The 57,671-nt window shown below is 66.9% G+C and carries 47 protein-coding genes and 2 pseudogenes (2 of these 49 running past the window's edge); 15 read left to right on the forward strand and 34 right to left on the reverse strand.

Features of this window, described 5'->3' with window-relative positions; all coding sequences use genetic code 11:
- The 4 genes from G7A98_RS08575 to G7A98_RS08590 form a co-directional block, all read right to left on the reverse strand.
- A protein-coding gene (locus G7A98_RS08575; RefSeq protein WP_163649245.1) for a (Fe-S)-binding protein crosses the window boundary here: on the reverse strand, nt 1–1,433 show its 5' portion. 538 nt of this gene lie to the left of the window's left edge; the window shows 1,433 of its 1,971 coding nt (coding positions 1–1,433); the start codon lies at nt 1,431–1,433; its stop codon lies beyond the left edge, outside the window.
- Between the two features lie 264 nt (nt 1,434–1,697).
- Entirely contained in the window at nt 1,698–3,782 is a 2,085-nt protein-coding gene (dgcA, locus tag G7A98_RS08580) for a dimethylglycine demethylation protein DgcA (protein ID WP_163649246.1), read from the reverse strand.
- Between the two features lie 10 nt (nt 3,783–3,792).
- Nucleotides 3,793–4,338, reverse strand: a complete 546-nt coding sequence (locus G7A98_RS08585) for a DUF5943 domain-containing protein (protein WP_163649247.1) — start codon at nt 4,336–4,338, stop codon at nt 3,793–3,795.
- A gap of 181 nt (nt 4,339–4,519) precedes the next feature.
- On the reverse strand, nt 4,520–5,497 hold the full coding sequence (locus G7A98_RS08590; protein WP_163649248.1) for a dipeptidase: 978 nt from the start codon (nt 5,495–5,497) through the stop codon (nt 4,520–4,522).
- A gap of 345 nt (nt 5,498–5,842) precedes the next feature.
- Between G7A98_RS08590 and G7A98_RS08595 the strand changes: the two genes are divergently transcribed.
- Together G7A98_RS08595 and G7A98_RS08600 are read left to right on the forward strand one after the other, a co-directional pair.
- Entirely contained in the window at nt 5,843–6,208 is a 366-nt protein-coding gene (locus G7A98_RS08595) for a hypothetical protein (protein ID WP_163649249.1), read from the forward strand.
- Between the two features lie 11 nt (nt 6,209–6,219).
- Nucleotides 6,220–8,295 (forward strand): pyrroloquinoline quinone-dependent dehydrogenase, encoded by a 2,076-nt coding sequence (locus G7A98_RS08600; protein ID WP_163649250.1) that lies wholly within the window; start codon nt 6,220–6,222, stop codon nt 8,293–8,295.
- Between the two features lie 201 nt (nt 8,296–8,496).
- Here G7A98_RS08600 and G7A98_RS08605 read toward each other — a convergent pair whose 3' ends face one another.
- The 5 genes from G7A98_RS08605 to pcaH all read right to left on the reverse strand — a co-directional run bounded on the left by G7A98_RS08605 (nt 8,497) and on the right by pcaH (nt 13,331).
- Nucleotides 8,497–9,426: a Gfo/Idh/MocA family oxidoreductase gene (locus G7A98_RS08605; RefSeq protein ID WP_163649251.1), complete on the reverse strand. Its 930-nt coding sequence runs from the start codon at nt 9,424–9,426 to the stop codon at nt 8,497–8,499.
- Nucleotides 9,427–9,542: 116 nt separating this feature from the next.
- A complete protein-coding gene (gene mtgA, locus G7A98_RS08610) occupies nt 9,543–10,247 on the reverse strand; it encodes a monofunctional biosynthetic peptidoglycan transglycosylase (RefSeq protein WP_163649252.1) in 705 nt (234 codons plus the stop codon).
- A 252-nt stretch (nt 10,248–10,499) separates the two neighbouring features.
- Entirely contained in the window at nt 10,500–11,639 is a 1,140-nt protein-coding gene (locus G7A98_RS08615; protein WP_163649253.1) for a GlxA family transcriptional regulator, read from the reverse strand.
- 320 nt (nt 11,640–11,959) lie between these two features.
- The gene (gene pcaG / locus G7A98_RS08620; RefSeq protein ID WP_163649254.1) at nt 11,960–12,589 is read right to left on the reverse strand and encodes a protocatechuate 3,4-dioxygenase subunit alpha; all 630 of its coding nucleotides are present in this window, start codon (nt 12,587–12,589) and stop codon (nt 11,960–11,962) included.
- 4 nt (nt 12,590–12,593) lie between these two features.
- The gene (gene pcaH, locus G7A98_RS08625; RefSeq protein ID WP_163649255.1) at nt 12,594–13,331 is read right to left on the reverse strand and encodes a protocatechuate 3,4-dioxygenase subunit beta; all 738 of its coding nucleotides are present in this window, start codon (nt 13,329–13,331) and stop codon (nt 12,594–12,596) included.
- Nucleotides 13,332–13,540: 209 nt separating this feature from the next.
- Between pcaH and G7A98_RS08630 the strand changes: the two genes are divergently transcribed.
- Nucleotides 13,541–13,789 (forward strand): hypothetical protein, encoded by a 249-nt coding sequence (locus tag G7A98_RS08630; RefSeq protein WP_163649256.1) that lies wholly within the window; start codon nt 13,541–13,543, stop codon nt 13,787–13,789.
- 17 nt (nt 13,790–13,806) lie between these two features.
- On the opposite strand, the gene pcaQ is transcribed toward G7A98_RS08630, so the two are convergent.
- From pcaQ to G7A98_RS08680, 10 genes are all read right to left on the reverse strand, one after another.
- Nucleotides 13,807–14,721: a pca operon transcription factor PcaQ gene (pcaQ, locus tag G7A98_RS08635; RefSeq protein ID WP_163649257.1), complete on the reverse strand. Its 915-nt coding sequence runs from the start codon at nt 14,719–14,721 to the stop codon at nt 13,807–13,809.
- A 119-nt stretch (nt 14,722–14,840) separates the two neighbouring features.
- Complete coding sequence (locus G7A98_RS08640) at nt 14,841–16,133, reverse strand: TRAP transporter large permease (RefSeq protein ID WP_163649258.1); 1,293 nt, start codon at nt 16,131–16,133, stop codon at nt 14,841–14,843.
- Nucleotides 16,130–16,648 (reverse strand): TRAP transporter small permease subunit, encoded by a 519-nt coding sequence (locus tag G7A98_RS08645; protein WP_163649259.1) that lies wholly within the window; start codon nt 16,646–16,648, stop codon nt 16,130–16,132. Before G7A98_RS08645 ends, G7A98_RS08640 begins: the two co-directional genes overlap by 4 nt.
- A 14-nt stretch (nt 16,649–16,662) precedes the next feature.
- Entirely contained in the window at nt 16,663–17,682 is a 1,020-nt protein-coding gene (locus G7A98_RS08650) for a TRAP transporter substrate-binding protein (protein ID WP_163649260.1), read from the reverse strand.
- Nucleotides 17,683–17,990: 308 nt separating this feature from the next.
- On the reverse strand, nt 17,991–19,175 hold the full coding sequence (locus G7A98_RS08655) for an alpha/beta fold hydrolase (protein WP_163649261.1): 1,185 nt from the start codon (nt 19,173–19,175) through the stop codon (nt 17,991–17,993).
- 24 nt (nt 19,176–19,199) lie between these two features.
- Nucleotides 19,200–20,516 (reverse strand): TIGR00366 family protein, encoded by a 1,317-nt coding sequence (locus tag G7A98_RS08660; RefSeq protein WP_163649262.1) that lies wholly within the window; start codon nt 20,514–20,516, stop codon nt 19,200–19,202.
- A 42-nt stretch (nt 20,517–20,558) separates the two neighbouring features.
- Nucleotides 20,559–21,764: a 3-oxoadipyl-CoA thiolase gene (gene pcaF, locus G7A98_RS08665; RefSeq protein ID WP_163649263.1), complete on the reverse strand. Its 1,206-nt coding sequence runs from the start codon at nt 21,762–21,764 to the stop codon at nt 20,559–20,561.
- A 3-nt stretch (nt 21,765–21,767) separates the two neighbouring features.
- Nucleotides 21,768–22,541, reverse strand: a complete 774-nt coding sequence (locus G7A98_RS08670) for a CoA-transferase subunit beta (protein WP_163649264.1) — start codon at nt 22,539–22,541, stop codon at nt 21,768–21,770.
- Nucleotides 22,541–23,359, reverse strand: coding sequence for a CoA transferase subunit A (locus G7A98_RS08675; RefSeq protein ID WP_163649265.1), 819 nt, complete (start codon nt 23,357–23,359; stop codon nt 22,541–22,543). Before G7A98_RS08675 ends, G7A98_RS08670 begins: the two co-directional genes overlap by 1 nt.
- Before the next feature lie 161 nt (nt 23,360–23,520).
- Nucleotides 23,521–24,858, reverse strand: coding sequence for an adenylosuccinate lyase family protein (locus G7A98_RS08680; RefSeq protein ID WP_163649266.1), 1,338 nt, complete (start codon nt 24,856–24,858; stop codon nt 23,521–23,523).
- Between the two features lie 136 nt (nt 24,859–24,994).
- On the opposite strand from G7A98_RS08680, the gene G7A98_RS08685 reads away from it, so the two are divergent.
- From G7A98_RS08685 to G7A98_RS16705, 5 genes and pseudogenes are all read left to right on the forward strand, one after another.
- Entirely contained in the window at nt 24,995–25,786 is a 792-nt protein-coding gene (locus tag G7A98_RS08685) for an IclR family transcriptional regulator C-terminal domain-containing protein (RefSeq protein WP_163649267.1), read from the forward strand.
- A 40-nt stretch (nt 25,787–25,826) separates the two neighbouring features.
- Nucleotides 25,827–26,774 carry an AEC family transporter gene (locus tag G7A98_RS08690; RefSeq protein WP_163649268.1) on the forward strand — a complete coding sequence of 316 codons (948 nt, stop codon included), beginning with the start codon at nt 25,827–25,829 and terminating at the stop codon, nt 26,772–26,774.
- A gap of 222 nt (nt 26,775–26,996) precedes the next feature.
- On the forward strand, nt 26,997–28,739 hold the full coding sequence (locus G7A98_RS08695; RefSeq protein WP_163649269.1) for an FAD-dependent oxidoreductase: 1,743 nt from the start codon (nt 26,997–26,999) through the stop codon (nt 28,737–28,739).
- A 334-nt stretch (nt 28,740–29,073) separates the two neighbouring features.
- Nucleotides 29,074–29,406: pseudogene (locus G7A98_RS16605) on the forward strand (TIM barrel protein); the annotation flags it as partial.
- A gap of 171 nt (nt 29,407–29,577) precedes the next feature.
- A pseudogene (locus G7A98_RS16705) lies at nt 29,578–30,289 on the forward strand (IS5 family transposase); the annotation flags it as partial.
- Between the two features lie 106 nt (nt 30,290–30,395).
- On the opposite strand, the gene G7A98_RS08710 reads toward G7A98_RS16705, so the two are convergent.
- From G7A98_RS08710 to G7A98_RS08750, 9 genes are read right to left on the reverse strand one after another with little or no spacing between them, the layout of a single operon-like run.
- Nucleotides 30,396–31,430 (reverse strand): zinc-binding dehydrogenase, encoded by a 1,035-nt coding sequence (locus G7A98_RS08710; RefSeq protein WP_163649271.1) that lies wholly within the window; start codon nt 31,428–31,430, stop codon nt 30,396–30,398.
- Between the two features lie 52 nt (nt 31,431–31,482).
- Nucleotides 31,483–33,000: a 3-hydroxyacyl-CoA dehydrogenase gene (locus tag G7A98_RS08715; protein ID WP_163649272.1), complete on the reverse strand. Its 1,518-nt coding sequence runs from the start codon at nt 32,998–33,000 to the stop codon at nt 31,483–31,485.
- Nucleotides 33,001–33,011: 11 nt separating this feature from the next.
- Nucleotides 33,012–33,938: an FAD-binding protein gene (locus G7A98_RS08720; protein WP_163649273.1), complete on the reverse strand. Its 927-nt coding sequence runs from the start codon at nt 33,936–33,938 to the stop codon at nt 33,012–33,014.
- 14 nt (nt 33,939–33,952) lie between these two features.
- Complete coding sequence (locus tag G7A98_RS08725) at nt 33,953–34,702, reverse strand: electron transfer flavoprotein subunit beta/FixA family protein (RefSeq protein WP_163649274.1); 750 nt, start codon at nt 34,700–34,702, stop codon at nt 33,953–33,955.
- A 28-nt stretch (nt 34,703–34,730) separates the two neighbouring features.
- Entirely contained in the window at nt 34,731–35,912 is a 1,182-nt protein-coding gene (locus G7A98_RS08730) for an acyl-CoA dehydrogenase (RefSeq protein WP_163649275.1), read from the reverse strand.
- Between the two features lie 40 nt (nt 35,913–35,952).
- Nucleotides 35,953–37,095 (reverse strand): acyl-CoA dehydrogenase family protein, encoded by a 1,143-nt coding sequence (locus G7A98_RS08735; RefSeq protein WP_163649276.1) that lies wholly within the window; start codon nt 37,093–37,095, stop codon nt 35,953–35,955.
- A 9-nt stretch (nt 37,096–37,104) separates the two neighbouring features.
- On the reverse strand, nt 37,105–38,301 hold the full coding sequence (locus G7A98_RS08740) for an acyl-CoA dehydrogenase family protein (protein ID WP_163649277.1): 1,197 nt from the start codon (nt 38,299–38,301) through the stop codon (nt 37,105–37,107).
- Entirely contained in the window at nt 38,298–39,185 is an 888-nt protein-coding gene (locus G7A98_RS08745; RefSeq protein WP_163649278.1) for an enoyl-CoA hydratase-related protein, read from the reverse strand. The genes G7A98_RS08740 and G7A98_RS08745 overlap by 4 nt, the downstream gene beginning before the upstream one ends.
- A gap of 41 nt (nt 39,186–39,226) precedes the next feature.
- Nucleotides 39,227–40,000: an enoyl-CoA hydratase gene (locus tag G7A98_RS08750; protein WP_163649279.1), complete on the reverse strand. Its 774-nt coding sequence runs from the start codon at nt 39,998–40,000 to the stop codon at nt 39,227–39,229.
- Between the two features lie 241 nt (nt 40,001–40,241).
- Between G7A98_RS08750 and G7A98_RS08755 the strand changes: the two genes are divergently transcribed.
- The 6 genes from G7A98_RS08755 to G7A98_RS08780 all read left to right on the forward strand — a co-directional run bounded on the left by G7A98_RS08755 (nt 40,242) and on the right by G7A98_RS08780 (nt 46,407).
- Nucleotides 40,242–41,885, forward strand: coding sequence for an AMP-binding protein (locus G7A98_RS08755; RefSeq protein WP_163649280.1), 1,644 nt, complete (start codon nt 40,242–40,244; stop codon nt 41,883–41,885).
- A 50-nt stretch (nt 41,886–41,935) separates the two neighbouring features.
- A complete protein-coding gene (locus G7A98_RS08760; protein WP_163649281.1) occupies nt 41,936–42,703 on the forward strand; it encodes an SDR family oxidoreductase in 768 nt (255 codons plus the stop codon).
- A 39-nt stretch (nt 42,704–42,742) separates the two neighbouring features.
- On the forward strand, nt 42,743–43,528 hold the full coding sequence (locus G7A98_RS08765) for an enoyl-CoA hydratase-related protein (protein ID WP_163649282.1): 786 nt from the start codon (nt 42,743–42,745) through the stop codon (nt 43,526–43,528).
- 75 nt (nt 43,529–43,603) lie between these two features.
- Entirely contained in the window at nt 43,604–44,743 is a 1,140-nt protein-coding gene (aliB, locus tag G7A98_RS08770) for a cyclohexanecarboxyl-CoA dehydrogenase (RefSeq protein WP_163649283.1), read from the forward strand.
- A 69-nt stretch (nt 44,744–44,812) separates the two neighbouring features.
- A complete protein-coding gene (locus G7A98_RS08775; RefSeq protein ID WP_163649284.1) occupies nt 44,813–45,301 on the forward strand; it encodes a MarR family transcriptional regulator in 489 nt (162 codons plus the stop codon).
- Nucleotides 45,302–45,558: 257 nt separating this feature from the next.
- On the forward strand, nt 45,559–46,407 hold the full coding sequence (locus tag G7A98_RS08780; RefSeq protein WP_163649285.1) for a 3-hydroxyacyl-CoA dehydrogenase NAD-binding domain-containing protein: 849 nt from the start codon (nt 45,559–45,561) through the stop codon (nt 46,405–46,407).
- Between the two features lie 494 nt (nt 46,408–46,901).
- On the opposite strand, the gene aroQ is transcribed toward G7A98_RS08780, so the two are convergent.
- The 6 genes from aroQ to ampD all read right to left on the reverse strand — a co-directional run bounded on the left by aroQ (nt 46,902) and on the right by ampD (nt 57,156).
- Nucleotides 46,902–47,333, reverse strand: coding sequence for a type II 3-dehydroquinate dehydratase (gene aroQ, locus G7A98_RS08785; RefSeq protein WP_163649286.1), 432 nt, complete (start codon nt 47,331–47,333; stop codon nt 46,902–46,904).
- 112 nt (nt 47,334–47,445) lie between these two features.
- Nucleotides 47,446–48,159 (reverse strand): hypothetical protein, encoded by a 714-nt coding sequence (locus G7A98_RS08790; RefSeq protein ID WP_163649287.1) that lies wholly within the window; start codon nt 48,157–48,159, stop codon nt 47,446–47,448.
- 142 nt (nt 48,160–48,301) lie between these two features.
- Nucleotides 48,302–51,334: a bifunctional [glutamate--ammonia ligase]-adenylyl-L-tyrosine phosphorylase/[glutamate--ammonia-ligase] adenylyltransferase gene (glnE, locus tag G7A98_RS08795; protein WP_163649288.1), complete on the reverse strand. Its 3,033-nt coding sequence runs from the start codon at nt 51,332–51,334 to the stop codon at nt 48,302–48,304.
- A gap of 148 nt (nt 51,335–51,482) precedes the next feature.
- Complete coding sequence (gene aceF, locus G7A98_RS08800; protein WP_163649289.1) at nt 51,483–53,507, reverse strand: dihydrolipoyllysine-residue acetyltransferase; 2,025 nt, start codon at nt 53,505–53,507, stop codon at nt 51,483–51,485.
- A gap of 90 nt (nt 53,508–53,597) precedes the next feature.
- Nucleotides 53,598–56,282: a pyruvate dehydrogenase (acetyl-transferring), homodimeric type gene (gene aceE, locus G7A98_RS08805; RefSeq protein WP_163649290.1), complete on the reverse strand. Its 2,685-nt coding sequence runs from the start codon at nt 56,280–56,282 to the stop codon at nt 53,598–53,600.
- Between the two features lie 301 nt (nt 56,283–56,583).
- Nucleotides 56,584–57,156, reverse strand: a complete 573-nt coding sequence (ampD, locus tag G7A98_RS08810) for a 1,6-anhydro-N-acetylmuramyl-L-alanine amidase AmpD (RefSeq protein WP_163649291.1) — start codon at nt 57,154–57,156, stop codon at nt 56,584–56,586.
- Nucleotides 57,157–57,232: 76 nt separating this feature from the next.
- On the opposite strand from ampD, the gene nadC reads away from it, so the two are divergent.
- Nucleotides 57,233–57,671, forward strand: the 5' portion of a protein-coding gene (gene nadC / locus G7A98_RS08815) for a carboxylating nicotinate-nucleotide diphosphorylase (RefSeq protein WP_163649292.1). Its footprint extends 416 nt past the window's final position; 439 of the gene's 855 nt are visible here — the first part of the coding sequence; its start codon is at nt 57,233–57,235; its stop codon lies off the right edge, out of view.

The following is a 57,671-nucleotide window of genomic DNA, read 5'->3' on the forward strand; positions in this document are numbered from 1 at the left end:
TCGAAGCGGTACTGGGCCAGGGTGGCGATGTTGCGACGCGCCAGGCTCTGGAAGGTCGCCTCGTCGCCCAGCCGCCGGGCCACGTCACCGCTGTCGCGCTCCTCGTTGCCGAGTACCGCGAAATCGACCCCGGCGGCACGCAGGATCTTGACCATCGAACGCAGGGTACGCTGATTGCGCATGTCGAAGACCCCGTCGCCCAGCCACAGCAGCACCTGGGCCTCGCCGCGCTCGGCCATCAGCGGCAGCTCGAGATCCGCCGCCCAGTGCAGGCGCGAGCCGGGATCGAAGCCACCGGGATTGTCGGTGGCGATCAGGTTGTCGAGCACCTCGGCGCCCTTGTTGGGGGTATTGCCGTGCTCCAGCGTCAAGAAGCGGCGCATGTCGACGATGGCATCGACGTGCTCGATCATCATCGGGCACTCCTCGACACAGGCGCGGCAGGTGGTGCAGGACCACAGCGTCTCGGCGTCGACCAGGGCGGTGCCCTCGCGGGCGACGATCGGCCCGTGGGGGGCGCCGGCATGCTCGCCGACGGCCTTGCCGGGATACGACGAACCGGCGTAGTTGGCATCGCTGCCGCCCGCCATGCCCACCACCATGTCCTGAATCAGCTTCTTGGGATTGAGCGGCTGGCCGGCGGCAAACGCCGGGCAGACCGCCTCGCAGCGGCCGCACTGCACGCAGGCGTCGAAGCCCAGCAGCTGATTCCAGGTGAAGTCGGCGGGCGTCTCGACGCCCAGCGGGGCCTGATCGTCGTCCAGATCCAGCGCCTTGAGGCCCGTGGAACGCCGTCCCGGACCGGCCGCGGTGGAGAACCGCTCGGCCCGGCGATGAAAGGCCAGATGCAGGGCGCCGGCGAAGGCATGCTTCATCGGCCCGCCCCAGGTCATGCCGAACACCAGTTCGGCCAGCCCCCAGGCCACCGCCGCGGCAAGCAGCACCGCGACCAGCCAGCCACCGGCGTCGGGGGGCAGCACGCCCACCGCCGGCAGGGTGGCCACGAAGATGCCCAGCGAGAACGCCATCAGGCTCTTGGGCAGGCGCATCCAGGGACCCTTCGACAGCCGCGCCGGCGGGTTGATCCGGCGGCGGGCGACGAACAGGCTGCCCACGAACATCGTCGCGCTGGCCGCCAGCAGCAGCCAGCCCAGCACGCCCTCGGCCAGGCCCAGGCCATGGACGACGATCGCCAGCGCCATGGCGGCGACGAAGCCGCCGGCGGTGGCCACGTGGGTGTTGGACATCACCTTGTCGCGCGCCACCACGTGGTGCAGGTCGACCAGGTAACGGCGCGGCACCGCGGCCAGGCCACCCAGAACGGGCACCGGCGACGGTCGCCCCTGGCGCCACAGGCGAATGCGCCGCACGGCGCCGATCGCCGCCAGCGCCAGAGCGGAGAAGATCAGGATCGGCAGGAGGATATCGAGCATCTCGCTCACCTCGTGTTCGGAACCATAAGCGGAGGAATTCGCTTCGCCACCCTGCATGCCCCTGGGCTGATCCGGCGGCAGGCCTTCGCGAGGGCGCTGTGAACCCGTCCCTGGGCGCTACCTTTGCCATCTGACCGCCATGGATGGCGGAAATGCCGGAATGGAAAGGAACACTTTCCGGCCATGGCAAAGGACCCTCGCTACACCCTGCCCCCGGCGCCCATCGGCCTGGGTGGCCAGGACCCTTCCGGCTTCAAGCTCGAGTTAAAAGTCCTTGCAAATCCGCAGGGCATCATAGATCGCCGCATGCGTATTGCGCGGTGCCGTGCAGTCGCCCAGCCGGAACAGCACGAAGCCGGCATTCGGGTCATCGTCCAGCGTGGCCAGCGCGGGCTGCGGCTGGATGGCGTAGAGCGCCTCGAGGTCGACCTGGCCCTTGTTGCGGGACTGCTCCTTGAGCGTGTAGTAGAGCGCCTCGTCGGGCCGCACGCCGTTCTCGACCACCACCTGGTCGACCACCCGCTCCTCCTGGGCGCCGGTATACTCGTTCTCGAGCACCGCCACCAGCGAGTCGCCCTCGCGATAGACCTTGTGCAGCGCCAGGTCGGAGGTCATGATCACCGCCTTCTCGTAGAGGCTGCGGTAGTACGTCGGGAAGGTGGTGCCCCCCACCGCCGCGCCGGGCTTGATGTCGTCGGTGACGATCTCGACCTTGGCGCCCTTGTCGGCCAGGTAGTCGGCCGCAGAGACCCCGGCGAACTCGCAGATGGAATCGAAGATCAGCACGTTCCTGCCGGGCTCCACGGCGCCGCTGAGGATGTCCCAGGTGCTGACCACCAGGCTCTGTTCGCGATCCTCGGCATAGCCCCATTCGGGCACCTGCGACAGGAAGGGCTGACCGCCGGTGGCGAGCACCACGATGTCCGGGCGCAGGTCGCCGATGGTCGCCGCGTCGGCGCGGGTGCCCAGGCGCAGGTCGACCTTGAGGCGTGCCAGCTCGAGCTGATACCAGCGGGTGATGCCGGCGATCTGGTCGCGCTGCGGCGCCCTGGCGGCCAGGGTGATCTGGCCACCGAGCTGCTCGGCGGCCTCGAACAGGGTGACATCGTGGCCGCGCTCGGCCGCGACACGCGCCGCCTCCATGCCGCCGGGGCCGCCCCCGACCACCACGACCTTGCGCTTCGGCCCGTCGCTGGGCTCGATGATGTGCGGCAGGCCCATGTACTCGCGCGAGGTGGCGGCATTCTGGATGCACAGCACGTCGAGGCCCTGGTACTGGCGGTCGATGCAGTAGTTGGCGCCCACGCACTGCTTGATCTGGTCGACCTGGTCCATCTTGATCTTGGCAATCAGGTGCGGGTCGGCGATGTGCGCGCGGGTCATGCCCACCATGTCGACATAGCCGCCCTCGAGGATGCGGCTGGCCTGGTTGGGATCCTTGATGTTCTGGGCGTGGATCACCGGCGCACCGACCACTTCCTTGATGCCCGCCGCCAGATGCAGGAACGGCTCCGGCGGATAGGACATGTTGGGAATCACGTTGGCCAGGGTGTCGTGCGTGTCGCAGCCCGAGCCGACCACGCCGAAGAAGTCGACCATGCCGGTGGCGTCGTAGTAGGCGGCGATCTGCTTCATGTCGTCGTGGGTCAGGCCGTCCGGATGGAATTCGTCGCCGCAGATGCGCATGCCCACCACGAAGTCGTCGCCGACCTCGGCGCGCACCGCCTTGAGCACCTCCATGCCGAAGCGCATGCGGTTCTCGAAGCTGCCGCCCCACTGGTCCTCGCGCTTGTTGACGCGCGGGCTCCAGAACTGGTCGATCAGGTGCTGGTGGACGGCGGACAGCTCGATGCCGTCGAGCCCGCCTTCCTTGACGCGCCGCGCCCCCTGGGCGAAGTCATCGATGACGCGCCAGATCTCCTCTTCCTCGATGGTCTTGCAGGTCGAGCGGTGGACCGGCTCGCGGATCCCCGACGGCGACAGCAGGGTCGGCCAGTCGAAGCCGTCCCAGCGCGAGCGGCGCCCCATGTGGGTGATCTGGATCATGATCTTGCCGCCGTGCTTGTGGACGGCATCCGCCAGGTTCTGGAAGTGCGGAATGATCCGGTCGGTGGAGACGTTGACCGAGCTCCACCAGGCCTGGGGGCTGTCGATCGACACCGGCGAGGAGCCGCCGCAGATGGCGAGCCCCACGCCGCCTTTCGCCTTCTCCTCGTAGTACTTGACGTAGCGCTCGGTGGTCATGCCGCCGTCGGTGGCGTAGACCTCGGCGTGAGCGGTGCTGACCACGCGATTGCGGATCGTGAGATTGCCGATCTCGATCGGCTTGAACAGGGCGTCGAATGCCATCTCGGGAACCTCAGCCTGCCAAAGTATGACGGGGAATGACCGTGAAACGGCCGACGTCGCAGCCTTCCTCGGCGGCGCTCTGGGTCTGCTCGGCGCTGGTGCGCAGGTCGCTTCCGCAGGCCTCGAGGATCTGGTCCATGGCGCCGGCGAACCAGCCGGTGAACATGTACTCGACCTTGCGGTTGACCTTGCCGAGCTGGTAGACGAAGGCGCTGTGCTCGAGACGCACCTGGGCGGTGCCGGCCTCCAGATCGATCGCCTCGGTGATGAAACGGCCCCAGCCCCGCTGGGACAGGCGCTTCATGTAATGCTCGAACACCGCCACGCCCTCGAGGCCGTGCAGCTCGGCCTCCTTCTGGCACCAGTGCCAGGCGCTCTTGTAGCCGGCGTGGTAGAGGATGTCGGCATAGGTCTCGACACCCAGCGCCTCTTCCACGGCGACATGGTTGTTGATGAAGAAGTGGCGCGGCACGTAGAGCATCGGCAGGGCGTCGGTGGTCCACACGCCGGTCTCGCTATCCACCTCGATGGGCAGTTCGGGGGCCATCTTGGTCACGGTTTGGTTCCTCGACATCGTTGTTCTTGGCACGTTGCTGGCCGGGGCTTTACCGGCGGCAGGTCTGCGAGCGGGGCCGGCCTTCCGGAGGCGCTGTAACCCCTTCCCTGGGCGCTACCGACGCCATACATGGCGTCGGACCTCCTCTTCGACCTGCCCCCGGCGCCCCCTTTCAAAAGATTCAGGCGCCCCAGACGTCCCTGAGGACGCGCACCCAGTTCTCGCCCATGATCTTGCGCACTTGGGCCTCGCTGAAGCCGCGACGCGAGAGCGCCTCGGTGAGGTTGGGAAACTCGCCGATGGTACGGATGCCCTCGGGGTTGATGATCTTGCCGAAGTTGGTCAGGCGCCGGGCATAGCCCTTGTCGTGGGTCAGCCACTCGAAGAAGTCCGGGCCGTGGCCCTGGGTGAAGTCGGTGCCGATGCCGATGGCATCCTCGCCGACGATGTTCATGACGTACTCGATGGCCTCGACATAGTCGTCGACGGTGGCGTCGACGCCGGCCCGCAGGAAGGGGGTGAACATGGTCACGCCGACGAAGCCGCCATGCTCGGCGATGAACCGGAGTTCCTCGTCGGACTTGTTGCGCGGATGGTCCTTGAGACCGGCGGGCAGGCAGTGGGAATAGCAGACCGGCTTCCCGGAGGCCTCGATCACCTCGCGGGAGGTCTTCTCGCCGACGTGGGACAGGTCGCACATGATGCCCACGCGGTTCATCTCGGCGACGATCTCGTGGCCGAAGCCGGACAGGCCGCCGTCGCGCTCGTAGCAGCCGGTGCCGACCAGATTCTGGGTGTTGTAGCACATCTGCACGATGCCCACGCCGAGCTGCTTGAAGACCTCGACGTAGCCGATCTGGTCCTCGAAGGCATGGGCGTTCTGGAAGCCGTAGATGATGCCGGTCTTGCCCTCTTCCTTGGCCCGGGTGATGTCCGCGGTGGTCCGCACGGGGCGCACCAGATCGCTGGACTCGGCCATCAGGGCGTTGGTCCTGACGATATTGTCGACGGTGGCCTGAAAGCCCTCCCAGACGGACACGGTGCAGTTGGCGGCGGTGAGGCCGCCCTTGCGCATGTCCTCGAACAGCTCGCGGTTCCACTTGGCGATGATGAGACCGTCGATGACGATGGCGTCGTCGTGCAGGGCTTGCGGGGTCATGGTCGGCTCCGATGGGGTTGGCGTCATGGCCGCAGAATAGCCCCGGGCCCGGTCGGCCCGGCGCTTGGAAGCGACGGGGGAAATTCCAAAAGCGTCATGGGTGTCGCGGATGAAACGTCACTGCCATGACCGGCGGCTAGCGTCGCGACCGCCCCGCGCGGCACGGCTCGCGCTCGGACATCCCGCTGACGATCGACTAGGCTGAGTAACAGACAAGCACGACGGGTTCCCGACAGTGTCTCGGGATGTCTGCTAACATGAGGCCTTCTTCATGTTACGGCCAGGGAAAGGCCGGGACCGGAACCGCTCACGCATTCCCGACCCGCGAAAGGAGGCAACCCCGCCATGTCGCAATCGCATTCATCCCGCATCGGGGCCATTTTGCTGCTGCTGGCCTCGCTCGCCGGGCTCGCCATCGCCCTCTACGCCTACTCGACGCCGCTGACCGGCGTCAACGGCACCCTCGGCGCCCTGCTCACCGCCGTGGCCTGCGGTGTGCTCGCCGTCCTGGCGCTCGGCCTCGCGGCGCTGCGCGGCCGCGCGACCCGCATCCTGTTGCGGGTACTGACCCTGCTGGGGCTTGCCGGCACGGCCTTCGCCGGTCTTCTCCTGCATCAGGTGTGGATCGTCGTCGCCATGGGGGTCGGTCTCGTCGGCCTGATCGTCGACATGCTCCGTTCGCCCCGCCCCACCCGTTCCGCCCACGCCTGAGGAGCCGCGCCATGCCGACCCCCCGATTCGCCCTGAAGCGTCTCGCCACGGCCACCGCCCTGACGCTTTGTGTCGTGCCCCTGATGGCCTCGGCCCAGACGCAGTCCGCGGACCCGCAACAGACACCCGATCAGCAGTCGACCGATCCCCAGGCCCCGACGCCCGGGCAGACGGCGGACGCGACGAGCGACGCCGCCGCGGGCGACGAAGCCTCCGGCCCGCCGATTCCGCTGGTGCCCGAGACGCCGACCTGGGACAGCTTCCACGGTCAGCTCAACGCCCAGAAGTACAGCCCGCTCGATCAGATCACCACCGACAACGTCGACGATCTCGAAAAGGTCTGGGAAGTGCACACCGGCGACGTCTCGGACGGCTCGGGCGAGCGGCCCGCCACGGTCTGGTCGGCGACGCCCATCTTCGCCAACGACACGCTGTACATCGGCACGCCGTTCTATCGCATCCTGGCGCTCGACCCGGCCACCGGCGAGCAGAAGTGGAGCTTCGACACCCAGTCGAAGCTCGAGGCCATGACCCAGCCCGCGCTGAAGAACCGCGGCGTGGCCTACTGGCAGGCGGATGACCCGGTCGCCGGCGAACCGTGCCAGAAGATCGTCTACATCGGCACCATGGATGCGCGCCTGTTCGCCGTGGACGCGGACACCGGCAAGGCCTGTCAGTCGTTCGCCGACAATGGCGTACTCGACATCAACCAGTGGAACGACACCCACGCCAAGTGGCCGCTGTCGGTGCTGCAGCCGCCGACCGTGGTCGGCGATCACCTGATCCTCGGCTGGGCCGGCAAGGACTGGGCCTTCGAGCAGGCACCGCCGGGCACGGTGTTCTCCATCAATGCCCGCACCGGCGAGCGTGAATGGACCTTCCAGGCACTCTCCGACGCGATGCGCGAGAAGAGTGGCACCGCCAACGTCTGGACGCAGATGTCGGCCGACGAGGAACACGGCCTCGTCTACCTGCCGGTGTCCTCGCCCTCGCCCAACTACTGGGGCGGCAACCGCACCGAAAAGGCCCCGCTGGCCACCTCCACGACGGCGCTCGATGTCGACACCGGCAAGGTGGTGTGGTCACGCCAGTGGGTACACCATGACGTCTGGGACTACGACATCAATGCTGCGCCGACGCTGATGGACATCACCGTCGACGGCAAGCAGATTCCGGCGCTGATCCAGTCCACCAAGATGGGCTTCCTGTTCGTCGTCAACCGGCTGACCGGCGAGGATGTCTGGCCCATCGAGGAGCGAGCGGTGCCGCAGGGCGACGGTTCCGTGAAGGGCGAGAAATACGCGGCGACCCAGCCCTTCCCCACCAAGCCCAAGCCGCTGCTCGACCAGTCGAAGAAGCCCGGGGTCTGGTGGCTGGCCGATGCGGTGAGCGGTGGCCAGTGCTCGGCGCTGTGGGACAAGCTGACCTACGAGGGCATGTACACGCCGCCCACCACCCGGGGCGAAGGCACCCTGGCCTATCCCGACAGCGCTGGCGGCATCCAGTGGGGCGGCGTGGCCTTCGACCCCGAGAGCCAGACCGCGATCGTCAACACCTCGCACATCGTGCAGACCATCAAGCTCTATGACCGCCAGGCCTACGAGAAGGCCGACAGCGGCTCCGGCAACGAGAGCGGCTTCGCGCCGCAGACGGGCGCGCCCTACGGGCTGCGGCTCGAGGTGGCCCGCAACTGGCTCGGCATGCCCTGCTGGGAGCCGCCCTACGGCGAACTGGTCGCGCTGGACATGACCACCGGTGACGTGAAATGGCGCCGGCCCGTCGGCGCCTCCCAGCAGTACGGCTTCTTCATGCCCGAAAGCTGGGGATCGCCGACCATCGGCGGACCGGCGGTCACCGCCGGCGGCGTGGTGTTCATCGGCGCCTCGATGGATGCCAGGGTCCGGGCCTACTCGCTCGAGAGCGGCAAGGAACTGTGGTCGGACCAGGCCCAGGCGCCGTCCGTATCGAACCCGGCGGTCTACGAGTACCAGGGCCGCGAATACGTGGTCTTCATCGGCGGCGGCAACACCATCCTCAAGCAGCAGGTCGGCGATCAGGTGGTCGCCTACGCGCTGCCCGAGGAGTAAGGCCCGGGACTGAAGCCGACACTAGGCACTGTCTGAAAAGTCGACGAGCGAAGGTCAGACAAGGCAAAAATCAGCGAAAAGGCGGAGTTTACGGGGTGTAAATGAGCATTTTGAGCTGATTTTTAACGCAGTATGGCCGAGCGCAGACAGTTTTCAGACAATGCCTAGCCAACGCCGGGCGACTCGCCCGGCGTTGGCATGTCAGGGGAAATGAAAGGCCGCCACCGCCTCGCGCCGCCCCAGCAGGCAGGCGTCGGCGACGTGACGCAGCGGGGCCGGGTCGACGTCGGACGCGCCGCTATCGAGCAGCTCGGCGAAACGCGCATACAGGGCCGGGTACTCCCCGGCCGGGCCCACGGGTACCGACTCGCCGGCGATCGTCAGCTCGCTGCCGCCCTTCGTCAGCGTCAGCCGGCCGGCGTCGGTTTCCACGTGAATGTCCCAGGTCTGGGGCCCGGTCTGCAGGAAGTCGAGATCGGCCTCGACCGGCGCTCCCGCGGTGTCCGTGAAGCGCAGCTGCGCGGCGATCGGCGCCTGGCGGTTGGCCGGCACCTGCAGCAGCGCATCGCGCAGGAAGAACGGCCGCGGGAGGATCGCGGTGACGATCGACAGGGCGTTGATGCCGGGGTCGAACACCCCCATGCCGGCGGGCTCGAAGATCCACTCCTGACCGGGGTGCCAGACGCGCACGTCCTCCTTCCACACGATCTGCACACGGTGGATCTCGCGGTCGGCAAGCCATTCGCGGGCCGGCGCCACCCCCGGCGCATGGCGGGAATGCCAGCTGGCGAACAGGGTCAGGCCGGCGCTCTCGGCCTGCCGGGCCAGCAGTTCGACCTCGCTGAGCGTGGCACCGGGCGGCTTTTCCAGCATCACGGGCTTGCCCGCGGCGAGCGCCTCAGAGGCCAGCGCATGGCGCACGCCCGGCGGCGTGCACAGGGTGATCGCGTCAAGCTCGGGACGCGCCGCGAGCATCGCCGACAGCGACTCGAAGCCGTCGACGCCGTCCAGGGCGGCGCCGGGGCTGGCCACCGCCACCAGCTCGAGATCGGGGTTGGCGGCAAGCGCCGGCAGGTGCTGATCGCGGGCGATCTTGCCCAGGCCGACGAGGCCGATCTTGCGTGCAGTCATGAGAAGCGCCTCGTTGATTGGCGAAAGGGGCCACACCATAACGGGGCGCCGTCGCGGCTGCCAGCCATCGCCCGGGCCTGCCGCGATAACATTCCGGTCATCGAGCCGATCGTGGCCTACAGCCGCTGCAGATAGGCCGTGCCACCCAGCTGGCGCATCTGCTGGCGGATCCAGCGGCTGCGACGCATTACATGCGCGGAGGGCCGCGAGGCGCTCCAGCCGCGCGGGTTGGGCAGGATCGCCGCCAGCCGGCTGGCCTGCAGCACGCTCAGGTTGTCGGCGGAAACCCCGAAGTAGTGCCGGGCCGCCGCCTCGAGGCCGAAAACACCGTCATCCCATTCGACGATGTTGAGATAGACCTCGAGGATGCGCTGCTTGGGCCACAGCGTCTCGAGCAGCACCGTGAACCAGGCCTCGAGCCCCTTGCGGACCCAGCTGTGCCCGGTCCACAGGAACAGGTTCTTGGCGGTCTGCTGGCTGATGGTACTCGCGCCGCGCAGATCCCCGCCCGACTGCCAGGTGGTGAGGGCCTTGCGCAGCTGGTTGAAGTCGAAGCCGAAGTGGTCGGGAAAGCGCTGGTCCTCGCCGGCGATCACCGCCAGCTTGGCATTGTCGGAGAGCCGCTCCCAGGGCATCCAGGACTGCTGAATGTCGAGCGACTCGCCTGCCGTCCAGGCCTGCACCTGGCGTTCGACCATCACCATCGAACCGAACACCGGCACCACGCGAAAGAACAGGACCATTGCCAGCGAGGCCAGCACGAAGGCGGCCAGGCCCAGCAGGATGTAACGCAGCAGCCTGCGCGACCAGTCCCTTGTCATGCCAGCGCGTTCCCGGGTAATGAGGATCGCGCCAGTATACAGGGCCGGGCCGGATCTCCGGCAAGGGCTCTCTTCCGTGCCCCCCCTGCCGGGGGTCTCGCATTAGCATGTGCAGCCACGCCGGTCAGCCTGACCGGAAGGCGTGCGGGAGAGGATTCCCCCCCGACACCGACGGCCCGGCGGCGCCTTCATCGCGACTGAAGTCGCTCCCGCGGCCAGGCGCCGGATGAACGACCTGCCGCGAGATCACATCTAGAGCGGCACGCTGGCGTAGGTCGGCTCGCCCTGCGCCTGGTTCAGCGCCAGCACGGCACTCGACATGGGTTCCGGGGACGTCTCCAGCAGGGCACGACGCACCACCCGGGATCGCTCGCCGTCGTCGCCGCGTCCCTGCCGCGTGCCGATGCCGCCCCGCTCGTCGCGCGGGGGCATGCCGAAGTACTCCCGGTAGCACTTCGAGAAGTGCGGCGTGGACACGAAGCCGCAGGCCGAGGCCACCTCGATGATCGACATCGAGGTCTGCTTGAGCAGCTGCCGGGCCCGGGTCAGGCGCAGCTTGAGGTAATAGCGCGACGGCGAGCAGTTGAGGTACTTCTGGAACAGCCGCTCCAGCTGGCGTCGGGACACGTCCACGTAGGTGGCCAGTTCATCGAGCGCGATGGGCTCCTCGAGATTGGCCTCCATCAGCGCGACGATTTCCAGCAGCTTGGGCTGGGTGGTGCCCAGCACGTGCTTGAGCGGCACGCGCTGCTGGTCCTGCTCGCCGCGCACGCGGTCGTAGATGAACATCTCGGAGATGCCGGCGGCCAGCTCGCGACCGTGATCCTGGCCGATCAGGTTGAGCATCATGTCCAGCGGCGCGGTGCCGCCGGAGGCGGTGAAGCGGTCGCGATCGATCGAGAACAGCCGGGTGGTCAGAGGCACGCGCGGGAAGGCCTCCTGCATCGCGGCCAGGCACTCCCAGTGGATGCTGGTCTCGTAGCCGTCCAGCAGACCGGCCTTGGCCAGCGCCCAGCTGCCGGTGCACACCGACCCCAGGCGCCGCGACTGGCGGGCCTGGGACTGCAGCCAGGCGATATGCTCGCGGGTCACGCTGCGATGCGGTGCCACACCCCCGCAGACCACCACCCAGTCGAGCGACAGCGGAATCGACGTCGAGGCATCCGGCGTGACCTGCAGCCCGTCGCTGGCACGCACCGGCTCCCCGTTGACGCTCAGGGTATACCATCGATACAGCTCGCGCCCCGCCAGCTGGTTGGCCATGCGCAGCGGCTCGATCACCGAGGCCAGGGAAATCAGGGTAAAATTGTCCAGCAGCAGGAACCCCAGGGTCTGGGGGGTGGGGGTGCGGCCGACCGTCGGTGATGCGCTTGCTGTCCGGGAGGATGCCATGCGGGTTCTCTCCTCTATCCACGGATTCACCCCGGAGCATACCGGGGCGTCTTGTGCTTGTTGTGGGTTGTGGAGCGGTTGCCAATGGCCGACATGGAGAGAGTACCTGACGACCCGAACGGGGGAAAATGGCATCCGCCTGTCGGTCATTCTTGCGGATAGGCCGGGAGGAACGCACGCAGAAACGACATCGATGTCGCAAATTGGCATTGCGAGGTCGTTTCGCCTGTCGTGATGAGACAGTCGTCATGCATGACGACACGGCCCGACGCCGAAGGGCGCCGGGCCGCAAGGAATGCCGGGTTGGTGATCGCTTCGCCTCAGATGTCGAAGAAGACCGTTTCCCCCTCGCCCTGCAGGCGGATGTCGAGACGATAGCGAACCTTGCCGTCGGCCTCCTCGCGCCGGGCGATCAGCGTCTCGCGCCGGGCCGGCGACTCGACGGCGTTGAGCACCGGGCAGGCGGCATTGGCCTCGGCCTCGTCGTCGAAGTACAGCCGCGTGTTGAGGTGGATGTTGATCCCGCGGGCGAACACCGCCAGGCAGACGTGCGGTGCCATCGGCTTGCCGTTGGCGGCCGGCACGCGCCCCGGCTTGACGGTGGTGAAGGACCACTCGCTGTCACCGTCGGCGGTGGTGGCGGAACGTCCGAAGCTGTTGAACGGCTTGCGCAGGTCGAAGTCCGGCTGGAAGTTGCCATTGGCGTCGGCCTGCCAGGCTTCGATGAAAGCATCGCGCACCGGATCGCCGTTGCCGTCGATCACCGTGCCGACCAGCTCGATCACCTCGCCCTCGGCCTCCGGCGCGGCCAGGCGGTTCCAGATCTCCTCGTCACGCAGCGGCAGCCCGGCGACATCCAGCGCCAGGCCGATGTGCACGTAGGGGCCCGCGGTCTGCGACGGTGTCTCGCGGTACAGCAGGCCGCCTTCACGGGTCGGTTGTTGGCTCATGATGTCACCCCTGATTCTCGAAGTAGGTCTGCAGCTCGCCGCGCGTGACGATGTCGAAACGATAGGCCAGGTAGTCCATCGGCCGACTGCGCGCCATGTCCAGGCGGCCGGTCAGCGTGTCCACGGCCTCGGGGTCGCCGAGGGTCTGGACGATCGGGCAGCGCGGAATCAGCGGGTCGCCCTCGAAGTACATCTGGGTGATCAGGCGCGTGGCGATCGCCGGCCCCATCACCGAGACGTGGATGTGCGCCGGGCGCCAGGAGTTGGGATCGTTGGGCCACGGATAGGGGCCCGGGCGGACGGTGCGGAAGTGATACCAGCCCTGTGCATCGGTCAGGCAGCGCCCGACGCCGCCGAAGTTGGGGTCGAGCGGCGCCAGGTAGCCGTCCTTCTTGTGGCGATAGCGGCCGCCGGCGTTGGCCTGCCACATTTCCACCAGGGTATGCGGCACCGGCTTGCCGAACTGGTCGACGACGCGGCCGAACATGACGATACGTTCGCCGATCGGCAGACCGTCCTGCCCCTGGCCCTCGCGGTAGTTCATCAGCAGATCGTTGTCGTGCGGCCCCAGGCGCAGCGCCTCGAAGCGGGGCCCGGTCAGCTCGCTGCGGCTGGGATGCTGCAGGCTGACCAGCGCCTGATTCGGCGAACGCGGCACGCTGGTCTTGTAGCCCGGCGCATAGGCAGGCGGGTGCCAGTTGCGGTCACGGGGCACGAAGCGCTGATTGTCGGAGTCTTGCATGGCTGGCGTCTCGTGAAGTCGGTGGAGTACCCCTCGGGGTACAGGCGTCGCCCAGTCTCGCCGCGGCCTCGCCCGAGGGGAAATGAAATCTCGGGCCGCCACCATAACCCATGGGTTATGGCCCGATGCACAAGACCCCTCGTCAGCGCCGCGCCGGCCTGCTAGACCTATCGCTGACAGCGTGAAAATCCGATCGGGAGACGACCCTCATGCCCCATCACGAGAAAACCATCATGGCCTTCGACGACCTGGGCCGTGAGTACATGATCGACGTGTTCGACGATGCCCGCGAGCTCGGCCCCCTGCATGCGCATGGCGCCACCCGGGGCGGGCTGCCGAGCTTCCGCACCCATGACGGGCATGTCGCCACCTACCTGGGCAACGGCGAGTTCTCGATCACGGTGCCGGGCGAGGCGGAAGCCGTGACGGTGAGGACGAGCGATCCCGAGTACGTGTGACGCGACGCCCCGGGCACTCAACGATACGCTGCCGCCACCTCGCGCAGCATCTCGCAGAACGCCTCCAGGGCCAGCGAGGGGCGCAGGCTGGCGTTGATGCACAGGCCGACCGAGCCGCCCTGGCGTTCCAGCCCCACCTCCAGCACCGCCAGTCGCCCGGCCGCGACGTCCTCGATCACCGCCTCGCGAGGGGCGACCCACAGGGCGTCGCTGTCCAGCACGTAGCGGCGGCTGACGGCCAGCGAGAGCGTCTCCAGCACCCGGCCCGGCAAGGCCAGCGCCTGGCGCACGCAGAAGCTGTCGACCTGCTGACGCAGCGTGGTCTGCGGCGGCGGCAGCACCCAGGGAAACTCGCCGAGCCGCTGCAGCGGCGGCGTCCGGCTGGACGACAACGCATGGCCGGCGCGCACCACCACCACCAGCGGCTCGTAGTAGAGGTGTTCGAAGGTCAGGTCGCGGATCTCCCGGGCCTCGGTCATGCGCCCCACCACCAGGTCGAGCTCGCCGGCGCGCAGTCGCGACAGCAGGTAGGCGCTGGGGCCGTCGACCACCCGCACGCCGATATCGTCGTGCCGGGCATGCAGGCGCTCGATGGCCTGCGGCAGGAAGCGGCTCTCCACCGTGGACAGGGCGCCGACCCGGATGCGCCGCTCGCCCCCCTGAGCGTCGCCGATCGCCGTGATGCCCTCGTCCAGCGCACGCAGCGCCGGCCCGGCGTGGCGCAGCAGGGTCAGCCCGGCCTGATTGAGCGACACCCCCTGCGGGCTGCGCTCGAACAGCGGCGTGCCGAGGTGATCCTCGAGCTCGCGAATCGCCTTGGAGAGCGCCGGCTGCGAGATCGACAGGCTCTCGGCGGCGCGCACGAAGCTGCGCCGCTTGGCCAGCTCGAGAAAGGCCTGCAGGTGACGCAGCTTGACGCGCGGATTGAGCATGAGCGACGAGCCCCTCGACGGACGGGCCCCGACTTTACCCCAGCCGCGGGGCCGGGTCAGCCGACCGAAAACCGCCGCGACCCGGAGGCCGGCGGCGGCAGAGTGGCGACGACAACCGGCTACACGGTCAACAGGTAGGTCGTCAGGGCCGGGAACAGGATCAGCAGCGCCAGGCGCACGAAGTCGGAGGCGATGAACGGCGACACGCCGCGGAAGATCTCGCCGAGCCGCACATGCGGCGCCATCGCCTTGATGACGAAGACGTTCATGCCCACCGGCGGCGTGATCAGCCCCAGCTCCACGGTCAGCACGGTGACGATGCCGAACCAGATCGGGTCGATGCCCAGCGTCTGGATGATCGGGAACACCACCGGGACGGTGATCACCAGCATGGCGATCGAGTCCATGAACATCCCCAGCACGAAGTACAGCAGCAGGATGCACAGCACGACCAGCATCGGCGACAGCGACAGCCCGTAGATGAAGTCGCTGATCGAGAACGAGATCCGCGATACCGAGATGAAGTAGCCCAGGGTATCGGCGCCCACCAGCATGAAGAACACCACCGTCGACAGACCCAGGGTCTCCTGGATCGCCGTCCACAGCTCCCGGCCGCGCAGCCCCTTGACCACGGCGTAGACCAGGGTGGCGAAGGCGCCGACGCTGGCCCCCTCGGTGGGGGTGAACAGGCCGAAGTAGATGCCCAGGATGATCACCAGGAAGACCCCGAAGAACGGCAGCAGCCCCGCCAGCGAGGCCAGCTTCTCGCCCCAGGAGGTCGGCTCGCCCGGCACCGCCAGCGACGGCTTGACATGCACCACGATGCTCACCGTCAGGGCATAGAACAGCAGCCCCATCAGCCCGGGCACGAAGCCGGCGATGAACATGTCGCCCACCGACTGCTCGGTGAGGATGGCGTAGATCAGCAGGGCGATGCTCGGCGGAATCATGATGCCCAGGGTGCCGCCGGCGGCCAGCGCGCCGGTGGCCAGGCCGCGGTTGTAGCCGAGGCGTTCCATCTCGGGCAGCGCCACGCGGGTCATGGTGCTGGCGGTGGCCAGCGACGAGCCGGAGATCGCCGAGAACATCCCGCACGAGCCGACCGCGGCGATCGCCAGGCCGCCCTTCCAGCCGCCGCACAGGGTGCGCGTGGAATCGAACAGCTTGCCGGCCATGCCGGAGTGCGCCGCGAGCACGCCCATCAGGATGAACATGGGAATCGCGCTGAAGCTGTAGTTCGACAGCACCTCGACGGGCACCGACTTGACCATCGAGACGGCGGCCCCCCAGGAGATCACCTGGGAGAAGCCGCCGACGCCGACGATCAGCATGCACAGCGCCACCGGCACGCGCAGCACCATCAGCACCAGCAGCAGCCCCAGCCCCAGCGCCCCGATCATTTCACTACTCATTCGACGCTCTCCACCTGGTGAGCGAACACCGTGCCGAGCACGGCGTGCAGCAGACAACGCAGGCTGAGCAGGGCGCACAGCCCGGCGGCGACGTAATAGATGGGCGCCATGGGAATGCGCAGATCCTGGGTCGTCTCACCATGGGACGCCGCGCTCGCCGCCGAGTCCCACAGGCCCACGCACAGCACCGCGCCCAGCGCCACGAAGCCCAGCAGATAGACGCCGGCAACGCGCGCCTTGACGGTCTCGCTCAGCCCGTGACTGAAGGCCTCGACCACCACCTGGCCCTTCTCGACGTTGGCGGCCATGGCCGCCAGCAGCGCGAACAGCATCAGGTAACTGACCAGCTCGACACTGCCCGTCACGCTCAGCGACAGCGCGCCGTCGCTGAGGCGATAGAGGTAGCGCAGGGCGACGTCGATCACCGTCACCGCCAGCATGCCGACGAGCGCGGCGCCGGCGATGACCCGGCACAGACGCTCCAGCCAGCGACTGGTTCTCAGAAGCGCTTGCATGCTGCGTCTCCGGATTACTGGCCGCAGGCCTGGCTGGCATCGAGTGCCGCCTGATAGACATCACGCGCCTGATCGAGACCGCGCGATTCGAGATCGCTCAGGTAGCTGTCGATCCCGTCCTGCAGCGGCTTCTGCCAGGCGGAATCCTGCAGCGGATTGTCGATCACGCGAATGGTGTCGCCGGCCTTCTCGGCCTGCGCCTTGCCCGCCTTGTCCTGGGCGGCGAACACGTCACCGGCCTTCTGCGCCCATTTCATGCCGGAGTTGGCGTCGATCACCTTCTTGGCCTCGGGGCTGAGGCGGTCGTAGGTGTTCTGGTTCATGGTGGCGACGAAGATCAGCGTGTAGAACGGTACCTGGGTGTGGTAGTGGAGCTGCTCGCCGAGCTGGAAGCTCTTGATGCCTTCCCACGGGAAGCTCAGGCCATCGATCACGCCACGCTGCAGCGAGGTGTAGATGTCCGGTGCGGGCATGCCCACTGGCTGCGCGCCCATGTTCTTGAGAATCTCGCCGGCCACCGCCGTCGGGCGACGGATGCGCAGCCCCTCGAGATCGCCGGGCTTCTGGACGTCGGTGTCCTTGGTGTGGATATAGCCCGGGCCGGTGGTGAACATGAACAGCACGTGAGAATCGTCGTACTCGCTGGCGATCTTGTTCTCGTCGTAGAGCGTCTGCAGCACGCAGGCCCCCTGCGGCGCCGATTCGGCCACGCCCGGCAATTCGACGATCTGGCTCAGCGGGAAGCGGCCATTGGTGTAGCCCTGCGCGGTAATGCCGATATCGGCGATGCCGTTGACCGCGGCATCATAGGTCTCGTCGGCCTGGCTCAGGGTCTGCGAGGGGAAGTTCTGGACCTTGATCTCGCCGTTGGACTCCTTCTCGACGGTCTTGGCCCACTGCTCGAAGAGCTGCTTGTTGATCGCCGAGGCCCCGGGCCAGAAGTGCGACAGACGCAGGGTGGTCTCGGCCTGGGCACCGGTTGCCAGGCCGGCGACGGACAGCGCGAGAAGACAGCGTGCAAGAGTACGGTTCATGGCTAGCCCCTTGATTGTTGGTTGGATGATGAGTCGAGGCGACACGGCGGTCGAATTGACGTCAGGATTACCGAGGTCGAGCCTTTTATCCATTAGACGAACGTAAGTTCGTTTTGCGAACCTTCCTCGGTGCTGCCTATTCTGGCATGCTCGCCGGTCGTGAAAGCGGCAAATTGCAAGCGGTAACCTGTCAATTCCCAAGATTCGCCCCCGACCTTGGTCGTAATGGCGGGTCACCTCAAACAGAACGCCCGACCATCGGGTCGGGCGTCGCGTCTGGCGTGAAGCGCCAGGGCATGGCTAAGCCATCAGCACGGCTCGCCGCCCCAGCCCAATTGCTTGGCCAGCGCGAAGGCGTGGTTGGCCGCCGGCACCCCGGCGTAGATCGCCACGTGCATCAGCACCTGCCGCAGTTCGGCCTCGCTCAGGCCGATACGCTTGGCGGTCTTGAGGTGCAGCTCCAGCTCCTCGCGACCCAGCGCGGCGAGGATGCCGGTGGTGATCATGCTGCGCTCGCGACGCGTCAGGTCGTCGTTGCTCCACAGCTCGCCCCAGGCCAGCCGGGTGATCATCTGCTGGAAGGGCGCATCGAGACTGGCGGCGTTGTCGGTCGAGCGCGCGACGTGCGCCTCGCCGAGGACCTGCTTGCGCGTCTCCAGGCCGGTGGCATAAGCGACGCCGTGGGCGCCCACGTCACCCAGGTCCACCGCCAGCGCCGCGCGCAGCGAGGCGGCGAAGCGCTCGGGTGCCTCCACCGAGGGCACGTGGCCGACGCCGTCGAAGATCGTCAGCGGCGCACCGTCGCACTCGCCGGCGAGCGTCTCGAGGGTCGCCGGCGGCGTGGCCGCGTCCTCGCTGCCGCCCAGCAGGTGAACGGCCACGCCCTTGCCGCTCAGCTGGCCGGTGAAGGTGTCGCGGCCCAGCATCTCGCACAGCCGCGCGTAGGACTCGCCGTCGCCACGCCCCATCTGCACGCACCAGCCGGCCTTCAGCGCCGGATCGGCCTCGACCAGGGCGGGGGCAAACCAGCGCGGCACGATCTCGCCGGCCATCGCCGCCAGCCCTTCCTCGCGCACGCGCCGGGCCCGGGTGTTCCACAGCTCGGCGTTGCCGATCACCGCGCCGGTGTTGGTCAGGGTCGCCGACAGCAGCCGCTCGCCGTGGGCGGCGATCAGCTGCTGGCCGACCACCCCGCCGATCGAGGTGCCGACGAAATGAAAGCGCTCGGCACCGGCGTGATCCGCCAGGGCCAGCGCCTCGAGGGCCAGGTCGGCCGGGGTGATGTCGCCGCCGTCGACCGGCCAGGCCTGGCTGGCACCGTGCCCCGGCAGGTCCCAGGTCAGCACCCGATAGCGCGGCAGCAGACGCGCCAGGACGTCGTCCCACACCGCCTGGGTCATGCCCAGCGGATGCGCCATCACCACCAGCGGATTGGCCTCGGCGCCCAGCAGACGGTAGGCGACGCTGCGGCCATGGATCGTCAGAAAAGCCATTTCATACTCCTCACGAGCCGATTCTCATCCGAAAACCGACAATGCAACGAAAGTCCCGGCGATCGTGACACCCGAGATCACCAGCCAGATCAGCAGATACCCCATGATGTCACGCGCGGAAAGACCGGCGACCCCCAGCAGGGGCAATGCCCAGAATGGCTGAATCTGGTTTGTCCAGCCGTCTCCCCAGGTGAAGGCCATGATGGTCTGTGCCGGATCCGCCCCCAGCGCATGGGCCGCCTGCATCATGATCGGCCCCTGAATCGCCCACTGCCCGCCTCCGGAGGGGATGAAGAAGTTCACCACGCCGGCGGACAGGAACGTCAGCAGCGGGAAGGTAGCCGAGTTCGACAGCGAGATGATCGCCTCGGAGAACTGGGTCACCAGGTCGGCATGGGTCATCATGCCGGCAATACCGGCATACAGCGGGAACTGGACGATGATGCCGCGCCCCGCGCCGACGGCGCGCTCGGCCGCCTGCAGATAGGCGGCGGGGCTATGGTGCAGCATCAGCCCCAGCGCCAGGAACACCAGGATGATGGTGTTGAGGTTGATGCTGAAGCCATGCTCGACGACCTTGCCGACCAGGTAGGCGGCCGCCAGCAGCCCCAGGAACAGCGTGGGCACGCGGCTGTGTTCGAGGCGATCGGAGAAGCTCCGCCCGCCCGCTCCTTGCGGGGTCTCGTCATCGACCGCCTCGTCGTCCGCCGTGAAGCGGGCGATACGGCTCGGCTGACGCTGCAGCATGAAGAAAATGATCAGCAGGGCCAGCAGGCCGAGGGTCAGGGCAATGTTCCAGACCGAGTACAGCGTCTCGGACACCGGCACGATGCCGATGGCGTCCTCCATGAAATGCCCGGGCGTCGCGATCACCAGGGGGATCGACGACGACGGCCCGCGTACCAGTTCACCCCCATAGGCGGCGGCGACGATCAGCGGAAAGTGCACCGCCACCCGTCGCCCCATCTCCCGCGCCAGGATCGCCCCGGCGATCATGCCGAACCCCCAGTTCAGGTAATAGCAGGTGAAACTGACGACGATCGTCAGCAGCAACGCCTGCCGTGGGGTACTGGCATTCCGTGTCAGACGGGTCAGCAGCGTTTGCATGACGGGCGTCAGCGCCAGCACATAGCCGGTCAACAGCACCAGCACCATCTGCATGCCGAACTTGAACAGCGACGAGAAGCCCTGGCCCCAGTAGCTGGCCATGGCCATCGGAGACTCGCCGCTCACCGCCATGCCGAGCACAAAAACAATGGCGGTGAGAATCACCGCCAGGACGAAGGCACTGGGCAGATAGCGCTGCACAATGCGTACGGAAAAGTTGGTAATCGCCTCCATCAGAGGACTGTTCCTTTTTGGGGTTTCTTATGTCGCGACCATTCAGACTCGCTCGATCACCGTGGCGATGCCCTGCCCCACGCCGATGCACATGGTGCACAGCGCGAAGCGCTGGTTGCTGCGCGCCAGCTCGTAGGCCGCCGAGCTGATGATCCGCGCGCCGGACATGCCCAGCGGGTGGCCGAGTGCGATGGCGCCGCCGTTGGGGTTGACCCGCGGGTCGTCGTCGGCGACGCCGAGCTCGCGCAGGCACGCCAGCACCTGGGCGGCGAAGGCCTCGTTGAGCTCGAGCACGTCCATCTGGTCGATGCTCATGCCCAGCTTGTCGAGCAGCTTGCGCGTCGCCGGCACCGGACCCACACCCATGATCCGCGGCTCGACGCCGGCGGTGGCCATGCCGTGGATGCGCGCGACCGGCTCCAGATCGTAGCGCTTGAGCGCCGCCTCGCTGGCGACGAACATCGCCGCTGCGCCGTCGTTGACCCCGGAGGCGTTGCCGGCGGTGACGGTGCCGTTCTCGCGGAACGGCGTGGGCAGCTTGGCGAGCTTCTCGAGGGTGGTCTCGGGCCGCGGGTGCTCGTCGGTGTCGAAGATCAGCGGCTCCTGCTTGCGCCGCGGGATCTCGATCGGCACGATCCCCTCGCCGAGCCGCCCCGACTCCTGGGCCGCCTTGGTCAGCTGCTGCGAACGGAAGGCATAGCGGTCCTGGTCCTCGCGCGAGATCTTGAACTGCTCGGCGACGTTCTCGGCGGTCTCGGGCATCGAGTGGGTGCCGTAGCGCTTCTCCATCAGCGGGTTGACGAAGCGCCAGCCGATGGTGGTGTCCTCCATCTGCTGGCCGCGCGAGAAGGCGGAGCCGGCCTTGCCGATGACATAGGGCGCACGGGACATGGACTCCACGCCGCCGGTCAGGATCAGGTCGGCCTCGCCGGCACGGATCGCCCGCGCCGCGGTACCGATGGCGTCCATGCTCGAGCCGCACAGGCGGTTGACGGTCGAGCCCGGCACCGAGGTCGGCAGCCCGGCGAGCAGCGCCGCCATGCGCGCCACGCTGCGGTTGTCCTCGCCCGCCTGGTTGGCGCAACCCATGATCACGTCATCGATCGCCGCGGGATCGACCCCGGGGTGCTGGGCCAGCACCGCCTCAAACAGGCGTGCCGCCAGGTCATCGGGGCGCACGCTGGCCAGGGTGCCGCCGAAGCGGCCGACCGGCGAACGCAGCGGCCGGCAAAGGTAGACGTCGTTCATCGCTCACTCTCCTGAATGGTGGCGTTCGGTCCGCGCCTTCAGCTCGCGCAGCACCTCGAGTTCCTTCTCGCTGGGCTCGGCGGTGGTCTCGAGCGCCTCGGCGAAACGGATCTCCCAGCCGGTGGCCTCCTGGACCTGCTCGGCGGTGACGCCCGGGTGCAGCGAGACCACCACCAGCTCCCTGGTCTCGGGATCGGGCTTCATCACGCACAGGTCGGTGATCACCCGGGTCGGACCCTTGCCGATGTTGGGCACGCCGTCGCGGCCCTTGCCGTCGCGGCCGAAGCCCAGGGTGGTGACGAAGTCGACCTGGTCGACGAAGGTGCGCTTGGAGTGCTTGAGGGTGATGAACACCTCACCGGCGTTGGTGGCGATCTCCGGCGCCCCGCCGCCACCCGGCAGGCGCACCTTGGGCGCGGTGTAGTCGCCGATCAGGGTGGTGTTGAGGTTGCAGTAGCGATCGATCTGCGCGGTGCCCAGGAAGCCCACGTCGATCTTGCCGCCCTGCAGCCAGTAGCGGAACATCTCCGGCACCGAGACGGTGGTCAGCGCGGTCTCGCACAGCTCGCCGTCGCCGATCGACAGCGGCAGCACGTCGGGCTTGGTCTGCAGGGTGCCGGACTCGTAGATCAGCACCACGTCGGGGGCGTGGGTCAGGCGTGCCAGGTTGGCCGCCTCGCTGGGCAGGCCGATACCGACGAAGCAGGTGGTGCCGTTTTCCAGCGCCCGCGCCGCGGTGACGGTCATCATTTCCGCAGAAGTGTATTCGAGACTCATCAGGACGCTCCTCCGGCGTTGTAGACGTTTTCCTCGAGCCAGGCGTTGAAGCTGTCGCGGTCGCGGGCGATGGTGTCCCACTCCTTGTAGAAGCGGTTGTGACGCGGGTAATAGCCGTGCGCATAGGACGGATAGGCGCCCTTCTCGGCGACGGCGATGGCGTCGATCGCCCAGCCCGGGATCACGCAGGCGTTGGGCGTGGCCTCGAGGTCGTCGACGATTTCCTCGACGGTGACGATGCTGTGCCTTGCCGCCAGCACCGCTTCCTTCTGCACGCCGACGATGCCCTCGACCAGCACGTTGCCCTTGCGATCGGCCTTCTGGGCGTGGACCACGCTGACGTCGGGGCGGATCGACGGCACCGCGGCGAGCCGCTCGCCGGTGAACGGGCACTCGATGAACTTGATCTGGTCGTTGACCTTGGGCAGGTCGCTGCCGATGTAGCCGCGCAGCACCGCCAGCGGCAGGCCGGCGGCGCCGGCCTCGTAGGCGCAGGCCATGGCGGCGTGGCTGTGCTCGAGGATCTCGACCTTGTGCGGGTAGCCCTTCTCGACGGCGTCGCGCAGGCGGTGCAGCGAGCCCACGCCGGGGTTGCCGCCCCAGGAGAAGATCAGCTTCTTCACGCAGCCGGCGCCGATCAGCTGGTCGTAGATCAGGTCCGGGGTCATGCGCACCAGGGTCAGGTCGCGCTTGCCCTGGCGGATGATCTCGTGGCCGGCGGCGAAGGGAATCAGGTGGGTGAAGCCTTCCATGGCGACGGTGGCGCCGTCCTCGACGTAACGGGCCACCGCGTCATGCAGGCTGAGAACTTCGGCCATGATGTCGCCTCTCTCGATGCTCAATGTTCGGTGAGTGAACATGGGTTTGTGATACGAACAAAATAATCCCGCGAGCGCGATGCGTCAAACCGACCGGCACCGCACGCCCCGCCTCCGCGCCGCCGTGGGGCTCGCCGATCCCCAGGGGGAACAAGCACTTGTCAGCCGCCGAGCCGCGCGAGCACGCGTTCGACGAGCTGTCGACTACTACCAATGTATAATTCCGGGCGCACCGCCTGCCGCAGTGCCTCGGCGTCGATGCCGCTGCCTGCCACCCGGTCGTGGGCCAGCAGCGCCTCGGCGTAGGCCACGCCGTCACGACGCGCGACCTCCGAGGCCTCGCGGGCGACGCGGCGGGCCTCGTCGCCGGCCAGCACGCCCTGCAGCACGCGTGCCGCCGGCTCGGCCATGATCGCCCCGCCGGTGACCGCCAGGTTGCGGGCCATCGCCTCGGGATGGACCTCGAGGCCGGCGAGCAGATGGTGCAGGGTCTCGAGCGCGCCCTCGAGCAGCAGCACCGCATCGAGCAGCGGCGCCCACTCGGCATGCCATTCGCCCAGGCCGCGCTCGAGCGGTTGCGCACCGGCGCTGGCCAGCACGTTCAGTGCGCCATGGATCTGGCGGGCGGCGGCGCGGATGCGGGCACAGCCCACGGGGTTGCGCTTGTGGGGCATCGACGAGGATTCACCGACCCCGGCCTCGGCGGGCTCGGCGAGTTCACCGATCTCGGTCTGGGTCATCAGGGCGACATCCAGCGCGATCTTCTCGGCGGCCACCGCCACGGCGTCGAGGGCGCAGCCCAGCGCATGGATCGGCTGACGGTCGGTGTGCCAGGGCAGCCAGGGTTCGGCCAGCCCCAGGCGTCGCGCCATGCCGGTCATGATCGCCACGCCGCTGTCGTCGAGGCCCGAATGCACGCCCACCGCGCCGCCGAACTGCACATAGAGCCCCTCGGCAAGTACCGCGTTCAGGCGCTCGCCGGCCTGGTGGAGCCCCCACAGCCACTGGCCGACCTTGGCGCCGAAGGTGATCGGCAGCGCCTGCTGCATCAGCGTGCGGCCGACCATCGCCGTGTCACGGTGATCCGTCATCAAGGCCCGGCCGGCGGCGGTGGTCTCCGTCAGCAGGCGTCGGCAGCGCGTCAGGCGCGGCTTGAGCACGAGCATCAGCGCGCTGTCGACGATGTCCTGACTGGTCGCCCCGCGGTGGAAATGCGGCTTCAATGCATCGGGCAGCGCGGCCCTGGCCTGCTTGACGAAGGGAATCGCCGGATTGCCGCCCTTGACGGTGTCGGCCGCCAGCGCCTCGAGGTCGAAGGCGTCGAGGGCCAGATGCCGATCGAGCGCCTCGGCCGTCCCCGCGGGCAGCAGGCCCAGGTTCTCCTGCTCGGCGGCCAGCGCCAGCTCCACCGCGCGCATCGCCGCGATCAGGTCCTCGGCCCGGCAATGGTCGCGCCCGCCGGCGCTCGTGAAGGGATGACGTAACAGCTGTTCGTACATGGGGTATCTCCGTCGGCTGGCATCCACGCTCTACCACCAATGGCGCATCGGCGGACACGTGTTCGCATTTCGAACTCTATGCTAGAGTCAGGCTTCCAACCGAGCAACGCAACAGGATCAAGGTGGCGCCACGACGATGACCACACAGCCGAAGGACGAACGCCTCAGCCCCGACGACCGGGACTTCGTGACCGCACTGGCCAGCGGCCTGGACGTGATTCTTGCCTTCGACCAGGAACATCCGCGCATGACGCTGAGCGAGGTCGCCGCCCGCACCGGCATGAACCGGGCCCGTGCCCGGCGCTTTCTGCTCACGCTCAACGCCCTGGGCTATGTGCGCAAGCAGCACCGCCACTTCGAGCTGGCCCCGCGCACGCTGCAGCTCGGCTACGCCTACCTGTCGGCCAACAACTACCGCACGGTGATTCAGCAGCACCTGGAGGACATCACCCGGGAAACCGGCGAGTCGTCGTCGCTGGGCGTGCTCGATGGCAGCGACGTGATCTACGTCGGCCGCTCGGCGGCGCCGCACCGCCTCATGGCCATCACCCTGGCGGTCGGCACCCGCCTGCCGGCCGTGCTGACCTCGATGGGCCGCGTGCTGCTCGCGCAACTGCCCGACGAGGAGCTCGACGCCCTGCTCGAGACGGTGACGCTGGAGCGACACACCGAGCACACCATCACCGACAAGCGCGAGCTGCGCGACTGCCTGCGCCGGGTCCGCGAGCAGGGCTACTGTATCGTCGACCAGGAGCTCGACTCCGGCCTGCGCTCGCTGGCCGTGCCGACCTTCGACGCCCACGGCCGGCTGCTCGGCGCGATCAACGTCAGCACCAACGCCGCTCGTATCGACCTGGCCACGCTGACGGAACGCTTCCTGCCGCTGCTGCAGGAAAAGGCGCACCAGATCGCCATGCAGGTCAGTTGAGAGCGCGGCCCGGCCCTCGGGGCTGGCTCCGGTAATCGACATGCTCGATATCCTCGCCATCACCACGCCCATCTTCCTGCTCATCGGCATCGGCTTCCTGGCGGTCATGCTGCGCCTGTTCAGCAAGGAGCAGGTCCAGGGCCTGAGCGGCTTCGTGATCAACTTCGCACTGCCGGCCCTGATCTTCCGCGCCCTCGTCCAGCGCCCGCTGGACGAGGTCTTCAATCCCGTCTATCTCGCCGCCTACGGCGGTGGTTCGGCCATCCTGTTCCTGGGTGCCTGGCTGCTGGCCCGCCATCGTGGCAAGCCGCTGGGCGAAAGCGGGATCCTGGCCCTGGGCATGTCGGCGGCCAACAGCGGCTTCATCGGCTACCCCGTGGCCGCGATGGTGGTGGGCTCGAGCGCGGTGATCGCGCTGGCCCTGAACATGATGGTCGAGAACCTGCTGATCATCCCCACCGCCCTGGCCCTGGGCGAGGCGAGCCGCCAGACCGGGGTCTCCTTCTTCACCGCCCTGCGCCGTACCGCGGTCCGGCTGACCCGCAACCCGATTCTGATCGGCATCTTTGCCGGCATCCTGGCAGCACTCAGCGGCATCAGCCTGCCCGCGCCGATCTCGCGCACCATCGACATGCTGGCCACCGCCGCCGCACCGACCGCCCTGTTCGTGATCGGTGGCACCCTCTACGGGCTGCGCATCGGCGGCATGCTCGGCGATGTCGCCCAGGTGGTGACCGGCAAGCTGCTGCTCCATCCGCTCATCATTTTCCTGCTGCTCTGGTGGCTGCCGCCCATCGATCCCGCCCTGGCCACGGCTGCGGTCGTGATCGCCAGCGCGCCGATGATCAGCATCTATCCGCTCCTCGGCCAGCGTTACGGCCACGGCGAGGTGTGCACTGCGGCCCTGATGCTGGGCACGCTGCTGTCGTTCGTCACCATCAGCGCCCTGCTGTGGCTGCTCGAGGCCTACCAGCTGCCGCTCGCCTGACAGGCGACGCCCCCCTGACTTCTTCATGACCCGGGCCGTATGCCGATACGCCTAGGCCCGCAAGCCCCATCACCCACGTCTACCGCGAATAGCGAACACCTGTGCGTATTGCATATTTTGGAACAAAGTTCTAATTTCTAGAAAATCACGAAAAAGGACTCTGTTCATGTCCCTGCGTATGGTGGCGATCGGTGACGGTGTCAGCCCCCGGAGAGCCGAGTCATGACGACACACGAACGACACTGTGACCTGGTGGTGGTGGGATCCGGTGCCGCCGGCCTCTCGGCGGCGGTCACTGCGGCGCACCACGGCCTCGAGGTGATCGTGGTGGAGAAGGAAGACGTGCTGGGCGGCGCCACCGCCTGGTCCGGCGGCTGGATGTGGGTACCGCGCAACCGCTTCGCCCGGGAGGCGGGCATCGACGAGGACGTCGAGACGATCCGCACCTATCTGCGCCACGAGCTCGGCGAGCGCTTCGACGCGGCAAGGATTGATGCCTTCCTCGATGCCGCGCCGCGCATGGTCGACTTCTATCAGGAACACACCGCGCTGCAGTTCCACGACGGCAACGCCATCCCCGACATCCACGGCACCACCCCCGGCGCCGGGACCGGCGGCCGCTCGGTGATCGCCGCACCCTTCGACGCCCGCGAGCTGGGCACGAGCCTTCGCAAGGTGCGCCGGACCATGCCCGAAACCGCCTTCCTGGGCATGCCGATCCAGGCCGGGCCCGACCTGATGGCGTTTCTCACCGTGACCCGCTCGCTGCGCTCGGCCGCATACGTGACGCGTCGCATCACGCGCCACCTCTACCATCTCGCCCGCTACCGGCGCGCCATGAACTGGGTCAACGGCGTGGCGCTGATCGGGCGGCTGGTCAAGTCCGCCGATGCCCTGGGCGTGGAAACCTGGACCGCCTCGCCCGCCCGGCGCCTGACGATCGAGGACGGTCGCGTGTGCGGCGTGACGGTAGCAACTCGTGACGGAGAGGTGACGCTGCACGCCCGGCGCGGCGTAGTGCTCGCCGCCGGCGGCTTCCCCAACGACATCGAACGTCGCCGACGCTACTTCCCGCGCACGCCGACCGGCCGCGAGCACCTGGCGCTGCCGCCCGAATCGGCGAGCGGCGACGGCACCACCCTGGGCGAATCCGCCGGCGGCCACGTGAGTACCACTCTGGCCTCGCCCGCCGCCTGGTGCCCGGTGTCGGCGGTGCCCTACCCGAACGGCCGCATCGGCCACTTCCCGCACATCATCGACCGCGGCAAGCCCGGCATTATCGGCGTTCTGGCCGACGGCCGGCGCTTCGTCAACGAGGCCCACGGCTACTACGACTACGTGGCGGCGCTGCTCGAGGCGGTGCCGGAGGGCGAAGCGGTCGAGTCCTGGCTGATCTGCGACCATCGCTTCCTGCGCCGCTACGGGATGGGCATAGTGCGCCCGGCACCGGTGCCGTTCCGGCACTGGATCCGCCGCGGCTACCTCAAGCGCGGCCGCAGCCTGGAGCAGCTGGCGGAACGCTGCGGCATCGATCCGGCGGGGCTGGCCCGGACCGTCGAGGCCTACAACCGTCATGCCCGCCACGGCGAGGACCCCGAGTTCGGCCGCGGCTCGACGCTCTACAACCGCAAGCAGGGCGACCCGGCACACGCGCCCAACCCCTGCGTGGCGCCGCTCGAGCACGGGTCGTTCTACGCCATCAAGGTCGTTTCCGGCAGCTTCGGCACCTTCGCCGGGCTCGAGACCGACGAACACGCCCGGGTACTCGATGCCGAAGCCCGGCCGATTTCCGGGCTCTATGCCGCCGGCACCGACATGGCCAGCATCATGGGCGGCTTCTACCCGGCGGGCGGCGTCAACCTGGGCCCGGCGATGACCTTCGGGTATATCGCCGCCCGTCACGCCGCCGACCTCGACGACGCATCGCAACCGGTCGAAGCCACTGCACAGCGAGACACGCCATGACCGAACGCCTCTTTTCCCTCGCCGCCCTGACCGTGCTCGAGCTCTCGCCGCCCGAGATGGTCGAGGTCGCGGCCCGCGCCGGCTATGACCGGGTCGGCCTGCGGCTGATCCCCGCCACGCCCGAGGAGCACCACTTCCCGCTGGTCGCCGACGCGGGGCTGCGCCGGCGGACCCGGGCGAAGCTGCGTGACACCGGCGTTGCGGTGCTCGACATCGAGATCCTGCGCCTCAAGCCGGAGACCGACGTCGCGCGCGACTTCGCCCACGTGCTCGAGGTCGGGGCCGAGCTGGGCGCCAGCGAGGTGCTCATCGCCGGCAACGACGACGCGAAACGCTGCTCACCGACAACTTCGCCGCGCTGTGCGACCTGGCCGCCGGCGTCGGCCTCCATCCGCACCTGGAGTTCATGCCCTGGACCGGGGTCCGCGACCTGGGCCAGGACCGGCGCATCGTCGCCGCCGCCGACCGGCCCAACGCCGGCCTGCTGGTCGACGCCTTCCACTTCGACCGCTCGGGCAGCCGCCTCGACGCGCTCGCCGAGGTGCCGCGCCACTGGCTGCGCTACGTCCAGCTCTGCGATGTCGCCGGGCCATGCCCCGACGACATGGCGGCGATCATCCACGAGGCCCGCCAGGCACGCTGTTTTCCCGGCGAGGGCGATATCGACCTCGTGGGCCTGCTCGCCGTGCTGCCCGAGGGCGTGCCGCTGAGCCTGGAGATCCCCACCCAGGCACTGCGCGACCGGGGCGTGAGCGCGCTCGACTGGCGCTGGCGGCCAGCCGGCGCCGGGTTGCCCACACGCCATGAGACAGGTTTCACAGCAACACCATGCGCGGTGAGTTCGCTGACCGATGAGGAATGGCGTTTCGTCGCTGGCCTCTTCGAGGAGAGAGGGGGAGCGCGGGACGCCGCTTCGTTACCTCCGACGTCTGTTGGTCGATGCGTGCTGCTATATGGTTCGCAGTGGCTGCTCGTGACACATGTTGCCCCGGGGCTTCTTGCCTTGGCAGAACATCTCGTGGACGTTCCGTCGCGGGAGCCAACAAGGCAAGTTCGAACAGATGCATGACCGGTTGCGTGCGCAGGGAGGAACGTGATCCGATGCCCAGTCGACGCGGAGTTCACCGCAAGGCGGGCCGCGTGGCTGCGATGCGGGCAAAAAAGTCAAAGGCCGCAAGCGCCATGTGCTGGTCGATATCTAGGGACTGGTGCTCGCCGTGAGTGCGACAGCCGCCAGTGTTCAGGCGCGTGACGGTGCCCACCCGGTCATGGTCAACGGTCTGAACAAGTACGCCGGACTCTCCACGGTGTTCGTGGATGCCAGCTATGCCGGACGCTGTGCCCAGACGATCCACAGCGGCATGCCGTGACGGTCGAGGTCGTGCGCCATCCCACCAATGCCATTGTCGGCCGCTGATGTATACCGGATCAGGGAGGCCTCTTTTACGTGCCAGTCTGATGCCACGGGATTCATGCCGAAGCGGCGGGTCGTCGAACGAACGCATGCCTGGATCGAAAAGGTACGCCGGCTGGTGTTGCACCATGACCGACGTGTCGAGGTATCGGTGATTGGGGGCTGGCTGGGAGCGGGGCGTCAGTTACTCAACCAGCCAACTCGACCGCCACGCATGTCCTGATAAGTTGTAAACACCTTTCTCAGCGATTGAATGTGAGCCCCACCTTGCCCATCCGACCACCCGCCTCCAGACGATCCAGTGCCTCGTGAATCTCATCCAGCGGATAGGCGCTGTCGATGACCGGGGTGATCCCGTGGCGCTCCACATAGGCCAGCAGGTCGGCGAATTCGGATAGATTGCCGCTGGTGGAGCCGATGATCTGCAGCTGGCGGATGAAGATACGCTTCAGGTCCGCCGGGGGCTGATCCCCCGAAGTCGCCCCGCAGGTCACCAGGCGTCCGCCACGCACCAGCGACTTCAGGGCCGAGGACCAGACAGCCTCACCGACATTCTCGATGACCACATCCACGCCGCGCCCCTCGGTAAGCGCCATGACCGTTTTGGCCACGTCCTGGGTCCTGCTGTTGATCGCCTCATGGGCGCCCAATTCCAGGGCCTTCTCGAGCTTGTCATCCTCGCGAGAGGTCACGATCACCCGGGCACCGGTGCTTCTGGCCAGCTGCATGGCGGCCAGCGATACGCCACCGCCCACCCCGAACACCAGCACGGTCTCCCAGGGCTTCAGCTGGGCCCTGGTGAACACCATTCGCCAGGCAGTGAGGTAATTCACGCCCATGGCCGCCGCCTGCAGGAAGTCCAGGTGCCTGGGCATGGGGAAGACGTTCTGCGCGGGCACGCTGATCCACTGGGCGAAGGTGCCATCGATATGCTCGCCCAAGAGCTTCATGCGGGTGCACAGCACATTGTCACCGCGACGACAGAACTCGCAGCGGCCACAGGAGATATCCGGGTAGATCACCACCTGCTGGCCGACCGAAACCCGCTCTTCCTCGGCATCGACCTCCTCCACGGCGCCGGCCCCGTCGAGTCCCATGACCAGGGGCAGTTCGTGGGTGATGCCCGCCCCGCTGTTGCGCATGTAGAGGTCCACCTGGTTGAGTGTGCCGGCCTCGATGCGCACCAGCACCTCACCCGGTTGACGCCGAGGACGCTCGGCTTCCCTAACCTCGACCACCTCATTGCCGCCATGGGCGGTAATCAATACGGCTTTCATGGCTTCCCCCTCAAAGGTTACAAACACATCGGCTGATGCCCGAGAAGATTGGTTATCCGCCTTCACACAGCGGCAGACTCAATTGAAGCCGCTGCTTCAGCCAGGGGCTGAGCCGGTAGCGTGCCTCGCCATAGTGGTCATGCAGGCAGCCGAGCACCCGCACGAACGTTTCACCGCCATAGCGATCCCCGAAGGCCAGTGGCCCCTCGGGATAGCCCAGCGCCAGCTTGACCGCCTTGTCGAGCGTGGCCGGTTCGGCAATGCCGCGCCGCACGATCTCGGCGCCGATATTGACCATGAAGGCGAGGATGCGCTGGGCCACGAAGCCTGGCGAATCGTGGATCACCTCCACCGGCACGTCGTCGCTGCCCAGGGCACTGGTCGCCTGGGCCAGCACGCCCGCCTCGATGGCCGGGTGGCTCATCAGCACCCGACAGGCATCGAAGCCGGCCAGGGTCTCCAGGGCCAGGGTGCGTTCGGCAGGCAGGCCCCGCTCGGCGATGCAGGCACTGACCGTCTCCCCGACCGGAGTCACCAGGCAGATGGCCTCCGCCGAAGGTGAAGCGCCCTGTTCGAGCCACGAGCCGGCCGCTTCCACCAGCGACGCGATTCGCTCGCGCCACTCGGGCTCCTGGCGATCCAGCCAGAAGGGCCGCGTCACGGGTACCGCCGGCGGCGGGGAGTTCTCTGTCGCGAGCCGTTTCCCGTCTGCATAGCGATAGAAGCCCTCACCGCTCTTGCGCCCCAACAGGCCGGCGGCAAGGCGCCGGGGCACCTGCCAGGAAGGCATGTAGAGGGGGTCGTCATAGAACTGGCGATAGACCGACTCCATCACCGCATGGGTGACATCGAGCCCGATCAGGTCGAGCAGCTCGAAGGGCCCCATGCGAAAGCCCAGGGTCCGGCAGAGGATGCGATCGATCTGCTCGGGACTGGCGATGCCCTCGTCCAGCAGGCGCAGCGCCTCAGGGGCATAGGCGCGTCCCGCATGGTTGACCAGGAAACCCGGGGTATCGGGGGTCACCGCCGGGAAGTGGCCGGCCTGCCGGGCCAGCCGCTCCAGGCGTTCGATCACCGCCGGGCGCGTCCGCTCGCCGCGCACCACCTCGACGACCTTCATCAGCGGCACAGGGTTGAAGAAGTGGAAACCCGCCACTCGCTCGGGGTGACGGCAGGCGCTGGCGAGGCGCGTCACCGACAGCGACGAGGTATTGCTGGCCAGTATCGCCTCGCTGGCCACCACCCCTTCCAGCTGACACAGCAGCCCCTGCTTCGCCTCCAGGTTCTCGACGATCGCCTCGATCACCAGGTCACAGTCGGCGAGCCCCGCCACGGAGTCAGCGACATGCAGGCGCGCCAGGGTCGCGTCCCGTTCTTTCTCGGAGAGGCGACCCTTGGTCACCGAACGTTCGAGCAGCCCATCGATAAAGCCCAGCGCCTCCTCACTGGCCCCCTCGCGGCTGTCATGCAGCCACACCTCGTGACCCGCCGTGGCGAACAGCTGGACGATACCGCGCCCCATCACCCCGCTGCCGACCACGCCGATCCGCTCTTTATTTCCCTCCGCCATGCCTTGTCTCCTCAGAGCTTGCTTTCCAGCTCGGGCAGCCTTTCGAACAGGTCGCCCACCAGGCCGTAATCCGCCACCTGGAAGATCGGCGCTTCCTCGTCCTTGTTGATGGCGACGATCACCTTGGAGTCCTTCATCCCCGCCAGGTGCTGGATGGCCCCCGAGATGCCCACAGCGATGTAGAGGTCCGGGGCGACGATCTTGCCGGTCTGGCCGACCTGCATGTCGTTGGGCACGAAGCCGGCGTCCACCGCGGCGCGCGAGGCGCCGATCGCCGCGCCCAGCTTGTCGGCGATGCCCTCGAGCAGCTGGAAGTTCTCACCGTTGCCCATGCCGCGGCCGCCGGAGATCACCACCCGGGCGGCACCCAGCTCGGGGCGCTCGCTCTGCTCGAGCTGTTCGTCGACGAAGGACGAGAGGGTGTTGTCGACCGCTCCATCGACGGCCTCGATCGTCGCACTGCCCGTCTCGCCCACCGCGTCGAAGGCGGTGGTGCGCACGGTGATCACCTTGAGCGCATCGCCCGACTGCACGGTGGCGATGGCGTTGCCGGCGTAGTTCGGCCGCTTGAAGGTGTCGGCGCTCTCGACGCTCAGGATGTCGGAGAGCGCGGCGACGTCCTTGAGCGCGGCGAGCCGCGGCAGGACATTCTTGCCGGTGGTGGAGGCGGCGGCCAGCACGTGCGAGTAGTCGTCGGCGAGGCTGACCAGCAGGTCGGCCAGCGGCTCGGCGAGCTGGTGGGCGTAGACCGCGGCGTCGGCGACCCGTACGCGGCTCACGCCATCGAGCGCCGCGGCCGCCTCGGCCACGGCGGCGACGTTCTCGCCGGCGACCAGCACGTCGATATCGCCTCCGATCGCCTGCGCCGCGGCGACCACATGGGCGGTGGCGCCGGCGAGCTGACCGTCGTGATGTTCGGCGAGGACCAGAATGCTCATGAGATCAGCTCCTTTCAAAGGACTTTGGCTTCGTTCTTCAACTTGTCGACCAGCTCGTCCACCGAGCCCACCTTGATACCGCCCTTGCGCTCGGCCGGGGTCTCGACCTTGAGCTGGGTGGTGCGCGGGGCGATGTCGACGCCGAGATCCTCGGGCGTCCGGGTCTCGAGCGGCTTCTTCTTGGCCTTCATGATATCCGGCAGCTTGGCGTAGCGCGGCTCGTTCAAGCGCAGGTCGGTGGTGACCACCGCCGGCAAGGTCAGCGCCACGGTCTGCAGGCCGCCGTCGATCTCGCGGGTCACCTTGAGCGTGCCGTCCTCGACCACCACCTCGGAGGCGAAGGTGCCCTGGGGGCGGCCGGTCAGGGCGGCGAGCATCTGGCCGGTCTGGTTGTTGTCGCTGTCGATGGCCTGCTTGCCGAGGATGGTGAGGTCCGGCTGCTCGTCCTCGACCACCCTGGCCAGCGCCTTGGCGGCCCCCAGCGACTCGACGCGCTCATCGGTCTGCACATGGATGGCCCGGTCGGCGCCCAGGGCGAGTGCGGTGCGCAGCTGCTCCTGGGCGGCCTTGGGCCCCACGGTGACCGCGACGACCTCGGTGCCCACGCCCTTCTCCTTGAGCCGTACCGCCTCTTCCACGGCGATCTCGCAGAAGGGGTTCAGGGCCATCTTGACGTTGGTGAGGTCGACGTCGGAGTGATCCGCCTTGACGCGGATCTTGACGTTGTAATCGATGACGCGCTTGACCGCGACGAGGATCTTCATGGTGTTTCTCCTGTTGTTGTTGTGAGGCTCAGCAGAAGGCCTGGATGCCGGTCTGGGCGCGCCCCAGAATCAGGGCATGGACGTCATGGGTGCCCTCGTAGGTGTTCACCACCTCGAGGTTGACCAGATGGCGCGCGACCCCGAACTCGTCGCTGATGCCGTTGCCACCGAGCATGTCCCGGGCCAGGCGCGCGATATCCAGCGCCTTGCCGCAGCTGTTGCGCTTCATGATCGAGGTGATCTCCGAGGCGGCGATGCCCTCGTCCTTCATGCGCCCCAGGCGCAGGCAGCCCTGCAGGGCCAGGCAGATATCAGTCTGCATGTCGGCCAGCTTCTTCTGGATCAGCTGGTTGGCGGCCAGCGGCCGGCCGAACTGCTGACGATCCAGGGTGTACTGGCGGGCGGTGTGCCAGCAGTCCTCGGCGGCGCCGAGCGCGCCCCAGCTGATGCCGTAGCGGGCCGAGTTGAGACAGGTGAAGGGACCCTTGAGGCCGCGCACCTCGGGGAAGCGGTTCTCCTCGGGCACGAAGACGTCGTCCAGGACGATCTCGCCGGTGATCGAGGCACGCAGCCCGACCTTGCCATGGATGACAGGCGCGGAGAGGCCTTCCCAGCCCTTCTCCAGCACGAAGCCGCGGATGTCCCCTTCGTCATCCTTGGCCCACACCACGAAGACATCGGCGATGGGGCTGTTGGTGATCCAGGTCTTGCTGCCGGTCAGGCGCCAGCCGCCCTCGACCTTGCGTGCCCGGGTCACCATCGAGCCGGGGTCGGAGCCGTGATTGGGCTCGGTGAGGCCGAAGCAGCCGATCCACTCGCCGCTGGCAAGCCGGGGCAGGTACTTCTGCTTGGTCGCCTCGGTGCCGAATTCGTTGATCGGCACCATCACCAGCGAGGACTGCACGCTCATCATCGAGCGGTAGCCGGAGTCGACACGCTCGATCTCCCGGGCGATCAGGCCGTAGCAGACGTAGTTGAGGCCGCTGCCGCCGTACTCCTCGGGGATGGTGGCCCCCAGCAGGCCGGTCTCGCCCATCTCGCGGAAGATCGTCGGGTCGGTCTGCTCGTGGCGGAAGGCCTCCAGCACCCGGGGGGCGAGCTTGTCGGCGGCGAACTGGGCGGCGCTCTGCTGCACCATGCGCTCTTCGTCGGTCAGCTGCTGGTCGAGGAGCAGCGGGTCCTGCCAATGGAAAGCGGGGTTGTGGGACATGGGGCGTTTCCTCTGCTTGTCGTTATGGGGCTGTTGTTTTTCAGCTGGCCTCGAGGAGGTCGGCATAGGCCTTGAGGTGGCGGTCGTCATCGCCGAAACGATGGCCGAGCATCACCAGGTGACGGGCATGGTGGGCGAGGCTGTACTCCCAGGTCATGCCGATACCACCGTGGAGCTGGATCGCCTGCTCGGCGATGTACCGGGCGGCGCGCTTGACCACGTGCTGGGCGGCGATCAGCTGGCGGCTGCGCTCGAGGCTTGCCGGCTCGTCGGCCACGCAGGCGGCGAGGATCGCCATGGAGGTGGCCAGCTCGAGCTCGGTAGTCATGTCCACCATGCGGTGCTGGAGCACCTGGAAGCGGCCGATCGGCTTGCCGAACTGCTGGCGGGTCTTGAGATACTCGAGGGTCAGGTCGCAGGCCTGCTGCATGCTGCCCACCGCCTCGGCACACTGGGCCGCCATGGCGCGCCCCTGGTGGTAATCCAGCGCCTCGAAGGCCTCGCCGGCATCGCCCAGCAGGGCGTCGTCGGCCAGGGTCACGCCCTCGAGGGTCAGGTCACAGGCCCAGGGGCCCGCCATGGTGGGATAGGCGCGGCGCTGCACGCCCGGTGCATCCGAGTCGACCACAAACAGCGAGAGGCCGTCACATTCGCCGGCCCCCCCCGCGGTGCGCGCCACCACCAGGAGGCGATGCGCCGCCTGGCCACCGATCACCACCGACTTGCGGCCCGTCAGGCGCCAGCCGTCGGTCACGCGCTCGGCGCGGGTCTCGGTCCACGCGGCGCAGTAATGGGTACGCGGCTCCTCGGTGGCCACTGCCAGGCGCAGTTCCCCGGCGGTCAGCGCCGGCAGCAGCGCCTCGCGCTGGGCATCGCTGCCCAGCGCCTGCACCAGCCCGCCGCCCAGCAGCTGGGACTCCAGGAAGGGCTCCAGGCAGAGCCCGCGGCCCAGCTCCTGCATCACCACCAGGTGATCGACGCCGCTGCCGCCCATGCCGCCGTGGGTCTCGTCGATGGGTACCGCCAGCACCCCGAGCTCGGCCAGCTGGCCTTGAAAGGCCTCGCTGAAGCCCGGCTCGCTGCGCTGCACCTGGTCGCGGTGCTCGAGGGGGTAGTGCTCCCTGACCAGTCGGGCCAGCATGTCCTGCAGCATCTGCTGCTCGTCACTGAGAGAAAAGTCCATGGTGGCCTCCTATAAGCCCAGCTGGGCCTTCGCCAGGATGTTCTTCTGGATCTCGTTGGAGCCGCCGTAGATCGACAGCTTGCGCAGGTTGAAGTAGTGGGCGGCCGGGGTGGCGCTGTAGTCGGCATGCAGCGGCTCGCCATCATGCTCGAGCACCATCTCGTCGGCCAGGAATGGCAGGGCGTGGGGCCCCAGCACCCGGCGGGCCAGGTCGCTGATCGCCTGGCGGATCTCGGAGCCGGTGACCTTGAGGATCGAACTCTCCGCCCCCGGCACCCCACCGGCCTGGGCCCTAGCCAGGATGCGCAGGGTGCTCATCTCCACCGCCATCAGGCGCATCTCCACCTCGGCGATGCGCTGACGCAACAGCGGGTCCTCCAGCGCCGGGCGACCGTCGATCACCTCACGGCTGGCGATCGCCTTGAGGTGGGCCAGGGCCGCCTTGGAGATGCCGACCCCGGCCTGACCGGTACGCTCGTGGGTCAGGAGGTACTTGGCACAGGTCCAGCCGTCGTTCTCCTCGCCCACCCGGTTCTCCACCGGCACCCGCACATTGTCGAAGAACACCTCGTTGACCTCGTGGGCGCCGTCCAGGGTGATGATCGGCTGCACCGAGATCCCGGGGGTGTCCATGTCGATGAGCAGGAAGGAGATGCCGGCCTGGGGCTTGGCCTCGGGGTCGGTGCGCACCAGGCAGAAGATGCGGTTGGCGTGCTGGCCCAGGGTGGTCCAGGTCTTCTGGCCGTTGACGATGTAGTGATCGCCCTCGCGTACTGCGCGGGTCTTCACCGAGGCCAGGTCGGAGCCGGCCCCCGGCTCGGAATAGCCCTGGCACCACCAGTCGCTGCCGTCAAGGATACGCGGTAGGTAGTGGACCTTCTGCTCGGGCGTGCCGAAGGCGATGATCACCGGTGCGACCATGTTGACGCCGAAGGAGATCAGCCGCGGGGCGCCGGCGGCCGCGCACTCCTCCTCGAAGATATACTTCTCCACCACGCTCCAGCCGGTGCCGCCATATTCGACCGGCCAGTTGGCGGCATACCAGCCGCGGCGGTTGAGGATTGCCTGCCAGCGCTGGTGATCCGCCTTGGCAAGCTTCTTGCCTAGGCGCACCTTGGCGGCGATGTCATCGGGTAGTTCAGCCTCGAGGAAAGCCCGAACCTCATCGCGAAAGGCCAGTTCCTCGTTGCTGTAATGGATGTTCATGCGTTAGCCCCCCGTGTGTCATCTCGGTCAGCGAGCCGGTCGTCGTGACGTCCGGCGAGGAAGGCCTCCACCTTGGCCTGCCGCTGCGGCGAGGCCAGGCACTCGAGGAACAACTCGCGCTCGCGAGCCAGTGCCTTGTCGAAGGGTTGGGTAATGGCAGCTTCGAGTGCCTCGATCGCCTTGAGCGGCGCCAGATCGCCGGAGGACTCCGGCAGCGCCAGGGCCGAGCGCTGACGAGCCAGCCAGTCGAGAGGGTCGTTGCTCTCGGAATGGAGCGCGTGCTCTCGGGTAGGCCGGACGCCGCGTGCGGCGAACTCGGCCGCCATGGCGATGCGCACCTCCTCGGTCGTATGCCTCTGCTCGGCCACGCCATCCACCAGCCCCAGTTCGAGGGCGCGCTCGGTACCAATGGGCTCTCCGGACAGGATCCGTTCGAGGGCGGCTTCCAGGCCGACCAGTCGTGGTAGGCGCTGGGTGCCGCCGGCACCGGGAATCAGCCCCAGCTTGACTTCGGGCAGGCCGAAACGTGCCTCGGGCACGACAAGCCGGTAATGACAGGCCATGGCCAGCTCCAGTCCTCCGCCCAGGGAGACGCCGTGCAGCCAAGCCACCACCGGCTTGGAAGAGCTTTCGATGGCATCGATCACCTGCGGCAGCAGGGGTGCCTGGGGATCCTGGCCGAACTCCTTGATATCGGCACCGGCAGAGAAGCAGCGCCCCCCCGACTGCAGCATGATCCAGTCGATTCGGACGTCATCCAGCGCCGCCGCCAGGGTCTCCATCAGTCCGGATCGCACCGCCTGCCCCAAGGCATTCACCGGGGGCTTGAAGATTGTGATCAGGCCACAGCGGCCCTCTCGAGTCAGAGTGACGGGGTTGCTCATGTGACGCTCTCTCCCGTGTTGTGGTCGACCAAGCCAGGGGCTCAGCGATGCCGCCAGATCGGCGGGCGCTTGTCGATGAAGGCCTGCATGCCCTCCTTCTGGTCCTCGGTGGCGAAGCTGGCGTGCAGCAGGCGGCGCTCGAAGCGCACCCCTTCGGCCAGCGTCGTCTCCTGGGCGCGTTCGACGGCTTCCTTGTTGAGGCGCACCGCCACCGCCGACAGCTCGGCGATCTGTGCGGCCACCGTCAGCGCTTCGTCCAGCAGCCGCTCGGCCGGCACCACCCGGCTGACCAGGCCACTGCGCTCGGCCTCCTCGGCGTCCATCAGGCGCCCGGTCAGGCACAGGTCCATGGCCTTGGCCTTGCCCACGGCGCGGGTCAAGCGCTGGGTGCCACCGGCGCCGGGCAGGGTACCCACCTTGATCTCGGGCTGGCCGAAGCGCGCGGTGTCCGCGGCGATGATCAGATCGCACATCATCGCCAGCTCGCAGCCACCACCCAGCGCCATACCGGCCACCGCGGCGATCACCGGCTTGCGGCAGCGGGTCACCTCCTCCCAGGTATCGGTGACGAAATCCGCGAGGTAGGCCTCGGAGAAGGTGAGCGACTGGATCTCCTTGATATCGGCACCGGCGGCGAAGACCCGCTCGCCGCCGGTGATCACCATGGCGCCGATGGCGTCATCCCGCTCGAAGGCGTGGAGGACCTCGCCCAGCTCACGCATCAGCGCACCGTTCAAGGCGTTGTGGGCCTCGGGGCGATGCAGGGTGATCACCCCGGCTGCACCCGACCGTTCGACCTGCAGATTCTCGTACATGGCTGCCTCCTAGATGCCGCGACCGAAGAGCGCCCTGGCATTATTCATGACAACAGGATGTCAAGCCTGTTGGCCGGGATTCCGACTTCACCTGGGATCGAGTCTAGCCACGCTCAAAATAAAAGACAATGTGTTGACATATTTTTTTCCATGGCCTAGCTTCCATTTCAGGCGCACATCTCTCGCAGCGCCCTCGCAAGAGCGACTCACAACGAATAACGACTACGTTTCAGGAGCTTGCATGCTAATCGAGACAAACCTGACACCAGAGCGTCGCAGTGCCATGGTCGAGGCGGGGGCCTGGAATGACACGATCATTACGGACTGTCTGGACAAGGCAGTGGCCGAGCACGCCGATCGTCCAGCCATCATCGGGTATCGCGTCTTCGAAGATGACCGGACCTTGCTCAGCTATGCCGAGCTCAACCGGATCGTGACGCGCATGGCGGCCGGTCTGGCCGGTCTGGGCGTACGGAAGGGGGAGGTCGTCTCCTGTCAGCTGCCCAACTGGTGGCAGATGACCGCCCTGCACCTGGCCTGCGTGCGCATCGGTGCTGTGCTCAACCCGCTTATGCCGATCTTTCGCGAACATGAACTCGCGTTCATGCTCGACTTGGCCGAAAGTAATGTGCTGGTGGTGCCCCGGACCTTCCGCGGTTTCGACCACGCCGCCATGGCCCACGCCCTGAAAGACGAGATCGCAACCCTGCAGCATGTACTCGTGATCGGCAGCGAGGGTGAGGACAGCTTCGAGAAGGTGCTACTGAAACGCGCCTGGGAAGAGGAGACCGACACCGCTGAGCTGTTCAGAGAGCGTCGCCCCTCCGGTGACGATGTGGTGCAGCTGCTCTACACCTCTGGCACCACCGGCAAGCCCAAGGGGGTGATGCACACCTCCAACACCCTGTTCAGCAACATCCGTCCCTTCGCCGAGCGACTGGGGCTGGCGGAGAGGGACACGACCTTCATGCCCTCTCCGCTGGCCCACCAGCTGGGCTTCCTCTACGGCCTGATGCTGCCGATTTACCTGAAGGCCACGGCGGTGCTGCAAGACACCTGGAAGCCCGACGAGGCGACACGCATCATTCGCGCGGAACAGCCCAGCCTGATGCTCGGCTCGACCCCCTTCCTAGACGATATCGCCGAACAGGCCCTCGAGCATGGCTCCGACCTGCAGTCGCTAACCCGCTTTTTGTGCGCCGGCGCGCCGATTCCGAGCCCCCTGGTCGAGAAGGCCGCCCAGAACCTGTCGACGCGGATCCTCTCCGCCTGGGGCATGACCGAGAACGGCGCGGTGACCACCACCCTGCCCGACGACGCCCCCGAACGCGCCGTGCACACCGATGGCGTGCCGCTGCCCCACGTTGAGCTCAAGGTCACCGATATGGACGGAACCCCTCTGCCCGCTGGCCAGGAGGGGCTCCTCTACATGCGAGGCGCCAGCCTGTTCGTCGGCTACTTCAAGCAGCCCGAGCTTTACGGCGTGGATGACGAGGGGTGGTTTCCCACCGGTGACCTGGCACGTCTGGACGAGCTGGGCTATGTGCGCATCACCGGGCGCTCCAAGGATGTGGTGATCCGCGGCGGCGAGAACATCCCCATCGTCGATATCGAGAACACCCTCTACCAGCACCCGAAGATCCAGACCCTGGCCTTGGTGGGCAAGCCCGACGACCGCCTCGGCGAGCGGCTGTGCGCCTACGTGACCCTCAAGGAGGGCGCGGAATCGCTGAGTCTCGAAGAGGTCACCGACTTCCTGAGCGAGCGCAAGGTGACCCGCCAGTACCAGCCGGAGTTCCTGGAGGTGCTCGACGAGCTGCCGTACGCCCCCTCCGGCAAGATCCAGAAGTACAAGCTGCGCGAGCAGGCCAGCCAGATCGGCTGAGCCCAATCCCTGCAACAAGCCTTACCCCCAACTCCCGTGGAGAGACAACCATGAAAGGACTGAATGGCAGGACCGTTATCGTGACCGGCGGCGGCGGCGGCATCGGCCGTGCCGTATGCCAGCGCTTCGCCGAGCATGGCGCCAAGGTCGCGGTACTCGACCGCGACGCGGCGGCGGCCCAGGACACCGTCGATATCATCGCCGAGGCCAACGGTCAGGCCAAGGCTTATGGCGCCGATATCACCGACTACGACGCCATCGTCGCCACTGTCGCGAGCATCGAGCAGGAGCTGGGCACCCCCACCGTGCTGGTCAACAACGCCGGCTTTGATCGCTTCATGCCGTTCCTCAAGACCGAGCCGTCCATGTGGGAGTCGCTGATCGCCATCAACCTGACCGGCGCGCTCAACATGCACCACGTGGTGCTGCCTAAGATGGTCGAGGCCGGCGGCGGCCGGGTGATCAACATCGCCTCCGACGCGGCCCGCGTCGGCTCCTCCGGCGAGGCGGTCTACGCCGCCTGCAAGGCGGGCCTGCTGGGGCTGAGCAAGACCCTGGCCCGGGAGCTCGCCAGCAAGAACGTGACCCTCAACGTGGTCTGCCCTGGCCCCACCGACACCGCGCTGCTCAAGGGCGTGGCGGAGACCGCACGCGACCCGGAGAAGCTGCTGGAAGCCTTCCGCAACGCCGTGCCGATGCGGCGCATCGGTCAGCCGGAGGACTACCCCGGCATCATCACCCTGCTCGCCAGCGACGAGGGCAGTTTCATTACCGGTCAGGTGGTCAGTGTGTCCGGCGGCCTGACCATGGCCGGCTGAAAGACATCACCCTCCGCGTCCCTCAACAGGAGCTCGACAATGAACTACGAAGATATCCTCTATGACGTCACCGACGGCGTGGCTACCATCACCCTCAACCGCCCGGAGCGCTACAATGCCTTCCGCGGCCAGACCTGCATGGAGCTGCTCGATGCCTTCAACCGCGCCGGCTGGGACAAGTCGATCGGCGTTATCGTGCTGACCGGCGCTGGCGACAAGGCCTTCTGTACCGGCGGCGACCAGGGCGCCCACGAGGGGCAGTACGACGGCCGAGGCATCATCGGCCTGCCGGTCGAGGAGCTGCAGACCCTGATCCGTCAGGTGCCCAAGCCGGTCATCGCCCGAGTCAACGGCTTCGCCATCGGCGGCGGCCATGTGCTGCACGTGGTCTGTGACCTCTCCATCGCCTCCGAGAACGCCGTCTTCGGCCAGGTGGGCCCCAAGGTCGGCTCGGTGGATCCCGGCTTCGGCACCGCCTATCTGTCACGGGTCGTCGGCGAGAAGCGCGCCCGGGAGATCTGGTACCTGTGCCGCAAGTACACCGCCCAGCAGGCGCTCGACTGGGGGCTGGTCAACGCCGTGGTGCCGCCGGAAAAGCTCGACGACGAAGTGCGCAAGTGGTGCGACGAGATCCTCGAGAAGAGCCCCACCGCGCTGTCCATCGCCAAGCGCTCCTTCAATGCCGACAGCGAGAACATCGCCGGTATCGGGGCGCTCGGCATGCAGGCCCTGAGCCTCTACTACGACACCGAGGAGTCGAAGGAGGGGGTCACCGCCTTCAAGGAGAAGCGCAAGCCCGAGTTCCGCAAGTATTACAACCAGTGATGCCACCAAAGCGTTGAGGGCAGGCGCCGTCGGCCTGCACGGCCGACGGCTTATCCCATGTGCATGGAGATGGTTATGAACTTTGCCTTTACCGAACAGCAGGACGCCATCCGCGAGAGCGTCGCCAAGCTGGCCGGCGACCTGCTGGCACCCCGCTATCGCCAGCGCGAGATGGACGGTCGCATCGAGCGCGAGATCGTCGAGCAGCTCGGCGAGATGGGCTGCCTGGGCGGCGAGCTGCCGGAAGAGTACGGCGGCAGTGGCCTGGACTGCGTGACCAGCGGGGTGATCATCGAGGAGATCGCCCGCGGCGACTTCAATGTCGGCTACCTGCCGCTGCTCGCCTCACTGAACGGCCAGATCATCGCCCACCATGCGCGGCCCGATCTGGCTCGCGAGTGGCTCGCCGGCATCACCTCAGGCAGAAAAATCTGCTGTATCGCCCTGACCGAGCCCCACGGCGGTAGTGACGCCGCCAACCTCAAGCTCAGGGCCACCCGCGACGGCGAGCACTTCGTGCTCAACGGCGAGAAGACCTCGATCTCCATGGCCGACCAGGCCGACGTGGCGGTGGTGTTCGCCCGCACCGGCAGCCAGGAACAGCGCGCCGGTGGCATCAGCGCCTTCCTAGTGCCCATGGATCTCCCCGGTATCTCCACCAGCCGTTTCGAGGATTCGGGACAACAGGCCATTGGCCGCGGCTCGATTTTCTTCGACAATGTGGCGGTGCCCGCCGATCACATGCTCGGTGACGAGGGTCAGGGCTTCAAGCAGGTCATGCAGGGCTTCGACTACAGCCGCGCGCTGATCGGCCTGCAGTGCCTGGCACTGGCCCAGCAGTCGCTGGACGAGACCTGGCAGTGGCTCACCGAGCGCGAGGCCTTCGGCCAGCCGCTGGCGGCCTTCCAGGGACTCACTCACCCCCTGGCCGAGTACCAGACTCAGGTGCAGGCCGCCCGCCTGCAGTGCTACTACGCTCTGTGGCTGAAGGATCACGACCTGCCCCACACCACGGAAGCGGCGATGTGCAAGTGGTGGGGGCCCAAGCTGGCCTTCGATGTCGTCAAGCAGTGCCTGCTGGCCCACGGCCATACCGGCTACGGCGAGGACCTGCCCTTTGCCCAGCGCCTGCGTGATGTGATGGGCCTGCAGATCGGTGACGGCACCGCCCAGATCATGAAGAACATCATCGCGCGCCAGTCGGCCCCACGGTAAAGGCCATCATCAAGACCCGGAGCCCTGTCTTTGCTGGTGGCGCCAAGTGTTGACACAGGAGTAATCCCGATGGATCAGGACGATAAGAGCGTCGCCAACCGGTTATTTTTTCGGCTTTTCCAAGCCAGCAACATCTTGCAGAAGCAAACGGTCAATGCCGTTGGACTCACTACGGTGCAGTGGGCGGTACTGGGAGCTCTTTCCCGTAGTGGCTACGAAGAGGGTATCGCCTTTCATGATCTGACCGAGTACTTGGTCGTCAGTCGGCAAAACTTGGATGGTGTCCTCAAACGTCTGGAACGGGAAGGTTACGTGCGAAGAACGCCACATCCTGACGATGGTCGCGCTCGACTGATCCTGCTGACTCCAGATGGCCGGGACTTTTGGGCAAGTATCCAGCAGAAAATTCGGTACTTCTATACTGAAGGGCTCAAGAGTATGGGTTTCGACGAAACCGTCAGCCTGTTGCACTATTTAAACAAGTTGCAAAAGGATCTCGAACAGATACAACCATACCCGACTGAAGAGGGTGTTGAGAATAACGTGCCTCAACTTTAGCTGACCTCGCTCCCTCTATACTAGGATTCTTTCAAAACCGCTATACAGGGAAGGTGGAAGCACCCATGAAAACCACGCTAAATTTCGGACACTCCACTGATGCGCCCCTACCAGATTAGGATATTCAATACCGAACTCGCCAGGGCCCCTTGAGCTTGCAGAGGCTCATCATCTTGGTTCCCAATCCTTGAGCATTGTTTCGTCGGCCAGCAGGCAATAAAGCTATAAATAATGTACATATTACAGGAGACCTGCCAATGACTGAAGGAACCATAGGTGTGGTTGGGGTCGGAACCATGGGCCAAGGAATCGCCCAGATCCTAGCTACGAGCGGTCGAAATGTTCTTCTCTATGATGTGGCTACCCCTCAGCTTTCTCATGCCCATGAAGCCATCTCCAAGGCACTCTCACGGCTGGTCGAGAAGGAAAAACTGAGCGATGACGCCCAGGCCGCGGCCCTAGGGCGACTGCGTGGCACCAACACTATGGAGGAGCTGGGAAATTGTGAAATTATTATCGAAGCCGCCCCCGAGGAGCCAGCACTAAAGAAACAGCTTTTCCGGGACCTCTCTCGACTGAGTAAAGATACCATTCTGGCCTCGAACACTTCATCGCTGTCCCTAACTCAGCTGGCTGCAGTATGTGAGCATCCTGAAAGGGTGGTAGGTATGCACTTCTTCAACCCCGTGCCAGTGCTCAAGCTGGTCGAGGTGGTTCGTGCGGAGCAGACCTCAGACGCTACCATAGCCCGTATCGAGTCGTTATCCCTCCAATTGAACAAGATCGCAGTGAAAATCGTTGACTCCCCAGGGTTCGCTGTCAATCGCTTGCTGATCCCGATGATCAACGAGGCGATTTTCCTTGTTCAGGAGGGTGTGGCTTCTATGAAGGATATTGACCGAGCCATGCAGTTGGGGGCTGCTCATCCCGTGGGGCCGTTAGCGCTAGCCGACTTGATCGGCCTGGATGTCTGTCTGGCGATTATGGAAACGCTTCAGGAAGGCCTTGGTGATCCTAAATATCGGCCTTGCCCTTTGCTCAGCCGCATGGTGGCCGCCGGCCACTTGGGCCACAAAAGCGGTCGTGGCTTTTACGTCTATACTTGAATACGCCAATCGCAAGGTCATGCATCAGACAAAACTTCATAGCGAACATCGAAAATTCCGGTGAAATACGCATCATCCTGCCTAATCTCTGGATTGCACCTACGCAAAAAATTGCACTGAAATCCGACAGAAATAGCGCACAATAAAAATTAAAAGCATTAACGGAGTTACGATGACTCATGACCAAAAATATTGGCTAAAAAGCCCTTTCCCAGAAAACATCACTCCAGAATTTCTTGAAACCCTGGACCCATCTAACAATCGCAGAACTTTGTACTGCATGGCAGAGGAAACGCGCTTCTTAAAGCGCCATACAGTCTTGTCACCAAGGCAATTCCGTTATCGAAAACGGTGAGCGTCGTCATAAGTTTGAGATAATTTTGGCCTGTTAGCCAGAGCCCTAATGAGCCGGAAATTCGAGACTGCCCAAAGGTAGAATAAAAACGCCATGGCGAATCGCCATGGCGAAAAACGCGCAATGAGCGCTGGAAGGGTCAGTCCAGGGTATCGAGCGCCAGCAGGTAACCCTGACTGCCCAGCCCGGCGATCACGCCGTCGGCGCGGTGCGAGACGTAGGAGTGGTGGCGGAATGCCTCGCGCTTGTGGATGTTGGAGAGATGCACCTCGATGACCCGACCCTCGTAGGCGTTGAGGGCATCGAGGATCGCCACCGAGGTGTGGGTGTAGGCGGCCGGGTTGATGACGATCAGATCGGTGCCGTCGGTCCGTGCGGCCTGGATGGCATCGATCAACTCGCCCTCGTGATTGCTCTGCCGGCAGGCGATCTCCCAGCCGTTGATCGCGGCCTTTTCATAGAGCCGGTTGTTGATGTCATCCAGCGTCTCGTGACCGTAGATCTCGGGCTGACGGGTGCCCAGCAGATTGAGGTTGGGGCCGTGCAGCACCAGGATCTTGTGGGTACTCATGGGGGTGGTCTCCAGCGAAGCGTCGAAATCGGGGCCGGCGCCGGCGAGGGCCGCCTGGGCGTCCGGCCCCGCTATCTTCGCAGAAGCACCGCAAGGCAGCGACAGGTCACGCTCACTTCTCGGCCTGCTGGAACGACGACGACACGCTGAAGTTGGTCGAGTTGAGCCGCTGCACCTCCCGGCGCAGCTGGCGACGCTCGCGACGCGAGGCCAGCCGACGGGTGTCCCAGGACGTGGGGGTCAGCGAGCAGTAGCGGTCGTTGTCCTGGAGCCGGAAGGAACGCACGGCGCCAATCGGCATGTCCTCCGGTCCGTAGATGCCGATCAGCCGGATCGTCAGGCTCCTGAACTCGAGGTCACCGCAGGGCCTGTGCCCTTCCATCTCGATGCCCTCGTCACGCGCCATGCGGCGAATCAGGCCGTCGAAGGTCCCGATGTGCAGGAAGTCGCCCGAACCCAGCGGGCCCTGGCGCGTGTTCTCGGCCAGCGGCCGGTCGTGCGCGGCGGGCCGTTCGCCGTCCTTTTCGACCGACTCGCCTTCGTTGTACTGCATCTCGAAGTCGGTGACATCCATCACGATGGTCCCGTGATTCGTCTCCAGCTCGGCGATGATGTACTCGATGAAGATCGACTCGGCGCTCATGTTGCTGATGATGCACAGCGCATTGATGTCCTTCTGCTTGCCGCGGTTGATGATCAGCCGCGGGCGGCGCTGGCGCCGGAACCCCCAGTAGAGCAGCTGCGCGTAGACCAGCCAGATGCACAGCGTCCCCAGGTTGGTGAAGACGGTCAGCACGGCCTTGTGCTGCGCGATCCACTCGAACATGGCTTCTCCCTTTGCCCGGTAACATGAAGAACGCGCCTCCCGCGCGCTCGTGACGCGTCGCAAGGCTAATGGCGTCCCCCGGCGGCGGCATTAGCCTGCATCAAGCATAGTCAATGGTGCCGCGTCGCCCTGGGCCGCCGGATCAGTCATCAGCGGCGGGCTCCAGCCAGGCCCGCCACAGCGCCGTCACCGCTTCCCGATGGGCGTGGAAGGGGGCCTCCTCGACAGGGCCGCTCGCCTTGGCCAGCGCCCGCCGGTGGCTGGTGTCCCGGTAGGCCAGGTAGGCATCGTGCAGCTGGCGGGCCTGCTCGCCGCTCAGATGCCGCGTCGCTTCCAGCGTCTCGATCAGGCGCATGTTGTCGCTCCACTCGAGCAGCGCCGGTTCCGAATGGCTCAAGGCCAGCACGGCGTACTGGCAGAGAAACTCGATGTCGACCATGCCGCCGGCGTCCTGCTTGAGGTCGAAGCGCCCCGCCTCGCGCGCGTCGGCGCGACTGCCCAGATGCTCGCGCATCCTGTGGCGCATCTTGACCACCTCGTCGCGCAGCGTCGCCGGGTCACGCTCCCGCCCCAGCACCTCGCCGCGAACCGCCGCGAAGCGTTCGCCGAGCGCGGCATTGCCGGCCACCACCCGGGCGCGGACCAGCGCCTGGTGCTCCCAGGTCCAGGCCTCGTGGCGCTGGTATTCGGCGAAGGCATCGAGGCTGGTGACCAGCAGCCCGGCGTTGCCCGAGGGCCGCAGGCGCATGTCGACCTCGTAGAGGGCGCCGGCCGGCGTGACGGCGGTCAGCAGGTGGATGATGCGCTGCCCCAGCCGGGTGTAGAAGACGCTGTTGTCGATCGGCCGCGGGCCGTCGGTGCTGCCCTGCAGGGCGCCGTCGTGCAGGAACACCAGATCGAGATCCGAACCGTAGCCCAGCTCGATGCCGCCCAGCTTGCCGTAGCCGACGATCAGGAAGGCCGGCGTGTCGGCCGTGGCCCGCGAGCCGTCGTGGCGCTGCGGACAGCCGTGCTTGCGGACCAGGTGGCGCCAGGCCATGCCCAGCACGCGCTCCAGCACCACCTCGGCGATGAAGGTCAGGTAATCGCTGACCTTCATCAGCGTGCGCGCGCCGGCGATGTCGGAGGCCGCCACATGCAGCACCTGGGCATGCTTGAAGATGCGCAGCGCCTCGAGCCGGGCCTCCTCGTCGTCCTCGGGAATCCGCGTCAGGGCCTGACGCAGCTCGTCGGCCAGCCGCGCCTTGTCGGCCGGCGAGTAGAGCGTCGCCGGGGTGAGCAGCTCATCGAGCAGTACCGGGTGGCGGGCCAGCTGCTCGGCGATCCACGGGCTGGCGCCGCACAGGTGCATCAGGTGCTCCAGGGCGTCGGGGTTCTCGCGCAGCAGGGCCAGATAGGCGGTACGCCGCAGCACCGCCTCGATCAGCGGCAGCACCCGCTCCAGGGCGACCGTCGGCGCCTCGCTGTCGGCCGCGGCATCGAGCAGCAGCGGCATCAGGGCATCGAGGCGCTCGAAGCCGATCCGCTGCATGCCCTGCACGGCCCGGGACTGGCGCAGCGCCGCGACCCGGCGCAGGGCGCCCGCCACATCGTCGAAGCCGGCCTCGGCAAGCTGTTCGCGGGCTTCGTCGTCGTCCAGCTCGCCACGCCACAGGGCCCGCCATTCGCTAAGCGGCACACGCCGCGACGCCGCCTCCCTGCCCTCTGGGGTCTCGGTCGGAGCGTCCTCCTCGTCGGCCTCGGGCTCGGCGATCACCGCATCGAAGTGGCGGCGGATCCGCTCCCGGGCCTCGCCGAGATGCGCCATCAGCGCCGGCCAGTCCTCGAAGCACCAGCCGTCGTGGCTCATCCCCAGCGCCACCCGCTCCTGGTCGATGGCCGCCGAGGGCAGGGTCTGGGTCTGGCGGTCGTCGAGCGCCTGCAGGACATGCTCCAGGTCGCGCAGGAAGACGTAGTCCGGCTCGAGCTCGTCGACCACCGCCTGGGGCAGCAGCTCCAGCTCGGGCAGGTGCGCCAGCGCCTGGCGCAGCGAGGTGACCTGCAGTTCGGTGTCGCGCCCGCCGCGGATCAGCTGGAAGGCCTGGACCACGAACTCCACCTCGCGGATGCCGCCGGGGCCGAGCTTGATGTTCTCGTCCATCCCGCGGCGGCGCACCTCGCGGTTGATCAGCGCCTTCATCTCGCGCAGCGACTCGATGGCCCCGAAGTCCAGGTACTTGCGATAGACGAACGGCCGCAGGCTCTCCAGCAGCTCGCGTCCGGCATCGAGATCGCCGGCCACCGGGCGCGCCTTGAGCATGGCGTAGCGCTCCCACTCGCGGCCCTGGTCCTGATAGTAGCTGGCGAGCATGGCGAAGCTGCCCACCAGCGGCCCGCCGTCGCCCAGCGGACGCAGGCGCATGTCGACACGGAAGACGAAGCCGTCGGCGGTGGGCGCATCCAGCGCGGCGATGAGCTTCTGCCCCAGCCGGGTGAAGTACTCCTGGTGGTCGTATTCGCGCCTGCCGCCCTGGGTGGTGCCCTTCTCGGGAAAGGCGAAGATCAGGTCGATGTCGGAGGACAGGTTGAGCTCGCCGGCCCCCAGCTTGCCCATGCCCAGCACCACCAGCCGCTGCGGGGTGCCGTCGGCACAGGGCGCGGGCAGCCCCCAGCGCGGCGCCAGGTGCTGCTCCAGCCAGTCGAGCGCCCCCTCCAGGCAGCACTCGGCCAGCCGCGAGACGCTCGCCGCGGTATCCCACATGGTGTGGCCCTCGGGGCGCGCCAGATCCCGCCAGACGATGCCCAGCAGGCGGGCGTTGCGGAACCGGCGCAGTGCGGCGTGCAGCTGCTCCTCGCTGTCGACCCCGTCCAGCGCATCTGCCAGCCAGCCGTCGAGGGTCGCCCGGTCGGGCGCGGCATCGAGCTCGGCGTCGGCATCCAGCTGCGCCAGCCAGCCCGGATGCCGAACCAGCACGTCGGCGGCGAAGTCGGACACGGCCAGCACCCGCGCCAGCGCCGCGCGGCGCGACTCGGACAGCGCCGCCCAGGCCTCGCCGGGCGGGTCCATCTCCTCCCGGCCGGCCCGCTCGTCGGCCTGCACGAGGGCGTCCCGGCAGCGCGTCTCGATCTGTTGCAGGCGCTCCTGCAGCGACGAGGGAAGGTCCATCAGGGGCAGAAAGGCGTCGGGCAGCGCCATGGCAGGGCTCCGTGCGGTCGGTGAAGATACCCCCAGCATAACCAAGCGCCCGGCGACACTGAACCGCCGCACACGGACAAAAAAACGGCGGCCCGATCGCTCGGGCCGCCGTCGTTGACGTTGGCCGTGAAAGGCCGACGGTCGGGCGTTACAGCAGCAGGCGACGGATATCCGTGAGCACCTGGCCGAGGAACGCGGTGAAGCGCGCCGCGTCGGCCCCGTTGACCGCCCGGTGGTCGTAGGACAGCGACAGCGGCATCATCAGCCGCGGCTGGAAGGCCTGACCGTCCCAGACCGGTTTCATCTGCGACTTGGAGACGCCGAGAATCGCCACTTCCGGCGCGTTGACGATCGGCGTGAACGCCGTGCCACCGATCGAGCCGAGGCTCGAGATGGTGAAGCAGCCGCCGGTCATCTCCTCGCGCTTGAGCTTCTTCGACTGCGCCTTCTTGGCCAGCTCCACGGACTCCTTGGCCAGGTCGACCAGCGACTTCCTGTCGGCGTCGCGGATCACCGGGACCATCAGGCCGTCCGGGGTGTCGACGGCGATGCCGATGTGGACGTACTTCTTCCACACCACCGTCTCGCCGTCGCTCTTCAGGCTGACGTTGAACTGCGGGAACTTGCGCAGCGCGAAGGCGGCCGCCTTGATCAGGAACGGCAGCGGCGTGAGCTTGGCACCCTGTGCCTCGGCCTCGGCCTTCATCGACTTGCGGAAGGCTTCCAGCTCGGTGATGTCGGCCTCGTCGAACTGGGTGACGTGCGGCAGGTTGACCCAGCTGCGGTGCAGATTGGTGGCGCCCATCTTCATCAGGCGGCCCATCGGCTTCTCTTCGATCTCGCCGAACTGGCTGAAGTCCTGATCGGGGATCGGCGGAATGCCCGAGCCCCCGGCCGCCGGCGCGGCCGCCGCGGGTGCGCCGCCCGCCGACTTCTGGCTCATCACCTGCTTGACGTAGGTGTGCACGTCCTCCTTGAGCACGCGTTCCTTGGGCCCGGAGGGCTTGACCTGCGCCAGGTCGACGCCCAGCTCGCGGGCCAGCATGCGCACCGCCGGGCCGGCGTGAACCAGCTTGCCGTCGCGCGGCGGCTCGTTGGCCACCTGGGCCTCGGGGCTCGGCGAACCGGCAGGGGCCGCCGCCGGCTTCTCGGCCTGGGCCGCGGGCTTGCTGCCGCTCTTGGAGGCCTCGGTCTTCTTCGGCTTGGGCTTGGCACCCGCCACCTCGATGTAACCGATCAGGTCACCCTCGGAGACGGTATCGCCCACCTTGACGCTGATCTCGACCAGCGTGCCCTTGTAGGGGCTGGGCACGTCCATGGAGGCCTTGTCGGACTCCAGGGTGATCAGCGGGTCTTCCTCGTCGATCGCATCGCCGGCCGACACCGCGACCTCGATGATCTCGACGTTCTCGCTGCCGCCGATGTCGGGGACGCGGATCTCCTTGCGCTCGGGCTCGCCCGATGCTTCCTCGGCGTCGTCGCCCTGCGGCGCTTCCGCCTCGGCGCTCTCGTCGGCCTGCGCCGACTCGTCATCGGCCGGGGTGGACTCGGCCTCATCGCCGCCCTCGCCCTCGATCTCCATGGTGCCGATCAGGTCGCCCTCGGAGACGGTGTCGCCTTCCTTGACCGCCAGCGACACCAGCTTGCCGGTATGCGGGCTGGGCACGTCCATGGAGGCCTTGTCGGACTCCAGGGTGATCAGCGCGTCCTCGGCATTGACGCTGTCGCCCTCGGCCACGGCCACCTCGATGATCTCGACGTTCTCGCTGCCGCCGATGTCGGGGACCTTGACCTCCACCGTGCGCTTGCCGCCGCCCGTGGACTTCTTCGCGGCCTGGCCGCCGCCCTTCTCGCTCTTCTCGGCCGGCTTGTCCTCGGCCTTCGGGGCGTCCTCGGCCGGTGCCGACTCCTCGGCGGACTCGTCACTGCCGCCACCCTCGGCTTCCAGCTCGAGGATGTCGTCGCCCTCGGAGACGGTATCGCCTTCCTTGACCAGCACTTTGACGACCTTGCCGCCCTTGGGCGCGGGGACGTCCATGCTGGCCTTGTCGGACTCCAGCGTGATCATGGTGTCCTCGGGGGCGATGACATCGCCCTCGGACACGGCCACCTCGATGATCTCGACGTCTTCGCTGCCGCCGATATCGGGAACTTTGATGATTTCGCTACTCAAGGTCGCGCTCCTTCCAAATCGTGCTCGGCGCGGACGGGCCACGTGTCCTTCAGCGTAGCCCGTCCGGCGTCAGATCAGCCGTGAACGGTCTCAGGAGACCAGCGGGCTGGGCTTGTTCGGATCGATGCCGTGCTTCTTGATGGCATCGGCCACGACCTTGCGGTCGAGCTCGCCGCGATCGGCCAGCGCCTTGAGGGCGACCACGGTGACGAAGTGGCGGTCGACCTCGAAGAAGTGGCGCAGCTTCTCGCGGGTATCCGAACGGCCGAAGCCGTCGGTACCGAGCACGTGATAGTCGGTCGGCACCCAGGCGCGAACCTGGTCGGCATAGAGCTTCATGTAGTCGGTCGAGGCGATGACCGGCCCCTTGCGGCCTTCCAGGCACGCCGTGACGTGCGGCTTGGCCGGCTCCTCTTCGGGCTTGAGGAAGGCCTGACGGTCGATCTCCAGCGCCTCGCGACGCAGCTCGTTGAAGCTCGGCACGCTCCAGATGTCGGCGCCGATGCCGTACTCCTCCTTGAGGATCTCGGCGGCCGCCTCGACCTCGCGCAGGATGGTGCCGGAGCCCATCAGCTGGACATGGGCCTTGTCCTTCTTGCCCGAGACCTCGCGCAGCAGGTACATGCCCTTGATGATGTCATTCTCGACACCTTCGGGCATTTCCGGATGCTCGTAGTTCTCGTTCATCACGGTCAGGTAGTAGAAGCAGTTTTCCTTGTCCTGGTACATCCGCTTCAGACCGTCCTGAACGATCACCGCCAGCTCGTAGGAGTAGGTCGGGTCGTAGCTGCGGCAGTTGGGAATGGTCGAGGCCTGGATGTGGCTGTGACCGTCCTGGTGCTGCAGACCTTCGCCGTTGAGCGGCGTGCGCCCGGCGGTGCCGCCGACCAGGAAGCCGCGGGCCTGCATGTCGCCGGCCAGCCACGCCAGGTCACCGATGCGCTGGAAGCCGAACATCGAGTAGTAGATATAGAACGGCAGCAGCGGCATGTGGTGGTTGGAGTAGGAGGTCGCCGCGGCGATCCACGCCGACATGGCGCCCGCCTCGGTGATGCCTTCCTCGAGGATCTGCCCGGCCTTGTCCTCGCGGTAGTACATGATCTGGCCGGAATCCATGGGCTCGTACTTCTGCCCTTCGGAGGTATAGATGCCGAGCTGACGGAACATGCCCTCCATGCCGAAGGTCCGCGCCTCGTCGGGGATGATCGGCACCACCTGCTTGCCGAAGGCCTTGTTCTTGACCAGGCCGTTGAGGATGCGCACGAACGACATGGTGGTGGAGACCTCGCGATCCCCGGAGCCCTTGATCTGGGCGGCGAAGGTCTTGTCGTCCAGCCCCGGAATCTCGATGCTCTCGAAGTCGTGCTTGCGCGCCGGCAGATAGCCGCCGAGCTGCTCGCGACGCATGTGCAGGTACTTGATTTCCGGGCTGTCTTCCGACGGCTTGTAGTACGGCATGACGCCGCTGTCGAGCTGCTCGTCGGAGACCGGGATGGCGAAGCGGTCGCGGAACTTCTTGAGCGCCTCGGTATCCATCGACTTGATCTGGTGCGCTTCCATGTCGGCTTCACCGGAGCCACCGCCCATGCCATAGCCCTTGACGGTATGCGCCAGGATTACCGTCGGCTTGCCGTTGGCGTTGCTGACCGCCTCCTGATAGGCCGCATACACCTTGTAGGGGTCGTGCCCCCCACGGTTGAGCTTCCAGATGTCCTCGTCGGACATGTTCTCGACCATCTTGGCGGTCTCGGGATACTTGCCGAAGAAGTGCTCCCGGGTATAGGCGCCGCCGTTGGCCTTGTAGTTCTGGTATTCGCCGTCGACGGTCTCGTCCATCAGCTTCTGCAGCACGCCCTTGGAATCCTGCTCGAACAGCGGGTCCCAGAAACGGCCCCAGACCACCTTGAGGACATTCCAGCCGGCGCCGCGGAATACGCCCTCCAGCTCATCCATGATCCGCGAGTTGCCACGCACCGGGCCATCGAGACGCTGCAGGTTGCAGTTGACCACGAAGATCAGGTTGTCGAGCTTCTCGCGGCTGGCCAGGTGCAGCGCGCCCAGCGATTCCGGCTCGTCGCACTCGCCGTCGCCGAGGAAGGCCCAGACCTTGCGATCCTGCATCGGCTGCAGGCCGCGCGAATCGAGGTACTTCATGACGTGGGCCTGGTAGATCGCGGTGATCGGCCCCAGGCCCATCGACACGGTCGGGAACTGCCAGTAGTCCGGCATCAGCCAGGGGTGCGGATAGGAGGACAGGCCATTGCCGTCGACTTCCTGACGGAAGTTGTCCATCTGCTCCTCGGTCAGCCGGCCCTCCAGGAAGGAGCGCGCGTAGATGCCCGGAGACACGTGGCCCTGGATATAGATCAGATCGCCCTTGAAGTCGCCCTGCGGGGCACGGAAGAAGTGGTTGAAGCCGACTTCATAGAGCGTGGCACTGGACATGTAGCTGGCCAGGTGGCCACCCAGTCCCTTGTGCTTCTTGTTGGCCCGGATGACCTGCGCCGCCATGTTCCAGCGGACCAGCGAACGGATCTTGCGCTCCATGAACAGATCGCCCGGCATGCGTGCCTCACGGTGCACGGGGATCGTGTTGCGATGGGGCGTCGTCACCGAGAAGGGCACCTGACGACCGTCGCGACGGAATCGATCGGCCAGCCGGCTCATCAGGTACTGGGCGCGCTCTTCGCCCTCTCGATCCAGGACCGATTCCAAGGATTCCAGCCATTCCAGGGTTTCGGTCGGATCGATATCTTCTCTTGCCTCCAGACTCATAGACGTCTCTCCGAATGAAGATAGGGTGTCGGTCTGCCCTCCCGCTGGATCACAGCATCGGGGCATGTAGCGCTCTTCAGTGCGGGCCGACCTTCTGCGGGTCGTGTCTCCGTGTCCTTCGCGGTGTAATGAAACTACAGACACGCATGCGAAAGTGACAGATTCTGGGTTCGAAGATACCGCAAACACTGCAATCTGCCAATTGAGCTTAACCTGGAAATCTTTTCCAAAGTCTTCATTGCGCTGCAATATTAGCCACTTCCATGACAGTCGTCATCACCGCGGCTGCCGTGTAGTGCAGCTACCGCAAGGTCGGCCGGGGCGACGCCAGGCATTGGCGGAAATAGGCCCAGTCGAACGCCGGCCCCGGATCGCTCTTGCGCAGCGGCGCGATGCGCGCATGACTGGTGATGCGCCGCGCATCCAGGGCCGGATAGACGGCCAGCAGAGCGCGGGTCACCTCGGCGAGGCAGCGGTACTGGCGCTCCCGATAGGGGGTGATTTCGTCACCTTCCAGCTCGATGCCGATGCTGAAGTCGTTGAGCTCGACACGCTCGCGTTCGCCGTCGAACCAGCGCGAGCGCCCGGCATGCCAGGCCCGCCGCGTGAAGGGCACGAACTGTACGCACTCGCCGTCACGGCGGATCAGCAGGTGCGCCGACACCCGCAGGCCGGCGATGGTGGCGAAGAAGGGGTCGCCCGCCGGGTCCAGGGTGTTGGTGAACAGCCGCTCGATGGCATCGCCGCCGAACTCGCCGGGCGGCAGGCTGATGGAATGCAGCACCAAGGCCGAGATTTCCCCCGCCGGCCGCTCGTTGGCATTGGGCGACACCACCTGCCGCGCCGGCACCAGCCAGCCATTCTCGATTCTCACGCGCGTCTCCCCTGCCGTATCGGATGGGCTTTCCCTATAATGACGGCATTGTCGCCTATCACTAGCAAGGACAGCCATGCACTACCATGAGGCCCTCGCCGAGGAGATCCGCACCAGCACCGCCCGCCTGCTCGCCGAGGACGTCGGTCCCGGCGACATCACGGCGCAACTGATTCCCGAGCGCCAGTGGGCTCGCGCGCGGGTGATCACCCGCGAGGCGGCCGTGCTGTGCGGTGTGGCCTGGGTCGACGAGCTGTATCGCCGGCTCGACCCCCGGGTCAATCTCACCTGGCACGCCGCCGACGGCGACCGGCTCGCGCCCGATCAGGTGTTCGTCGAGCTGGAAGGCCCCGCCCGCAGCCTGATGACCGGCGAGCGCGCGGCGCTCAACCTGCTGCAGACGCTGTCCGGCACCGCCACCCGCGCCCGGGCCTATGCCGACCGGGTCGCCGACACCGGCGTGCGCCTGCTGGATACCCGCAAGACCCTGCCGGGACTGCGCCTGGCCCAGAAGT

This window comes from Modicisalibacter sp. 'Wilcox', assembly GCF_010993675.1.
GTDB lineage: Bacteria > Pseudomonadota > Gammaproteobacteria > Pseudomonadales > Halomonadaceae > Modicisalibacter > Modicisalibacter tunisiensis.

Excerpts from the sequence above, each read along its gene's own strand:
- dgcA (WP_163649246.1), bottom strand. The coding sequence starts at position 3,782 with ATGGCATTCGACGCCCTGTTCAAGCCGATCGAGATCGGCAATCTCACG.
- G7A98_RS08590 (WP_163649248.1), bottom strand. The coding sequence starts at position 5,497 with ATGACCCCGCAAGCCCTGCACGACGACGCCATCGTCATCGACGGTCTC.
- G7A98_RS08595 (WP_163649249.1), top strand. The coding sequence starts at position 5,843 with ATGTCGCAATCGCATTCATCCCGCATCGGGGCCATTTTGCTGCTGCTG.
- G7A98_RS08600 (WP_163649250.1), top strand. The coding sequence starts at position 6,220 with ATGCCGACCCCCCGATTCGCCCTGAAGCGTCTCGCCACGGCCACCGCC.
- G7A98_RS08605 (WP_163649251.1), bottom strand. The coding sequence starts at position 9,426 with ATGACTGCACGCAAGATCGGCCTCGTCGGCCTGGGCAAGATCGCCCGC.
- mtgA (WP_163649252.1), bottom strand. The coding sequence starts at position 10,247 with ATGACAAGGGACTGGTCGCGCAGGCTGCTGCGTTACATCCTGCTGGGC.
- G7A98_RS08615 (WP_163649253.1), bottom strand. The coding sequence starts at position 11,639 with ATGGCATCCTCCCGGACAGCAAGCGCATCACCGACGGTCGGCCGCACC.
- pcaG (WP_163649254.1), bottom strand. The coding sequence starts at position 12,589 with ATGAGCCAACAACCGACCCGTGAAGGCGGCCTGCTGTACCGCGAGACA.
- pcaH (WP_163649255.1), bottom strand. The coding sequence starts at position 13,331 with ATGCAAGACTCCGACAATCAGCGCTTCGTGCCCCGTGACCGCAACTGG.
- G7A98_RS08630 (WP_163649256.1), top strand. The coding sequence starts at position 13,541 with ATGCCCCATCACGAGAAAACCATCATGGCCTTCGACGACCTGGGCCGT.
- pcaQ (WP_163649257.1), bottom strand. The coding sequence starts at position 14,721 with ATGCTCAATCCGCGCGTCAAGCTGCGTCACCTGCAGGCCTTTCTCGAG.
- G7A98_RS08640 (WP_163649258.1), bottom strand. The coding sequence starts at position 16,133 with ATGAGTAGTGAAATGATCGGGGCGCTGGGGCTGGGGCTGCTGCTGGTG.
- G7A98_RS08645 (WP_163649259.1), bottom strand. The coding sequence starts at position 16,648 with ATGCAAGCGCTTCTGAGAACCAGTCGCTGGCTGGAGCGTCTGTGCCGG.
- G7A98_RS08650 (WP_163649260.1), bottom strand. The coding sequence starts at position 17,682 with ATGAACCGTACTCTTGCACGCTGTCTTCTCGCGCTGTCCGTCGCCGGC.
- G7A98_RS08655 (WP_163649261.1), bottom strand. The coding sequence starts at position 19,175 with ATGGCTTTTCTGACGATCCATGGCCGCAGCGTCGCCTACCGTCTGCTG.
- G7A98_RS08660 (WP_163649262.1), bottom strand. The coding sequence starts at position 20,516 with ATGGAGGCGATTACCAACTTTTCCGTACGCATTGTGCAGCGCTATCTG.
- pcaF (WP_163649263.1), bottom strand. The coding sequence starts at position 21,764 with ATGAACGACGTCTACCTTTGCCGGCCGCTGCGTTCGCCGGTCGGCCGC.
- G7A98_RS08670 (WP_163649264.1), bottom strand. The coding sequence starts at position 22,541 with ATGAGTCTCGAATACACTTCTGCGGAAATGATGACCGTCACCGCGGCG.
- G7A98_RS08675 (WP_163649265.1), bottom strand. The coding sequence starts at position 23,359 with ATGGCCGAAGTTCTCAGCCTGCATGACGCGGTGGCCCGTTACGTCGAG.
- G7A98_RS08680 (WP_163649266.1), bottom strand. The coding sequence starts at position 24,858 with ATGTACGAACAGCTGTTACGTCATCCCTTCACGAGCGCCGGCGGGCGC.
- G7A98_RS08685 (WP_163649267.1), top strand. The coding sequence starts at position 24,995 with ATGACCACACAGCCGAAGGACGAACGCCTCAGCCCCGACGACCGGGAC.
- G7A98_RS08690 (WP_163649268.1), top strand. The coding sequence starts at position 25,827 with ATGCTCGATATCCTCGCCATCACCACGCCCATCTTCCTGCTCATCGGC.
- G7A98_RS08695 (WP_163649269.1), top strand. The coding sequence starts at position 26,997 with ATGACGACACACGAACGACACTGTGACCTGGTGGTGGTGGGATCCGGT.
- G7A98_RS08710 (WP_163649271.1), bottom strand. The coding sequence starts at position 31,430 with ATGAAAGCCGTATTGATTACCGCCCATGGCGGCAATGAGGTGGTCGAG.
- G7A98_RS08715 (WP_163649272.1), bottom strand. The coding sequence starts at position 33,000 with ATGGCGGAGGGAAATAAAGAGCGGATCGGCGTGGTCGGCAGCGGGGTG.
- G7A98_RS08720 (WP_163649273.1), bottom strand. The coding sequence starts at position 33,938 with ATGAGCATTCTGGTCCTCGCCGAACATCACGACGGTCAGCTCGCCGGC.
- G7A98_RS08725 (WP_163649274.1), bottom strand. The coding sequence starts at position 34,702 with ATGAAGATCCTCGTCGCGGTCAAGCGCGTCATCGATTACAACGTCAAG.
- G7A98_RS08730 (WP_163649275.1), bottom strand. The coding sequence starts at position 35,912 with ATGTCCCACAACCCCGCTTTCCATTGGCAGGACCCGCTGCTCCTCGAC.
- G7A98_RS08735 (WP_163649276.1), bottom strand. The coding sequence starts at position 37,095 with ATGGACTTTTCTCTCAGTGACGAGCAGCAGATGCTGCAGGACATGCTG.
- G7A98_RS08740 (WP_163649277.1), bottom strand. The coding sequence starts at position 38,301 with ATGAACATCCATTACAGCAACGAGGAACTGGCCTTTCGCGATGAGGTT.
- G7A98_RS08745 (WP_163649278.1), bottom strand. The coding sequence starts at position 39,185 with ATGAGCAACCCCGTCACTCTGACTCGAGAGGGCCGCTGTGGCCTGATC.
- G7A98_RS08750 (WP_163649279.1), bottom strand. The coding sequence starts at position 40,000 with ATGTACGAGAATCTGCAGGTCGAACGGTCGGGTGCAGCCGGGGTGATC.
- G7A98_RS08755 (WP_163649280.1), top strand. The coding sequence starts at position 40,242 with ATGCTAATCGAGACAAACCTGACACCAGAGCGTCGCAGTGCCATGGTC.
- G7A98_RS08760 (WP_163649281.1), top strand. The coding sequence starts at position 41,936 with ATGAAAGGACTGAATGGCAGGACCGTTATCGTGACCGGCGGCGGCGGC.
- G7A98_RS08765 (WP_163649282.1), top strand. The coding sequence starts at position 42,743 with ATGAACTACGAAGATATCCTCTATGACGTCACCGACGGCGTGGCTACC.
- aliB (WP_163649283.1), top strand. The coding sequence starts at position 43,604 with ATGAACTTTGCCTTTACCGAACAGCAGGACGCCATCCGCGAGAGCGTC.
- G7A98_RS08775 (WP_163649284.1), top strand. The coding sequence starts at position 44,813 with ATGGATCAGGACGATAAGAGCGTCGCCAACCGGTTATTTTTTCGGCTT.
- G7A98_RS08780 (WP_163649285.1), top strand. The coding sequence starts at position 45,559 with ATGACTGAAGGAACCATAGGTGTGGTTGGGGTCGGAACCATGGGCCAA.
- aroQ (WP_163649286.1), bottom strand. The coding sequence starts at position 47,333 with ATGAGTACCCACAAGATCCTGGTGCTGCACGGCCCCAACCTCAATCTG.
- G7A98_RS08790 (WP_163649287.1), bottom strand. The coding sequence starts at position 48,159 with ATGTTCGAGTGGATCGCGCAGCACAAGGCCGTGCTGACCGTCTTCACC.
- glnE (WP_163649288.1), bottom strand. The coding sequence starts at position 51,334 with ATGGCGCTGCCCGACGCCTTTCTGCCCCTGATGGACCTTCCCTCGTCG.
- aceE (WP_163649290.1), bottom strand. The coding sequence starts at position 56,282 with ATGAGTCTGGAGGCAAGAGAAGATATCGATCCGACCGAAACCCTGGAA.